This is a genomic window from Leekyejoonella antrihumi, from assembly GCF_007845645.1.
GTDB lineage: Bacteria > Actinomycetota > Actinomycetes > Actinomycetales > Dermatophilaceae > Leekyejoonella > Leekyejoonella antrihumi.
In genome coordinates this window covers 1-56,683 of sequence record NZ_VCQV01000032.1, presented here as the reverse complement: position 1 = coordinate 56,683, position 56,683 = coordinate 1, and the positions used below count along the sequence as shown (strand labels likewise).

Annotated in this window: 52 protein-coding genes and 1 pseudogene (1 of these 53 cut by a window edge); 21 read left to right on the top strand and 32 right to left on the bottom strand. The window is 67.5% G+C overall.

Annotated features, from left to right (window positions below; genetic code table 11):
- The 10 genes from FGL98_RS19010 to FGL98_RS18965 all read right to left on the bottom strand — a co-directional run.
- Positions 1–1,077 carry the 5' portion of a deoxyguanosinetriphosphate triphosphohydrolase gene (locus tag FGL98_RS19010; RefSeq protein ID WP_146319423.1) on the bottom strand. Its footprint begins 162 nt before the window's first position, so only the first 1,077 of its 1,239 coding nucleotides appear in the window; its start codon is at positions 1,075–1,077; its stop codon lies beyond the left edge, outside the window.
- A complete protein-coding gene (locus tag FGL98_RS19005) occupies positions 1,074–1,499 on the bottom strand; it encodes a DUF3806 domain-containing protein (RefSeq protein WP_186526259.1) in 426 nt (141 codons plus the stop codon). The genes FGL98_RS19010 and FGL98_RS19005 overlap by 4 nt, the downstream gene beginning before the upstream one ends.
- Before the next feature lie 354 nt (positions 1,500–1,853).
- The gene (locus FGL98_RS19000; RefSeq protein ID WP_146319419.1) at positions 1,854–2,870 is read right to left on the bottom strand and encodes an ABC transporter permease; all 1,017 of its coding nucleotides are present in this window, start codon (positions 2,868–2,870) and stop codon (positions 1,854–1,856) included.
- A gap of 8 nt (positions 2,871–2,878) precedes the next feature.
- Positions 2,879–4,474, bottom strand: coding sequence for a sugar ABC transporter ATP-binding protein (locus tag FGL98_RS18995; protein ID WP_146319417.1), 1,596 nt, complete (start codon positions 4,472–4,474; stop codon positions 2,879–2,881).
- Positions 4,475–4,499: 25 nt separating this feature from the next.
- Complete coding sequence (locus tag FGL98_RS18990) at positions 4,500–5,735, bottom strand: sugar ABC transporter substrate-binding protein (protein ID WP_186526257.1); 1,236 nt, start codon at positions 5,733–5,735, stop codon at positions 4,500–4,502.
- A gap of 32 nt (positions 5,736–5,767) precedes the next feature.
- Positions 5,768–6,799, bottom strand: a complete 1,032-nt coding sequence (locus tag FGL98_RS18985; RefSeq protein ID WP_146319413.1) for a TIGR03842 family LLM class F420-dependent oxidoreductase — start codon at positions 6,797–6,799, stop codon at positions 5,768–5,770.
- Between the two features lie 7 nt (positions 6,800–6,806).
- Complete coding sequence (hydA, locus tag FGL98_RS18980) at positions 6,807–8,216, bottom strand: dihydropyrimidinase (protein WP_146319411.1); 1,410 nt, start codon at positions 8,214–8,216, stop codon at positions 6,807–6,809.
- Positions 8,213–9,061, bottom strand: coding sequence for a nitrilase-related carbon-nitrogen hydrolase (locus tag FGL98_RS18975; protein WP_146319409.1), 849 nt, complete (start codon positions 9,059–9,061; stop codon positions 8,213–8,215). The genes hydA and FGL98_RS18975 overlap by 4 nt, the downstream gene beginning before the upstream one ends.
- Positions 9,058–10,431, bottom strand: a complete 1,374-nt coding sequence (locus tag FGL98_RS18970; RefSeq protein ID WP_146319407.1) for an aspartate aminotransferase family protein — start codon at positions 10,429–10,431, stop codon at positions 9,058–9,060. Before FGL98_RS18970 ends, FGL98_RS18975 begins: the two co-directional genes overlap by 4 nt.
- An 11-nt stretch (positions 10,432–10,442) precedes the next feature.
- A complete protein-coding gene (locus tag FGL98_RS18965) occupies positions 10,443–11,933 on the bottom strand; it encodes a CoA-acylating methylmalonate-semialdehyde dehydrogenase (RefSeq protein ID WP_146319405.1) in 1,491 nt (496 codons plus the stop codon).
- A 104-nt stretch (positions 11,934–12,037) separates the two neighbouring features.
- Here FGL98_RS18965 and FGL98_RS18960 point away from each other — a divergent pair, with 104 nt between their 5' ends.
- Both FGL98_RS18960 and FGL98_RS18955 read left to right on the top strand, forming a co-directional pair.
- Positions 12,038–13,696, top strand: a complete 1,659-nt coding sequence (locus tag FGL98_RS18960; RefSeq protein WP_146319403.1) for a PucR family transcriptional regulator — start codon at positions 12,038–12,040, stop codon at positions 13,694–13,696.
- Positions 13,697–13,743: 47 nt separating this feature from the next.
- Complete coding sequence (locus FGL98_RS18955) at positions 13,744–14,589, top strand: sulfurtransferase (protein ID WP_146319401.1); 846 nt, start codon at positions 13,744–13,746, stop codon at positions 14,587–14,589.
- A gap of 116 nt (positions 14,590–14,705) precedes the next feature.
- On the opposite strand, the gene dusB is transcribed toward FGL98_RS18955, so the two are convergent.
- The 8 genes from dusB to FGL98_RS18915 all read right to left on the bottom strand — a co-directional run bounded on the left by dusB (position 14,706) and on the right by FGL98_RS18915 (position 23,035).
- A complete protein-coding gene (gene dusB / locus FGL98_RS18950) occupies positions 14,706–15,935 on the bottom strand; it encodes a tRNA dihydrouridine synthase DusB (RefSeq protein WP_146319399.1) in 1,230 nt (409 codons plus the stop codon).
- A 95-nt stretch (positions 15,936–16,030) separates the two neighbouring features.
- On the bottom strand, positions 16,031–17,293 hold the full coding sequence (locus FGL98_RS18945) for an SAM-dependent methyltransferase (RefSeq protein ID WP_186526256.1): 1,263 nt from the start codon (positions 17,291–17,293) through the stop codon (positions 16,031–16,033).
- A gap of 47 nt (positions 17,294–17,340) precedes the next feature.
- Entirely contained in the window at positions 17,341–18,006 is a 666-nt protein-coding gene (locus FGL98_RS18940; protein ID WP_146319395.1) for an FMN reductase, read from the bottom strand.
- Entirely contained in the window at positions 18,003–19,166 is a 1,164-nt protein-coding gene (locus FGL98_RS18935; protein WP_146319393.1) for an LLM class flavin-dependent oxidoreductase, read from the bottom strand. Before FGL98_RS18935 ends, FGL98_RS18940 begins: the two co-directional genes overlap by 4 nt.
- A gap of 147 nt (positions 19,167–19,313) precedes the next feature.
- Complete coding sequence (locus FGL98_RS18930; protein WP_146319435.1) at positions 19,314–19,907, bottom strand: response regulator transcription factor; 594 nt, start codon at positions 19,905–19,907, stop codon at positions 19,314–19,316.
- 58 nt (positions 19,908–19,965) lie between these two features.
- A complete protein-coding gene (locus FGL98_RS18925; protein ID WP_146319391.1) occupies positions 19,966–21,243 on the bottom strand; it encodes a sensor histidine kinase in 1,278 nt (425 codons plus the stop codon).
- 53 nt (positions 21,244–21,296) lie between these two features.
- Positions 21,297–22,094, bottom strand: coding sequence for an ABC transporter permease (locus tag FGL98_RS18920; RefSeq protein ID WP_146319389.1), 798 nt, complete (start codon positions 22,092–22,094; stop codon positions 21,297–21,299).
- Positions 22,091–23,035, bottom strand: coding sequence for an ABC transporter ATP-binding protein (locus FGL98_RS18915; protein ID WP_146319388.1), 945 nt, complete (start codon positions 23,033–23,035; stop codon positions 22,091–22,093). The genes FGL98_RS18920 and FGL98_RS18915 overlap by 4 nt, the downstream gene beginning before the upstream one ends.
- Before the next feature lie 97 nt (positions 23,036–23,132).
- Here FGL98_RS18915 and FGL98_RS18910 point away from each other — a divergent pair, with 97 nt between their 5' ends.
- From FGL98_RS18910 to FGL98_RS18885, 6 genes are all read left to right on the top strand, one after another.
- The gene (locus FGL98_RS18910; protein WP_146319386.1) at positions 23,133–23,441 is read left to right on the top strand and encodes a DUF6703 family protein; all 309 of its coding nucleotides are present in this window, start codon (positions 23,133–23,135) and stop codon (positions 23,439–23,441) included.
- 287 nt (positions 23,442–23,728) lie between these two features.
- Positions 23,729–25,327 carry an APC family permease gene (locus FGL98_RS18905; RefSeq protein WP_146319384.1) on the top strand — a complete coding sequence of 533 codons (1,599 nt, stop codon included), beginning with the start codon at positions 23,729–23,731 and terminating at the stop codon, positions 25,325–25,327.
- A gap of 95 nt (positions 25,328–25,422) precedes the next feature.
- Entirely contained in the window at positions 25,423–26,364 is a 942-nt protein-coding gene (locus tag FGL98_RS18900) for a metal ABC transporter substrate-binding protein (protein ID WP_246136643.1), read from the top strand.
- Complete coding sequence (locus FGL98_RS18895; RefSeq protein ID WP_146319380.1) at positions 26,364–27,191, top strand: metal ABC transporter ATP-binding protein; 828 nt, start codon at positions 26,364–26,366, stop codon at positions 27,189–27,191. Before FGL98_RS18900 ends, FGL98_RS18895 begins: the two co-directional genes overlap by 1 nt.
- A complete protein-coding gene (locus FGL98_RS18890) occupies positions 27,184–28,227 on the top strand; it encodes a metal ABC transporter permease (RefSeq protein WP_146319378.1) in 1,044 nt (347 codons plus the stop codon). Before FGL98_RS18895 ends, FGL98_RS18890 begins: the two co-directional genes overlap by 8 nt.
- On the top strand, positions 28,224–28,625 hold the full coding sequence (locus FGL98_RS18885; protein WP_146319376.1) for a Fur family transcriptional regulator: 402 nt from the start codon (positions 28,224–28,226) through the stop codon (positions 28,623–28,625). The genes FGL98_RS18890 and FGL98_RS18885 overlap by 4 nt, the downstream gene beginning before the upstream one ends.
- A 110-nt stretch (positions 28,626–28,735) precedes the next feature.
- On the opposite strand, the gene FGL98_RS18880 is transcribed toward FGL98_RS18885, so the two are convergent.
- The gene (locus FGL98_RS18880) at positions 28,736–29,512 is read right to left on the bottom strand and encodes an isoprenyl transferase (protein WP_146319374.1); all 777 of its coding nucleotides are present in this window, start codon (positions 29,510–29,512) and stop codon (positions 28,736–28,738) included.
- A gap of 204 nt (positions 29,513–29,716) precedes the next feature.
- Positions 29,717–30,436: pseudogene (recO, locus tag FGL98_RS18875) on the bottom strand (DNA repair protein RecO); the annotation flags it as partial.
- Positions 30,437–30,487: 51 nt separating this feature from the next.
- Between recO and FGL98_RS18870 the strand changes: the two are divergent.
- Entirely contained in the window at positions 30,488–32,047 is a 1,560-nt protein-coding gene (locus tag FGL98_RS18870; protein WP_146319370.1) for a phytoene desaturase family protein, read from the top strand.
- 15 nt (positions 32,048–32,062) lie between these two features.
- Complete coding sequence (locus FGL98_RS18865) at positions 32,063–32,710, top strand: alpha-ketoglutarate-dependent dioxygenase AlkB (RefSeq protein WP_146319368.1); 648 nt, start codon at positions 32,063–32,065, stop codon at positions 32,708–32,710.
- A gap of 84 nt (positions 32,711–32,794) precedes the next feature.
- Here the strand turns inward: FGL98_RS18865 and FGL98_RS18860 are convergent, their stop codons facing one another.
- Positions 32,795–33,364, bottom strand: a complete 570-nt coding sequence (locus FGL98_RS18860) for a GNAT family N-acetyltransferase (RefSeq protein ID WP_146319366.1) — start codon at positions 33,362–33,364, stop codon at positions 32,795–32,797.
- Between the two features lie 87 nt (positions 33,365–33,451).
- Between FGL98_RS18860 and FGL98_RS18855 the strand changes: the two genes are divergently transcribed.
- Positions 33,452–34,264: a maleylpyruvate isomerase family mycothiol-dependent enzyme gene (locus FGL98_RS18855; RefSeq protein ID WP_146319364.1), complete on the top strand. Its 813-nt coding sequence runs from the start codon at positions 33,452–33,454 to the stop codon at positions 34,262–34,264.
- 85 nt (positions 34,265–34,349) lie between these two features.
- Here FGL98_RS18855 and FGL98_RS18850 read toward each other — a convergent pair whose 3' ends face one another.
- Together FGL98_RS18850 and leuA are read right to left on the bottom strand one after the other, a co-directional pair.
- Positions 34,350–36,068, bottom strand: coding sequence for an HNH endonuclease signature motif containing protein (locus tag FGL98_RS18850; RefSeq protein WP_186526255.1), 1,719 nt, complete (start codon positions 36,066–36,068; stop codon positions 34,350–34,352).
- A 246-nt stretch (positions 36,069–36,314) separates the two neighbouring features.
- The gene (leuA, locus tag FGL98_RS18845; protein ID WP_146319360.1) at positions 36,315–38,096 is read right to left on the bottom strand and encodes a 2-isopropylmalate synthase; all 1,782 of its coding nucleotides are present in this window, start codon (positions 38,094–38,096) and stop codon (positions 36,315–36,317) included.
- 327 nt (positions 38,097–38,423) lie between these two features.
- Between leuA and FGL98_RS18840 the strand changes: the two genes are divergently transcribed.
- From FGL98_RS18840 to FGL98_RS18825, 4 genes are all read left to right on the top strand, one after another.
- Complete coding sequence (locus tag FGL98_RS18840) at positions 38,424–39,629, top strand: sensor histidine kinase (protein ID WP_186526254.1); 1,206 nt, start codon at positions 38,424–38,426, stop codon at positions 39,627–39,629.
- Positions 39,626–40,279, top strand: a complete 654-nt coding sequence (locus tag FGL98_RS18835; protein ID WP_146319356.1) for a response regulator — start codon at positions 39,626–39,628, stop codon at positions 40,277–40,279. Before FGL98_RS18840 ends, FGL98_RS18835 begins: the two co-directional genes overlap by 4 nt.
- 98 nt (positions 40,280–40,377) lie before the next feature.
- Positions 40,378–41,157 carry an ABC transporter ATP-binding protein gene (locus FGL98_RS18830; protein WP_146319354.1) on the top strand — a complete coding sequence of 260 codons (780 nt, stop codon included), beginning with the start codon at positions 40,378–40,380 and terminating at the stop codon, positions 41,155–41,157.
- Complete coding sequence (locus FGL98_RS18825; RefSeq protein ID WP_146319352.1) at positions 41,154–42,548, top strand: ABC transporter permease; 1,395 nt, start codon at positions 41,154–41,156, stop codon at positions 42,546–42,548. Before FGL98_RS18830 ends, FGL98_RS18825 begins: the two co-directional genes overlap by 4 nt.
- Positions 42,549–42,587: 39 nt before the next feature.
- Here the strand turns inward: FGL98_RS18825 and era are convergent, their stop codons facing one another.
- The 7 genes from era to hrcA all read right to left on the bottom strand — a co-directional run bounded on the left by era (position 42,588) and on the right by hrcA (position 49,629).
- The gene (gene era, locus FGL98_RS18820; RefSeq protein WP_146319350.1) at positions 42,588–43,499 is read right to left on the bottom strand and encodes a GTPase Era; all 912 of its coding nucleotides are present in this window, start codon (positions 43,497–43,499) and stop codon (positions 42,588–42,590) included.
- A gap of 64 nt (positions 43,500–43,563) precedes the next feature.
- Positions 43,564–44,946 (bottom strand): hemolysin family protein, encoded by a 1,383-nt coding sequence (locus FGL98_RS18815; RefSeq protein ID WP_146319348.1) that lies wholly within the window; start codon positions 44,944–44,946, stop codon positions 43,564–43,566.
- A gap of 5 nt (positions 44,947–44,951) precedes the next feature.
- Complete coding sequence (ybeY, locus tag FGL98_RS18810) at positions 44,952–45,449, bottom strand: rRNA maturation RNase YbeY (RefSeq protein WP_146319346.1); 498 nt, start codon at positions 45,447–45,449, stop codon at positions 44,952–44,954.
- Positions 45,450–45,564: 115 nt separating this feature from the next.
- Positions 45,565–46,626, bottom strand: coding sequence for a PhoH family protein (locus tag FGL98_RS18805; protein ID WP_146319344.1), 1,062 nt, complete (start codon positions 46,624–46,626; stop codon positions 45,565–45,567).
- Between the two features lie 71 nt (positions 46,627–46,697).
- The gene (locus tag FGL98_RS18800; protein ID WP_146319342.1) at positions 46,698–47,438 is read right to left on the bottom strand and encodes a 16S rRNA (uracil(1498)-N(3))-methyltransferase; all 741 of its coding nucleotides are present in this window, start codon (positions 47,436–47,438) and stop codon (positions 46,698–46,700) included.
- Positions 47,439–47,444: 6 nt separating this feature from the next.
- Positions 47,445–48,572, bottom strand: a complete 1,128-nt coding sequence (gene dnaJ / locus FGL98_RS18795) for a molecular chaperone DnaJ (protein WP_146319340.1) — start codon at positions 48,570–48,572, stop codon at positions 47,445–47,447.
- Between the two features lie 37 nt (positions 48,573–48,609).
- Positions 48,610–49,629, bottom strand: coding sequence for a heat-inducible transcriptional repressor HrcA (hrcA, locus tag FGL98_RS18790; RefSeq protein WP_146319338.1), 1,020 nt, complete (start codon positions 49,627–49,629; stop codon positions 48,610–48,612).
- Positions 49,630–49,752: 123 nt separating this feature from the next.
- On the opposite strand from hrcA, the gene FGL98_RS18785 reads away from it, so the two are divergent.
- The 6 genes from FGL98_RS18785 (at position 49,753) to FGL98_RS18760 (ending at position 55,788) form a co-directional block, all read left to right on the top strand.
- Entirely contained in the window at positions 49,753–50,628 is an 876-nt protein-coding gene (locus FGL98_RS18785) for a DUF3097 domain-containing protein (protein ID WP_146319336.1), read from the top strand.
- 126 nt (positions 50,629–50,754) lie between these two features.
- Positions 50,755–51,699 (top strand): NUDIX hydrolase, encoded by a 945-nt coding sequence (locus FGL98_RS18780; RefSeq protein WP_146319334.1) that lies wholly within the window; start codon positions 50,755–50,757, stop codon positions 51,697–51,699.
- 182 nt (positions 51,700–51,881) lie between these two features.
- The gene (gene nadA / locus FGL98_RS18775; RefSeq protein ID WP_146319333.1) at positions 51,882–52,841 is read left to right on the top strand and encodes a quinolinate synthase NadA; all 960 of its coding nucleotides are present in this window, start codon (positions 51,882–51,884) and stop codon (positions 52,839–52,841) included.
- Positions 52,838–54,367, top strand: coding sequence for an L-aspartate oxidase (locus FGL98_RS18770; RefSeq protein WP_146319331.1), 1,530 nt, complete (start codon positions 52,838–52,840; stop codon positions 54,365–54,367). Before nadA ends, FGL98_RS18770 begins: the two co-directional genes overlap by 4 nt.
- 43 nt (positions 54,368–54,410) lie before the next feature.
- Positions 54,411–55,304, top strand: coding sequence for a carboxylating nicotinate-nucleotide diphosphorylase (gene nadC, locus FGL98_RS18765; RefSeq protein ID WP_146319329.1), 894 nt, complete (start codon positions 54,411–54,413; stop codon positions 55,302–55,304).
- Positions 55,305–55,395: 91 nt separating this feature from the next.
- On the top strand, positions 55,396–55,788 hold the full coding sequence (locus tag FGL98_RS18760; RefSeq protein ID WP_146319327.1) for a DUF4870 domain-containing protein: 393 nt from the start codon (positions 55,396–55,398) through the stop codon (positions 55,786–55,788).
- Between the two features lie 36 nt (positions 55,789–55,824).
- On the opposite strand, the gene FGL98_RS18755 is transcribed toward FGL98_RS18760, so the two are convergent.
- Together FGL98_RS18755 and FGL98_RS18750 are read right to left on the bottom strand one after the other, a co-directional pair.
- Positions 55,825–56,412 (bottom strand): hypothetical protein, encoded by a 588-nt coding sequence (locus tag FGL98_RS18755; RefSeq protein WP_146319325.1) that lies wholly within the window; start codon positions 56,410–56,412, stop codon positions 55,825–55,827.
- Between the two features lie 47 nt (positions 56,413–56,459).
- Positions 56,460–56,683, bottom strand: a 224-nt coding sequence (locus tag FGL98_RS18750; RefSeq protein WP_146319323.1) for a hypothetical protein, incomplete at its 5' end; no start/stop codon positions are given.

The following is a 56,683-nucleotide window of genomic DNA, read 5'->3' as shown; positions in this document are numbered from 1 at the left end:
GGCGTGGATCATCTCGCGCTGCGTGCAAAGCAGCTCGAGCCGCTCATCGGTCAGCATGACGAACCGGGCGGCGACGGACTTCATCATCACGCACTCGGCGAGCACCGGTGTCGGGATCACCACGTCCGCGGCGAAGCGGGTGAGCTCGCCGCTGCCATACCGCTGCCTGGTGGCCAGCTCGACACTCCCGACGAAGTGCCCGATCAGCCGGCTGGTCATGTCCTTCAGCTCGGCGACGTCCCGCCGCCCGCCGGTGTGCGACGCAGGCACCACCCCGCTGGCGACGACGCGCCGCAGAGACTCCGCCAGCTGCTCCTGCTCCAGTTCGGGCGCATAGATCTGCTGGGCCAGTGCGGCCAGCGAGTCGACCTCATCGCGAGATCGCAACGCGCGCAGGTCGATCAGACGCGCCGTGATGCCGTCCTCGACGTCGTGCACCGAGTAGGCGACGTCGTCGGACCAGTCCATGACCTGCGCCTCGACGCAGCGCCGCTGTGGCGTATCGGTGGGCACCGGGCTGCGCACCCAGTCGAAGATCTCGGCGTCATCGTCGTAGCAGCCGAACTTGCCGGTCGCGCCTGCGGCTTCACCCCGTCGCCAGGGGTACTTGGTCGCCGCGTCAAGACACGCGCGCGTCAGGTTGAGCCCGACCGACCGGCCATCAGGGGTGGACCGCTTGGCCTCCAGCCGGGTGAGCAGCCGGAAGGTCTGGGCGTTGCCCTCGAAGCCGCCGATCGGCTCCGAGACGTCATTCAGCGCCGTCTCCCCGTTGTGCCCGAACGGTGGATGCCCCAGGTCGTGGGCAAGGCACGCCATGTCCACCACGTCGGCATTGCAACCGAGTGCGGTGCCGAACTCCCGCCCGATCTGGGCGACCTCCAGGGAGTGGGTCAACCGGTTGCGACTGAAGTCGTCCTGTCCCGGCTGCAGGACCTGGGTCTTCGCGGCCAGCCGTCGCAAGGCCGCGGAGTGCAGCACTCGAGCGCGGTCGCGGGCGAAGTCGTCGCGGTCGGCGTGCTTCTGGGCCGGGTCCTCGCCGACAAAGCGCTCGCGGTCACCGGCCTGGTATCCGGTCACTGCGAGGCTGCCTCGAGTTCACTCAGCACCTCGGTGACGAAGTCGGCCAGCCAGTCCCGCTGCTGCTTGGACCAGGCGTCCGCAACCGGGTCGACGGGGAAGAGCACCCCCGTGTCGTCGGCGGAGGCCAGTGCCAGGTCGGTGCCCTCGGCGTCTTTCACGACCCGCCAGTGCAGTGCGGAGTGCCGCTGCAGGTGCTCCCCCATCGCCATCGCGATCGTCGTCAGGGTCTGGGTAGGGTCCTGCCGGTGATCCGCCGGGGTGCGCAGCACCTGGTCGAAGTACCGCGCATACGCCGCGTCGATGCTGGCGAGTTCATCCGGGTCGATGGCGGCCTGCCGAGCACGCTCGAGCCACTCATGCAGCGCCTTCACTGCGGCATCGTCCAGCGGATCGATCACCACCCGCGGGCCGCCGCTCATGCGCGCATCATCCGGTAGGCGGCGCGTCGTCGGCCGCGCCATGACTCACCGGTGCGCGACGAGTGGCGATGCACAGGGATACGACACATATCCCAGAGCCTATGCACTGCGACGCTCACCGAGCGAGTAGGCGAGCACAAAGCCGCACATCTTGTTCGTCCGCGCACGATGCATCATCGTTGGCGGATCGTCCAAGGACCACGGATCGGGGCGGCCAACAGGCCCGTGACGCTCGTCGTTGCTCGACCTGCGCCTCGTCGAGATCGCAGTTCTTCGCCTTAAAACATGATGGAGGGCTGAGAATTGCGATCTCGATGACGGGAAGCCCCGAAAGCTGCGACCTCCCGGTTTCGGCTACGTGATCTCCTGTTCCTGGCGCCGTCTGGCGAGCTGCGACAGGGCGACCGCCACGATGAGCGCACCACCGTAGAAGACGTCTTGCACCCAGGAGCCGAGCCCGAGGATGGCCAGCCCGTTGACGCCGGTAGCGAGGAAGTAGACCGCGATGATCGTGCCCCAGGCATTGAACCGTCCCGGAACGATCGCCGTCGCACCGAGGAACGCCGCCGCATACGCCGGCAACAACTGCGCCGTTCCGGAGGTCGGGTCGGCGGAGCCGCTCGTGCCCGCGTAGAGGATGCCGGCCAGGGCGGCCAACACGCCGGCTCCGACCAGCGCCACGAGCCGAGTCCGCCCGACCTTGATCCCGCTCAGTCGGGCGACGTCGCGGGCAGTTCCGACAAACAGCATCTTGCGGCCGAACGTGGTGAGGTCGAAGAGGTACCAGACCAAGATGCAGGCGATCAGCCCGTAGTAGAACTCCAATGGAATTCCCAGGAAGCGATCACCAACGACGACATTCACCAGGCCCGGCGAGATGCCGGCAAACGTCTGGTCGTTGCTGATGAGCAGAACGATCCCGGCGAGGAACGTCCCCATGCCGAGCGTGACGATGAACGGGTTGATGCCGAAGATGAGCACGAACAGTCCGTTGAACAGCCCCACGACGACGCCCACCGCCAGCGCGGCCAGCACCACCAGCCAGATGTTTATGTGGTGCTCGCCGTTCATGATGCCGACCAACATGGCCGACAGCGTGAGGGTCCCGGCGATGGACAAGTCGTAGTCCCCTGCGCGCAACGGAAGGATCAGCCCCAGCGTCAGGATCACCAGCACGGCATCCGAACCTAGGATCGTCGCCATGTTGCCGACGGTGAAGAACGTGTCGGGACGCACGAAGCTGAAGATTGCGATGACCACGATCCAGGCCAGGATCAGCGATACGCGCTCGAACTGGCTTCGGGCCTGACGGCCGTTGCCGCGAGTAGAACGCGGTGTCGGCTTGGGCGTCTCGGTGAGGGTATCGGACATGGGTCAGCTCAGCTCCCTTCAGTCATCTGCTTGATGGGCGTGGTCAGGTAGCCGGCACCGGCGATGGCCTCCTTGGTCAGCGAGTGCCCAGGCAGCTCGGCAACCACCCGCCCGCGGGCCAGCACAAGCACGCGGTCGCACAGCTCGCTCAGCTGCTCGGTGTCGCTGCTGGCGCAGAGCACCGCCATGCCGTCGTGCGCGGCCTTGCGTATCCGCAGCAGGATCTGTTCGCGCGAGCCAACGTCGACACCGTGCGTCGGTTCGTGCAGCAGCAACAGCGACGGATTCGTAGCCAGCCACTTGGCCATGATCACCTTCTGCTGGTTGCCGCCACTGAGGTTCGCCATCTTGGTGCCCGGGTCGCGTGGTCGAATGTCGTAGTCGTCGAGCAGGGCGGCCGCGTCATGGTGGAGCCGCGAGCGATGCAGCAGGCCACGGCGCTGATAGCGGGAGATGACCTGCAGGGACAGGTTCTCCTCCACGGTCAGGGCGCCGGCGGCGCCCGCGCCCGCCCGGTCCTCCGGCACGAACGCGATACCACGACCCGTCGCGGCAGACGGCGTCATGGAGGTCATCTCGAACTCCTGCTCACCCAGCTGCAGTCGGCCTGTCGTGGCCTGCTGGGCGCCGAAGAGGAGCGCCGGGATCTCTTCGAAACCCGAACCGATCAGCCCGGCGACGCCGAGCACCTCGCCTTCGCGTATCGAGAAGCCGAGACCGCGCACCACGGGGCCGCTGAGATCACTGACGGTCACGACCGGCGGCCGTCCGTCGACGTCATCAGTGTGGGTGTCGGTCAGGTCGGTGCCTATTCGCCGCCCGATGATCATCTCCACCAAGTCGTCTCCGGCCACGTCGGCGGTATCTACGGTAGACACCAGCTTCCCGTCGCGCAGCACCGTGATGCGAGAGGTGATCTCCAGCACCTCGTCGAGGTAGTGCGACACGAACACCACGCTGTCGCCCTGCGCCGCGATCTCATGGATCAGCTCGAACAACTGAGCGCGCCCGGCACTGGGCAGGAACGCGGTGACCTCGTCGAGCACCAGGACACCGGGCGCGGCACGTGCGAGCGCATGATGCCGCCGCAGTCCCGAGACCGCGCGAACGATCGCCAGGTGCGCCTGGTCGGCCGCCGCCAGGGTGCCGACCTTCGCTGCCGGATCGAGCTCGCGTCCGTAGGGGGCGAGCATCGCCTCAGCGCGCCGACGCAGCTGCGAATCCCGTAGCAGCCAGCTCGGCTCCGTGCTCAGCTCGTTGACGAAGAGGTTCTCTGCGACGGTCAGAGTTGGCGCCAACATGAGGTCCTGATGAACGAAACGAAGACCCAACCGCTGCAGGCTGGCCGCCGAGATCGGCAGCGGCACCTGCTCACCGGCCACCTCGATCACACTGCCCGGCTCGGGCAGATGCAGACCGGACAGGGTCTTGATCAGCGTCGACTTGCCCGAGCCGTTCTCCCCCACCAGCCCATGGACCTCGCCGGCGGCGAGGTCGAAACTCACCCCGTCGAGGGCCCGGGTTGCACCGAACTCCTTGGAGACGTTGCGGACCGACAGCACTGGCTCCTGGCCCAGGGCCTCTGCGCTCGCAGCCGACATCATCGCCTGTGCTCTCCGGCAGCGGCGGTCAACTCAGCCCCCAGAGCTTCTTGTACCCGGCGAGGTAGGCGGTGCCGTAACCCGTCGAGTTCTTCGGCGGCGTCCCTGCCGTGTCGACGTTCTTCTTGGTGAAGATGTACAGCGGCGTCTTGGTGTCCTTGACCGGTTTCAGCCCGGCGGCCACGCGCATGTCCTGGTCCATTACAGCCTTGGAGACCCAGTCGAGGTTCTCCCCCACGTCCATCCGCACGGTGTTGCCGTCCTGCATCATCTTCAGGACGAACGGGGTGCCGTCGTAGGTGGCGATGAAGACCTTTCCGGTCTTGCCCGCCGCGGTGATCGCCGGGACGATGAACTGCGACTGGCTGTCGTAGACCGGCAGGATGTAGTTGATGCCGGGATCGGCGTTGAGGGCTGCCTGCACCTGAGACTGGGTCTGCGAGGCCCAGTTTGCGACCGTGACGTCGATTGTCTTGACCTTGCAGGTCGAGCAGCGCGTACTGAACTCGTTCTGGATGGCCTTGACCATGAAGTTGCTGCTCACCACGTCACTGGATCCGATGACCAGGACGTCAGCCTTCCCCTTCGTGTCAGCAACGGTCCAGTCCGCCATCAGCCGGCCGGCCTGTGCGTAGGGCACGTCGGCGGTTGCGGCGACGGACGGATCGGGTTTCTGGGCCACGTCGTAGGCATCCGAGACCACCACCGGTATACCTGCCGCCTTTGCCTGGGCAATTTGCGGATGCAGCTGCGACGGATCGATCCCGGCCAAAAGGTCGATGACACTGGCCTTCTGGTTCACAGCAGTCTGCATGCCGCGCACCCACTGCGCCGGCGACCCGCTGTTGCTGAAGACCTGGAAGTTCACCCCTACCTGCTTGGCTACCTCCTTCATGCCGTTCTGCAGCACCTGGACGAACTGGTCGGAGTTGTTGACGCCGATGCTGTAGATCGTCTTCCCGGCCATCAGCTTCTTGGCATCGAAGGACGGGCCGGGGGCGGTGAATGTCGGCAGCTTGCCGTACTTGGTCAGCTGCGCATTGACGTAGGAGAGGTCGACTCCGGCCGCGGCCGATCCGGACCCGGAGCCCGCCTGCGACGCGGGCGATCCCGACGACCCTGACGACCCGGACGACGGCGATCCGCTGCCGCTGCTGCAGGCCGCGACCGCCATCGTCGTGGCGACCGCAGATGCGACCAAGAATGCTCCGCTTCGCCGGCTGCGCCTACGCGCCGTGAGCCGAGTCTCCATGGAGTTGCTCATCTTCATGCCTTTCGTCGGTCTTCGGCCGACCGCTAGCTGCGGGCGGTCCTGCGGACGTTCACCGCGGGCAGGACGTGCTCGCCGTAAGCGGCGAGCGTCTCCGACTTCGCGTCGTGCTGCAGGTAGAGCGCGTACTGGTCGACCCCGAGTGACTCGAGCTCCTGCAGGCGCTCGACCTGACGGGCGATGGGGCCGATCAGGGCGAACCGATCGATCATCTCGTCAGGGACGAACGCGGTGTGCGCGTTGTCGGCCCGGCCGTGCTCGTTGTAGTCGTAGTCGGCTCGGCCGGCGATGTAGTCGGTGAGCGCAGCCGGGACCGCCACCCCGTCGGCACCATAACGAGCGACGATGTCGGCCACGTGGTTGCCGACCATGCCGCCGAACCACCGGCACTGATCGCGGGCGTGAGCATCCTGAGCGGCGCTGCCGTCGGTGACGTAGGCGGGTGCAGCAACACAGATCGTGACGGCCGACGGATCGCGACCGGCGTCGGCGGCTGCCTTGCGCACCGCGGCAATCGACCACGCAGTGATGTCGGGGTCGGCGAGCTGAAGAATGAATCCGTCGGCGATCTCACCGGCCAGTGCGAGGGCCTTCGGGCCGTAGGCGGCAATCCAGATCGGCAGCTTCGAGCCGAATGACCAGGGGAACTGGAACAGGTTGCCACGGTGCTCGACCTGCTCACCGTTGGCCAGCCCCCGGATCACCCCGACGGACTCGCGGAGCGCTGCGAGGGTGACCGGCTTGCCGTTGATCACTCGCACCGCCGAGTCGCCGCGACCGATGCCGCAGACCGTGCGATTGCCGAACATCTCGTTCAATGTGGCGAACAGTGAGGCGGTGACCGTCCAGTCACGGGTGGCGGGGTTGGTCACCATCGGCCCGACGGTCACGCGCCGAGTCTGCGCGAGGATCTGGCTGAAGATCACATACGGTTCCTCCCAGAGCAGGTGGGAGTCGAAGGTCCACACGTGGCTGAACCCGTTCAACTCGGCCTGCCGCGCGTACTCGACGACACGCGATGCGGGAGGGTCGGTCTGCAGCACGACGCCGAAGTCCATGTCAGCCTCAGATCAGGTTCTGGGAGAGGCCACGTCGGACGAACTGGCCGTGACCCCTCCGTCCGATGTAGCCGCTCTCGTCCTTGATCACGGTGCCGCGCGACAGGACGATGTCCACGTGCCCGTCGATCTCGAAACCCTCCCATGCGGAGTAGTCCATGTTCATGTGATGGCTACGCCCCTCGCCCATGCCGATCGAGGTGTGCCCCAACGGGTCGTAAACCACCACGTCGGCGTCCGCGCCGGGTGCGAGCACACCCTTCTTGCCGTAGAGGCCGAACATCCGCGCGGGTGCCGTGCAGCAGACCTCGACCCACCGCTCGAGGGAGATGCGGCCGTCGTGCACGCCCTGGTAGAGCAGGTCCATCCGATGCTCCACGGAACCGATTCCGTTCGGGATCTTCGAGAAGTTGCCGACCCCCAGCTCCTTCTGCTCCTTCATGCAGAACGGACAGTGATCGGTGGAGACCGCGGTGACGTCGCCGGTCCGGATGAACTTCCACAGCTCGTCCTGGTGCCCCTCTTCGCGGGAGCGCAGCGGCGTCGAACAGACCCACTTCGCGCCGTCAAACCCCGGGGCGCCCAGCTGTTCCTCCAACGACAGGTACAGATACTGCGGGCAGGTCTCGGCAAAGACGTTCTGCCCCGTGTCGCGGGCCTCGACGATGCGGGACAGTGCCTGCTTGGCAGAGACGTGCACGACGTATAGCGGGGCGCCGGTCAGGTCCGCGAGCATGACCGCCCGGTGGGTGGCTTCCTGCTCGGTCTGCCACGGGCGGGTCACGCCGTGGAAGTACGGTGCGGTGTCACCGCGCTCGAGTGCCTGCTGGACGAGCACGTCGATGGCCGAACCGTTCTCGGCGTGCATCATGATCAGCCCGCCGTTCTGGGCGGCGGCCTGCATGGTTTGCACGATCTGCCCGTCGCTGGACAAGAACACGCCCGGATACGCCATGAACAGCTTGAAGCTCGTGATGCCCTCGCCGATCAGCTCATCCATCGCCTTGAGCGACTCCGAGTCGACGTCGCCGATGATCTGGTGGAAGCCGTAGTCGATCGCGCAGTTCCCGCTTGCCTTCTCATGCCAGGTGGCGACCTGATCCTGCACCCGCTGACCGTGTGCCTGCACCACGAAGTCGACGATCGTGGTCGTGCCACCCCAGGCGGCCGCGCGCGTGCCCGTCTCGAAGGTGTCGCTCGCCTGGGTTCCACCGAATGGCATCTCCATGTGGGTGTGCCCATCGATACCACCGGGTATGACGTACTTGCCGGTCGCGTCGATCACCGTCTCCGCGGTGACCTCGAGCCTGCCCGGCGCCAACAGTGCGGTGACGGTCTCCCCGTCGATCAGCACGTCTTGCAGCGATGCACCGGTGGACGAGACGACGGTGCCGCCCTGGATCAGTGTGCGGGTCATGGCGTGGTCACCCGCGTGTAGGAGTCGGGGCGGCGATCGCGGTAGAACTGCCAGTCGTTGCGGACGGTGGTGATCACGTCCAGATCGAGATCGCGCACGAGGATCTCTTCCTTGTCCTTCGAGGCGATCTCACCGACGAAGTTGCCGCGCGGGTCGACGAAGTACGACGATCCGTAGAAGTGCGGTGCGTCGGGACCGAACTCGTCGACCTCCTGGCCGACTCGGTTGATGGCCGCTATGTAGTACTGGTTCGCGGCGGCCGCAGCGGGCTGCTCCAGCTCCCACAACCGGTTCGAGAGTCCCGGCTTGGTCGCCGAAGGGTTGAACACCACCTGGGCTCCGCCCAGCCCGAGCTCACGCCAGCCCTCCGGGAAGTGCCGGTCGTAGCAGATGTAGACGCCTACCCGGCCGACCGCGGTGTCGAACACGGGATAGCCCAGGTTGCCCGGCCGGAAGTAGAACTTCTCCCAGAACGCCGGCAGATTCGGGATGTGATGCTTGCGGTACTTGCCGAGAAGGGTGCCGTCGGCGTCGATGACCACTGCCGTGTTGTAGTACTCGCCCTGATTCTCCACCTCGTAGACCGGCAGCACGATCACCATCCGCAGTTCACGAGCCAGCGCCTGGAACCGTTCTACGGTCGGGCCGGGCACCGTCTCGACATACTCGTAGTACTTCTGGTCCTGCACCGCACCGAAGTACGGCCCGTAGAAGAGCTCTTGGAAGCACATGACCTGCACCCCGTTGCCGGCGGCCTCCCGCGTCATCTCCTCATGTCGGGCGATCATCGTCTCTTTGTTGCCGGTCCAGGCGACCTGGGTCACGGCTGCGCGAATTGTGGTCATTCGGCACTCCCGGTGTAGTACGAGTCGGCGAGGCCGAGCGCCTCGTCGACGATGGCGAGGCCCTCGCGGACCTCGGGTTCGGTGGTGACGCACGGTGGCACGACGTGGATGCGATTGCCCGCGATCATGGGCCACAGCCCGCGCTCGATGCACGCGGCCTTCAGCTCGTTCATCGGGGCGGCGTCGGCTCCCTTCGCATTGAACGGCACCAGGGGTTCACGGGTCGCCCGGTCACGGACCAGTTCCACGGCCCAGAAAACGCCGAGGCCACGGACCTCGCCGACCGACGGATGCTGATCGGCGATCTTGGCCAGCTCCAGCCCGATGACGTTGGCACCGAGATCTCGGGCGTTCTCGATGATGTGCTCGTCCTTGAAGATGTTGATCGACGCAACCGCGGTCGCGCAACCGAGCGGGTGACCCGAATACGTCAGTCCGCCGGGATAGACGCGTTCGTCGAACGTCGCGTAGATCGCCTCGTTCATGAGCACGCCCCCCAGAGGCACGTAGCCGGAGTTGACCCCCTTGGCGAACGTGATCAGGTCCGGGGTGACCTGCCAATGATCGACCGCGAACCACTCGCCACAGCGCCCGAACCCGGCCATCACCTCGTCGGCGATCATGAGGACGCCGAACTCGTCGCAGATCGCTCGAACACCGGCGAGGTAGCCCGGCGGCGGCACCAGGATCCCATTTGTCCCCACGACGGTCTCCAGGATGACCGCGGCGAACGACTCCGGGCCCTCAAGCGTGATCACCTCACGCAGGTGCGCAAGCGCCCGCTCGGTCTCCTCCTCTGGTGTGCTTGCGTAGAACACCGAGCGATAGGGGTACGGGCCGAAGTAGTGCACGATGCCGGGCATGCCGGGCTCGTTGTCCCACCGTCTTGGCTCTCCGGTCAACGCAATCGCCCCGGCCGTCGCACCGTGGTAGCTGCGAATCGCCGACAGGATCTTGAACCGGCCAGTGTGTAGGCGAGCCATGCGCATCGCGTGCTCGTTCGCATCAGCGCCGCCGTTGGTGAAGAACACATGGTTCAGGTCACCAGGCGCCAGCTCGCTGATCAGCCGGGCGGCCTCGCTGCGCGCGTCATTGGCGAAGCCTGGCGCAACGGTGCACAGCTTGGCCGCCTGCTCACAGAGTGCCGCAATCATCTTCGGGTGCTGATGGCCGATGTTGAGGTTGACGAGCTGGCTGGCGAAGTCCAGGTAGCGGTTGCCGTCATAGTCGGTGAAGTGCGCACCGGACGCCGACGCAATGGGCAGCGGATCGAGGCTGCCCTGCGCCGACCACGAGTGGAACACACCAGCACGGTCCAGCGCTTTGACCGTCGGGCCGTCGGCTGACAGCCCAGGCAGCACATCACTCATGACCAGCGCTCCTAACGCATCGTCGGAAAGCCGAGATCGATCTGGGACGTCGCCGGGTCCGGCCAGCGGGAGGTGACGACCTTGCCCCGGGTGTAGAAGTTGACTCCCTCTGGCCCATACATGTGCGTGTCGCCGAAGAGTGAGGCCTTCCAGCCGCCGAACGAGTAGTACGCGACCGGAGTCGGGATCGGCACGTTGATGCCGACCATGCCTACCTCGACGTCGAACTGGAACTGCCGGGCCGCGCCGCCATCGCGGGTGAAGATCGCCGTGCCGTTGGCGAACGGGTTCGCATTGATCAGCTCGACCGCCTCGTCGTAGGTCTCCGCCCGCAGGACCGCCAGCACCGGGCCGAAGATCTCGTCGGTGTAGACGCTCATGTCCGTGGTGACACCGTCGAGGAGGGTCGGCCCGAGGAAGAAGCCCTCGCTCGGCACGGCGCCGGCGCGCCCGTCGACGACGACCTTGGCGCCGGACTGCTCGCCCGCCGCGATGTAGCCGGCCACCTTGTCCCGGTGCGCACCCGTGATCAGTGGGCCCATCTCGCTGTCCGGATCGGCGCCCGCTCCCACCCGAAGCTTCGGCAGCCTTGCGGCGATCGCCTCGACGAGCCGGTCGCCGATCCCGCCGACCGCGACCGCCACCGAGATCGCCATGCACCGCTCCCCGGCCGCGCCGTAGGCGGCCGAGACCGCCGCGTCCGCGGCCAGGTCCAGGTCGGCGTCGGGCAGCACCAGCATGTGGTTCTTCGCACCACCCAGGGCCTGCACCCGCTTGCCGTTCTTGGTCCCGGTCTCATAGACATAGCGAGCGATCGGCGTCGAGCCGACAAAGCTGAGCGCCGCCACGTCGGAGTGCGTGAGCAGCGCGTCGACCGCCTCCTTGTCGCCCTGCACAACCGTGAATACGCCATCCGGCAGGCCCGCGCGCTTCCACAGCTGTGCCAACAACAGCGACGCCGAGGGGTCCTTCTCACTCGGCTTGAGCACGAACGCGTTGCCGCAGGCGATGGCATTCGCGGCCATCCACAAGGGGACCATCGCGGGGAAGTTGAACGGCGTGATCCCGGCAACGACCCCGAGGGGCTGGCGGATCGAGTAGACGTCGATACCGTTCGAGGCCTGCTCGCTGAACCCGCCCTTGGTCAACTCGGAGATCCCACAGGCGTACTCGACGTTCTCCAGACCACGGCCGACCTCGGCCGCGGCGTCGGAGAGCACCTTGCCGTGTTCGGCCGTGATGATCTTGGCCAGCTCGTCGGTGTTCGCGTGCACCAGCTCACGGAACGCGAACAGCACCGTCGAGCGTCGCGATAACGACGCCGAGCGCCATTCACGTGCGGCCGCCTTCGCGCTGGCGACGGCCCGGTCGACCTCGTCGGCGGAAGCCAGGTCGAGGTCGGCGGTCTGCAGCCCGGTAGCAGGGTCGTAAACGGGGCTCGTACGCCCGGAGGTGCCGGAGACCAGCTGGCCATCGATCCAGTGCGAGATTTGCGTTGCCATCCCGCAACGCTAGGGCTGGACCGCCGAGTTGGCCGCCACCATACCGTCATTTAATCCCGGGATCCCGGACGTAATGTAACGCGGGGAGGTAACGTGATCTCGCAATGGATCGATCGACTCTGCCGACTCTCGCGGAGGTGCTCGCGCTGCCGGCGGTGCAGCGCGGTAGCCCGCGGGTGCTCGTCGGCGAGGACCAGCTCGACCGTCGAGTTCGCTGGGTGCACGTGAGCGAGGTCAGCGACATCGCCAGCCTGCTCGAAGGCGGTGAGCTGATCCTCAGCACCGGCATCGCGCTACCCGAAGGCGCACCTGAGCTGGCCTGCTACGTGGCCGATCTCAAGGCCGCTGACGTGACGGCGCTGGCGGTGGAGGTGGGCCGCCGCTACCGATATGCGCTGCCGTCGGCGCTGGTCGAGGCCGCGGTCGAGAGCAGCCTGCCGCTGATCGAGCTGCGCCGGGTGACGCCGTTCGTGTCGGTCACCCAGGCGGTGCACACGATGATTCTCGATGCGCGGGTGCAGGAGCTGATCGCCTCCGACGCCGCGCACCAGGCGTTTACAGAACTCACCGTGAGTGGGCAGGGCCCGCAGCAAGTCGTCGATCTCGTGTCGACGATGTCCGGCCGATCGGTGGTCTACGAGAGTACAACACACCACGCCCTGACCTACAGCTGCGCGCCGGATGCCGAACCCGCCGACGTGCTCGCCCAGTGGGAGCGCATCCCGTCAGATCGGGATGAGGGCGACTGCTGGTATGCCGTCCAGGTGTCAGCGCCGAGCGGCGGGACGTGGGGGCGCCTGCTCATGCTCGGCGGCGAGACACCGACGCAGCGGCAGCGCATGCTGCTGGACCGAGGTGCCACCGCACTGGTGATCAACAGGCTCACCGACCGGCAGCTCGACAGCCTCGAACGGCATTCGCACCGCATGCTGCTCGCCGCGCTCGTGCTCGATGCTCAGCCATTGTCGGAGCTGGCCGCCGAGGCGCGAACGCTCGGCGTTCCGTTGGAGCGGCGCAGTCTGACCGGTGTCATCGTCCAGCCGATTGGCGAGTACGTCTCCCCGCGCGGCACCTTGGCGCTGCTGCACGATCTGGCAAGCGTGGCCGGCGCGGCACTGCAGGCGATCCCCGTGCCCGCGCTCGTCGGTGCGCTCGACGATGAGCGCGTCGCGATGCTGCTCACGGTCGGCAGGGCTTCGGACGTCGACGACACGCTCGACCTGGTCAGCGAGCGGTTGCACGCGGTCGCCGCTCGGCGGTCCGACGTACGGCTGGTCATCGGCGCAGGCAGCACCGTCATCGGGCCAGAGCGCGCACAGAGCACCTTGCGCGAGGCGATGCAGGTAGCCGATGCCGCACTGACGCTGCCCGCTCGCAAAGGCTATTTCCGACCGCCCGACCTGCGCCTGCGCGGGCTTGTGTTCACGCTGCGCGACGAGCCGGCACTGCACGACTACGTCGAGCGCGAGCTCGGGCCGCTGCTCGCGCACGATGCGGACACCGGGTCCCAGCTGTACGAGTTCCTCTCGGTCTTCTGCCGCTGCGGCGGTCGCAAGACGGAGACTGCGCATGCCCTGTTCATCTCCCGGCCGGCCGTCTACAACCGCATCCTCAAGGTGCAACAGGTCCTCGGCGTCGACCTCTCCGACGCCGAGGTGGTCCTCGGTCTGCACGCCGCGGTGCTGGCACGCGAGACGATGCGCCAGCCGACGCTGGCCGTGCGTAGTCGAGTGGTCAGAGCCAGTGCCGTTCAGGGGCGCTAGAACCAGCCACTGCTCTCCCGCACACCGGTCGCCGTAGGCTTGTGACCATGACGCAGATCACGCATCCGCTGGTGACTCCACAAGCCTTGCATGCCCTGCTGCAGGACCCGTCGACGGCGCCCACGGTGTTGGACGTGCGCTGGCAGCTGGGGCGGCCGTCACTGCGGCCGGCCTACGAGGAGGGTCACCTGCCGGATGCGGCCTGGGTCGAGTTCGAGAAGGCCCTGACCGGCTGGCCCGGGGAGGGAGGCCGCCACCCGCTGCCGGCCAAGGCGGTGTTCGCCGCCGCGATGCAGGCGGCCGGTGTGCGCAACGACCGGCCCGTCGTCGTCTATGACGAGGCGAACTCCCTTGGCGCCAGCCGACTCTGGTGGCTGCTGCGCTACTTCGGCAAGGATGACGTGCAGGTGCTCGACGGCGGATTTGCGGCCTGGCTGAGGGCCGGGCTGCCGCTGGAGTCCGAGGGGACATCGCCCAGACCGGGCGACTTCACCGCAGCCGCGCGGCCCGAGATGCTGCTCGACGCGGACGGCGCCGCCCGATACGCCGACACCGAGCTGCTGCTCGATGCCCGCCCCGCCGAGCGGTATGCCGGTCGGAACGAGATCATCGACCCGGTCGCCGGACACATACCGGGCGCGAAGCCGTCCCCAGCCCTGGTCAACGTGCAGGAGGACGGTCGGTTCCTGCCCGCCGACGAGCTCGCCGCCCGCTTTGGCGAGCAGGGCATCACGACCGGCACGGTGGTCGGCACCTACTGCGGGTCCGGAGTGCAGGCGGCACACCTCGCGCTGGCCTTCGAGGTTGCGGGTCTCCATCCACAAACCGCGGTGTATGTCGGCTCCTGGTCACAATGGATCACCGACGCGGACCGGCCGGTCGTCACCGAATGAGATCGGTGCAGTGGATCCGCGCGCTATAGCCAACGCACCCACGGCACTCCCCCAACCAACCCGTCACGTGCAGTGGGTCCGCGCGCTATAGCCAACGCATTCACTGCACTCGGCGCCTATCCGCCGTCGACGGAGATCTCCGCGTCCGCGATCATGGCGCGCAACCGCCCGTCGACCTCCTGGTGGTCCAGCCAACCCTCGGGCAGGATCACCCGCCGCTCCGAGCCCGCACGCCCCCGTTGACCCTCGGCGGCCTCGCCAGGCCACGGCTGATCGAGGTCGAGCCCACCGATCAGGTCGTCCAGTGCAGCCAGCGAGTCGACGAGCGCGAGCTGCGATCGCAGCTGGCCACCGACCGGGAAGCCCTTGAAGTACCACGCGATGTGCTTGCGGATGTCCCGGCAGCCCTTGAGCTCGGACTCATAGAACTCCACCAGGTAGGTCGCGTGCAGCCGCAGGATCTCGGCGACCTCGCGCAGGCCCGGCGTCACCCGCTGCGTCGTGCCTGCGAACGCGGCGGCGAGGTCCGTGAAGAGCCACGGCCGCCCGAGGCAGCCGCGTCCGACCACCACCCCGTCGCAACCGGTCTCCCGCACCATCCGCAGCGCATCCTCCGCCGACCAGATGTCGCCGTTGCCCAGCACCGGCACCGAGGTCACGATCTCCTTCAGCCGGCGGATCGCGGTCCAGTCCGCCGTGCCGGAGTAGGCCTGTGCCGCGGTGCGTGCGTGCAGCGCGACAGCCGCGACGCCCTCGCCCTCCGCGATGCGGCCCGCCTCGAGATAGGTCAGGTGGTCGGAGTCGATGCCCTTGCGCATCTTAACGGTGACCGGTACGCCATACGGCGTGGCCTCGCGGACCGCGCTCGCGACGATGCTGCGGAAGAGCTCGGTCTTCCACGGCAAGGCCGAACCGCCGCCCTTGCGGGTCACCTTGGGGACGGGGCAGCCGAAGTTCAGGTCGATGTGGTTACAAAGATCTTCGCTGACCAGGATGTGCACGGCCTTCGCGGTGGTCGCCGGGTCCACACTGTAGAGCTGGATCGACCGTGGCGACTCATCGGCATCGTGCTCGATCAGCCGCATCGTGACCGGGGTGCGCTCGACGAGCGCACGAGAGGTGATCATCTCGCTGACGTAAAGGCAGGTGGCGCCACCTGCCACTGAACCGGCGTCGCCATACTGTCGGCACAGTCGCCGGAACGCCCGGTTGGTGATGCCGGCCATCGGTGCCAGCACCACGGGCGACGTGATGGTGTGTGGCCCGATCTGTAACGGTGGCAGCGTTGGCTGACCCTCCGTCGTCGGAGAGGGAGAGCCTGGGTTCCTGGTGAGCAGATCAGTCATCGCGGGCCCATCATCGCAGGTGACCGCAAATCGCGGTGCTATCGAGTGCGAAGGTCACGGCGACAACGGGCGCCGGCTTGCCGCAGGGCCGGGAGTCACGGCACAGACGATCCGGCCCGTTCGGCGACTCTCTGGACGAGGTGGCGGGGACCACCTGCGGCCGCCTGCGCATACAACCCACGGCGGGTCAGTGGCCAGTCCGTAGGTTTGCCCCTGGTGAAGACGAACTGCGCGAGCCCCAGCGTGCCGTAGTCGAACCCCGCCTTGGACCCGGCAAGCCACAGGTCACGGGTCCGATAGAACTCCTCGTCGAACATCGCGACGATCCGATCGTGATTCTCCTGGTGGTTGCGTCGCCACGCGGACAGTGTGCGCACATAGTGCTGCCACAGGTTCTCCCGATCGATGGACCACAGCCCCTCGTCCGCCAGCAGCCCTTCGACCTCCTGCACGGTCGGCAGGTATCCACCGGGGAAGATGTGCCGGTCGGTCCAGGCATCGTTGCCCTGGTGCATCTGGTTGGTGATCGCGTGCACCATGCCGACCCCTCCGGGAGTCAACAGTCCGTGCAGCACCTGGAAGTAGTTGCGGTGCAGGTGGCGGCCGACGTGCTCGAACATCCCGACGCTGGCAATCCGGTCGTAGGGCCCGCGCACAGCCGGGTCGTCGGCTCCCGGGAGATCCTGGTAGTTCATCAGTCTGAACTGCACCCGATCGCTGACACCCTCTCGAGCCGCGAGCTCGTTTGAGCCCGCGAGCTGTTCGTGACTCAGGGTGATCCCCACGGCCTGCACGTCATACTTCTTCGCCGCAGCCACCGCGAGTGCGCCCCACCCCGAGCCCACGTCGAGCAACCGCTGCCCGGGCTCAAGGCGCAGCTTGCGCAGCACGTGATCGATCTTTTGCACCTGGGCCGCTTCCAGGGAGTCGCCCTCATGCTCGAAGTAGCCGCACGAATAGGTCAGGCTCGAGTCGAGGAACAACCGGTAGTAGTCGTTTCCGACGTCGTAGTGCCGACTGACCTGGTCGCGCTGACGGCTCCGACGGTTGCGCTCCCGGCGGTAGACGCGGCGCAACGGCTTGAGCGCGTGCACGGCGCCCTGGTTGTGCGCGATGATCCAGAAGAAGTCGTCGAGCTCATTCTCACTGATCCGGATGTCACCGCGCACGTAGGCTTCGCCGAAGGCCAGGCTCGCGCTGCCCAGCGTCTTGCGCAGCCGCAGCGGTGCATCCGCAGCGACGTGAATCAGCCTGCCGGAGCTGCCATAGGACCGCTCATCACCATCCCAGAATCGAACTATCGCCCGACCGGAACGGATGCGCCGCAGCACCTGATCAATCAGTCGCTTTTCGACCACACCGCTTTCCACCATGCTATCGCCCTCTTCGACGCTACATAGGTATTCTATCCTGCCGGGCTCGTACGCGCAGGTCGGCGGCGGATGCCCTGATCCCCCAACAGCGACCGAAAGTCCGGCACGTCGTCCAGCGACAGCTCGCGCTCAGTGCGGCCGGGCCGAAGCCCCACCAGCCAGTCGCCCCGCCCGACCAGCGCATCCGCGAGCTCACCTGCACCGCGCTCGATGCGTCGCGCCAGATCGTCGCCTGCGAAGTCGTCGGTCGCGGCGAAGACAGCGGTCGGCAGCACGACCGCGTGCAGGTAGGTGAACAGCGGTCGCATCGCGTGCTCGAGCATCAGCGAGTGGCGCGCCGTGCCGGCAGTCGCCGCGACCAGCACCGGCGTGCCGCCCAGGGACTCCGGATCGATGAGGTCGAAGAATGACTTGAAGAGGCCGCCGTAGGACGCGGCAAACACGGGGGTCACTGCGATCAACGCGTCTGCGGTCTCGACCTGGTCGATCACCGCGCCCAACGACGTGCTCGCGAACCCGGAGGTCAGGTCGGAGGCGATCGCCTGAGCATGCTCACGCAGCTCGACCACCTCGACCTCCGCGCCCTCACCGCGGGCACCCAGCTGGCTCTCGAGGGCCACAACAAGTCGATCGGTCAACAGCCTGGTGGACGATGGCACGCTCAGGCCGGCCGTCACGGCCACAACACGGCGGGTCATCGGGTCGAGCCTTCCTGCCCGGCCGTCACGCCGGGCTCACTCAGATCAGCTGAATCGGCCGGTAGAACGCGGGCGTTCGGCGCGTCGACGCCGGCTGCCAACAGCTCGGCATGAGTCGGTGCGTGCGCGGGCACGTGTGCTGGGCGCAACGCATCAGCCTCCTTGCGCAGCACCGGGATCACCTGCTCCCCGAGGATGTCCAGTTGCTCCAGCACCGTCTTGAGCGGCAGCCCGGCGTGGTCCATCAGAAAGAGCTGCCGCTGGTAGTCACCCACGTCGTCCCGGAAGCCCAGGTAACGCTCGATGACCTGCTGCGGCGAGCCTACGGTCAGCGGCGTCTGCGCCGTGAACTCCTCCATCGACGGCCCGTGACCGTAGACCGGCGCGGCATCGAAGTAGGGCCGGAACTCATGGACCGCATCCTGACTGCTCGCCCGCATGAAGACCTGCCCGCCGAGTCCGACGATCGCCTGGTCGGCGCGCCCGTGGCCGTGGTGCTCGAACCGCTGCCGATAGAGGTCCACCATCGCACGGGTGTGCTCGGTCGGCCAGAAGATGTGGTTGTGGAAGAACCCGTCGCCGTAGAACGCGGCCTGCTCGGCGATCTCGGGGCTGCGGATCGAGCCGTGCCAGACAAACGGGGGTATGCCGTCCAGCGGGCGAGGCGTGGCGGTGAAGCTCTGCAGCGGGGTCCGGAACTTCCCCGCCCAGTCCACGACGTCCTCGCGCCAGAGCCGGCGGAGCAGGTGATAGTTCTCGACCGCAAGGTTGATCCCCTCGCGGATGTCCTTGCCGAACCACGGATAGACCGGGCCGGTGTTGCCACGTCCCATCATCAGGTCGACCCGGCCGCCCGACAGGTGCTGCAGCATCGAGTAGTCCTCGGCGATCTTGACCGGGTCGTTCGTCGTGATCAGGGTGGTGGAGGTCGACAGCTTCAGGCGCGTGGTCTGCGCGGCGAGATAGCCGAGCATCGTCGTCGGCGAGGAGGGCACGAACGGCGGGTTGTGGTGCTCGCCCGTGGCGAACACGTCCAGGCCGACCTCCTCGGCCTTCAGCGCGATGCGCACCATGGCCTGGATCCGCTCGGCCTCCGTAGGCGTGCGCCCCGTCGTGGGGTCGGGGGTGACATCCCCGACGCTGAAGATCCCGAACTCCATGTCGCCTCCTAAGTAGTTGCAATTTCAACTACCTTAACGTGGCATCACGGCGGGACATTCCCCAGTGCCGAGAGGCACACATCTCGCCCATCGGCATACCAAACTCGTGCACCTCTCGATGGGCAGGTATGCCTCTCGACAAGGTGGTCAGAGCCAGCCGTTGTTCTCGGCGACCTGAACGGCCTCGGCCCGCGTGCGGGCGCCGGTCTTGCCGATCACGGAGGACAGGTGGTTGCGCACCGTCCCCTCGGAGAGGAAGAGCGTCCCGGCGATGACGGCCACCGTTCCTCCCCCACGCGCGGCCTTGAGCACCTCGGTCTCCCGCGCGGTCAGTGGCGACTCCCCCGCCACCAGCGAGTCGGTCGCGAGCGCGGGGTCGACCACGCGAAGCCCCTGGTGCACCCGCCGCACCGCATCGGCAAGCTCCCGCGCGGGCGTGTCCTTGACCACGAAGCCTGCTGCGCCCGCTTGCAACCCACGCCGTAGGTAGCCCGGCCGGCCGAACGTGGTGACGATCAGCACGCGAATGTCGGGCAGCGCCTTGCGCAGCTCGGCGGTGGCCGCAATGCCGTCCAGTCCCGGCATCTCGACGTCCATCAGCACCACGTCGGGCCGCTCCCGCTCCGCAACGGCAACAATCTCGTCGCCCCGCGAGGCCTCCGCAACCACAGTCAGGTCGACCTCGAGCTCCAGCAGCGCCGCCAGCGCACCGCGCACCAGGGCCTGGTCATCCGCGAGCATCACCTTGATCGTCACGCACCGACCCTATGGGGCGCGTGCACGACGGCGGTCGGCCGCCTCACGTCAACGCCTGGCTACCCGGCACCGGACCGATCCGCGTCACCGGCGTCCCTTGCCTGGTCGCGACCGGGCCATCGCTCAGCACCAGCATCTGCACCTCAAAACCGTGCGGCTCAAGGGTGCGGGTGACCAACGCTGCACCGACGGCACCCGCCCGCTCACGCAGCCCGCGCAGTCCGTTGCCGCTGAGTCCGACCGCCGCACCCGCGCCGTTGTCCCTGATCGTGATGCTCGAGCTGTCCACCACAATCGTGCACTTCCGCGCGGCACTGTGGCGCACCACATTGGTCACCCCCTCGCGCACCGTCCACGCGAAGACCTCCTGCAGGTCCTCCGGCACCTCGTCGAGCGCATTGGGCAGCTCGGCGTCCACTCCGGCCGCGGTGAGCGCCTCCCTGGCGCGGATCAGCTCGCCCGACAAGGAGATCTCCCGGTACCCCTCGACTGCCCGCCGCACGTCGGACAGGGCGCTGCGCGACAGCCGTTCGAGGTCGGCGACCTCCGCCTTGGCCCGGTCGTGGTCGACGTCGATGAGCCGGTTCGCCAGCTCCGCCTTCACCGTGATGACCGTCAGTGAGTGGCCCAGGATGTCGTGCAGGTCGCGCGCCATCCGGTTGCGCTCCTCCTCCACCAGCAGCTGTGCGTTCTCCTCACGCGCCCGCCCGAGTGCCCGTCCTCGGCGCGCCGCCAGGATCCCACCGCTGCAGGCGACCATGGCCAGGAGCATCGCGAACGGCAACGAGTTATCCGTCTGCCAGCCGGGCAGAGTGAGTTCGAAGACTTGGTAGAGGCCGGTCAGCACCAGGCTCACCACGACTGCCGGCCGGAACGACCAGGTCCACAGCCCCGAGACCGCGAGGAAGACCCACGCCGTCGTGCCGCTCTGTCCGACGAGGGCAGTGGAGAGCCCTGCCAGCACCAGGACGACACCATAGCGAGGCAGGACAGCGCGCCGCTTCGCCCGGCTGAGCTCGACCTCGGGGGCGAACGCGATGCTGCCGGAGGACGAGAAGTGCCAGAGGTATGCCGCGGCGAAGGCGACCACGGCGCCCATCCCGGCCCATCCTCTGACCTCGCCCCGCATACCCCACGCGACGCCGAGCGGCTGCAGCAGAAAGACCAGCCAGATCGCGACCATGACATTGCCGAAGATCCGCCCGGTGTCGTACGCAGCCGCCCGACCGGCCGCGCCCTCCCCGGACGGGTCGATCACGCCGCGCACCCGGCCGACCCAGGCACGCAGCGTGCGAGGTCGACCGGGTGCTTGTGTGTTCATGGACCAAGCCTCTCACTGACGCCTCTCCCCCGATGGGAGACGCTGCCGGATGCTCAGACGCGGTCGGTGTCTCGTTGGAAGCGCCACACGGCGCCGCCGACGAAGATGGCCAGCCAGACGACCGCATTGATCAGCCACGAGATGCGGAACTCACCGAGCAGGGGGCCGTGCACGATCTCGTTCAGACCCCACAGCGGGGTGAACTCGGCGAAAGTCTGATACCACCCGGGCATGGCGCTCAGGTCCACGAACAGACCACCGGCAAAGGCGAAGAGCACGATGCTGAAGGCCAGGATCTGCATGACGTTCTCGGTCGGCAGCAGATATCCCATGAACAGGCCGTATGCGGCATACATCAGGGAGCCGACCCACACGCAGGCCGCGGTGCTCACCCACACCCACAGCGGCATGTCCGCCTTGCCGGTGATCGCGCCCACCACGAAGACGCCGAGCATCGCGGCCAGACCGAGGGTCATGGCGGTGAGGGCCTTCACCAGCACGTAGGCGAGCGACGTGAGCGGGGTCAGCCGCAGCTGGCGGCTCCAGCCCTCGGAACGCTCGATCGACACCATCGAACCGCCGCTTGTCGTCGCGAGAATGGCGCCGTAGAGCGCCATGCTCACCAGGATGAACGCGCTGACATTGCCGTGCGCGCCGGCCGAGAGCGCCTGGTCCTTGCTGCTGATGGTGAGCCCGAATACCAGGTAGAAGAAGATCGGCATCAAGATGGTGAAGATCATCGTGCGCTTGTTGCGCAGCAGTCGCCTGACCTCCAGTCGGAGCAGGGTCGGGTTGAACCCGCCCATCGGTGGGACGTTGCGAGCCCTGATCTGGGGAGCTGTCGTGGTCATCGGTTCTCTCCCTGATCGGAGCTGGTCAATGCGATGAAGGCCTCTTCGAGGCCGCGAGCGACGATCTCGAGGTCGTGGGCCGGTGTGTTGTTGAGCAGATGACGCGCGACCGCGTCGGTGTCGGCCGAGTGGATGAGCACACTGTCTCCGCGGATCTCGACCCCGTCGACACCGGGTATGCCGTGCAGCGCGGCGCTGTCGGCGCCCCGCAGGGTGCAGCGCACGATACGACCCGCTGTCATGGCCTTGACCTCCGCAGCCGTGCCGTCCGCCACCACCTGGCCCTCGCGCACGAGGACGATGCGATCGGCATACGCGTCGGCCTCCTCGAGGTAGTGCGTGGCAAACATCACCGTGCGGCCGCGGCGGGAGTCCTCGCGTATGGCGTTCCAGAAGTCGCGGCGACCGGTGACGTCCATGCCGGTGGTCGGCTCGTCCAGGATGATCAGCTCTGGATCCGACAGCAGCGCCATCGCAAAGCGCAGTCGCTGCTTCTCGCCGCCGGAGCATTTGCCGACCAGGCGGTCGGAGATGTCGGCGATGCCGGCCCGTTCGAGGACCTCGCCGGCGGGACGGCTGTGTGCGAAGAGGCTGGCGGTCAACTGCACGGTCTCCAGGACGCTGTAGTCCTTCAGCAGGCCCCCGGTCTGCAGGACCGCCGAGACCAGCCCCTTGGCGATGGCCTCCCGTGGTGCCATGCCATAGACGCTGACCTGCCCCTTGTCCGGGCGGCCGAGGCCCAGGATCATGTCGATGGTGGTCGTCTTGCCGGCGCCGTTGGGGCCGAGGAAGGCCACGACCTCGCCGGGCCGGACGTTCAGGTCGATGCCGCGCACGGCGTGCACGTCACCGAAGCTCTTGTGGATCCCCTTCAGGTCCACCGCGGCAATCGCCTGCCGTGACTGCCCCGCCTCGCGGGGCCTTTTCAGGTCTGTTGTCATGTCGCCCACTCTGCCGGGCTTCGCGACAGGCACCATGGGGCGACTGTCACCGACCGGCCATGACATTCGTCATCCCTCGACGGTTTAGGCTCATGCGGTGCCTGTCGAAGAACGCCCCTCGGTGCAAAGCTCTCCCCTGCGCGTCAGGGCCGAGCACCTGAGCGACCCCCTGATCCAACGTCTCGCGCGCCTGCCCAAGGCCACGCCGGTGATCACGGTCCTCGTCGTCATGGTGATCGGCGTGATCTTCCGCCACGTCGTCGGCGCAGTCTGCTTCGGCCTGTGCGCGCTGCTGATCGCCTGGCTGCTCTACCTGGCCTGGCCGCGACTGTCCCCGATCGAGCGGATGATGCGCGCGGCGATGCTGCTCCTACTTACGGCCATCGCCGTGGTGCTCGCCGCCTGACGAACCGTCTACCGCGGGCTCGCCCTCCTGCGCCCGAACGGGCTGGACGGTCCGCCGAGAGTCCTTCGACTTTGAGCCGAGCCCCCCAATCATGACCGTTACGGCCGCGACGACGCAGCCGAGGACAAGCGCCGTCGTGAAGTATTCGAGCATGTTCATGGCACCAGAACGTACGCCGGGAACGTGAATGAAACATGTGAGCCGGTCATGGCGCCTTGATCCCCGGTGGTTTTATCATCAACTGTCGGTGACGCCATGCGAGCGGATGCCAATACCGAGGAGGACCCATGCCAGATGCAGTCTCGGCACAGTCCAGCGAAGATCAGCGGCTTGAGGCCCTCGGGTATCACCCTCAGCTGAACCGGGTGCTGGGACTGTTCGCCAACTTCGCCGTCGCGTTCACCTACCTCTCACCGATGGTCGGCATCTACTCGCTGTTCGTGCTCGGCGTCGGCACCGGTGGGCCGGTGTACATCTGGCTCACCTGGATCCCGGTCGCCGGGATGCTTTTGGTCGCCCTGGTATTCGGAGAGCTGGCAAGTCACTATCCGATCGCGGGGGCGCTCTACCAGTACAGCAAGTTTTCCGTCGGGCCACGCTATGGCTGGTTCGTCGGGTGGTTCTACGGAATCGCCCTGCTGGTCACCGTCGCCTCGGTCGATACTGGAGTTGTCGGCTACTTCACCGCACTGATGCACAACTGGTTTCACTGGAACCTCAACCCGTCCAGCCATCTGACGGTCCTGGTGATCACGGTCGTCCTGCTGGCCATTCAGTCGGTGTTGAACATCACGGGTGCCCGCGTCATGGGGCGGGTCGCTCAGTTCGGCGTGTATGTCGAGATCGTGGGCACCTTGGGCATCGCGATCATCTTGGGCATCCACGGTTTCCACCACGGCCTGGGCTACCTGTTCACCACCCAGGGCGTCGAGCATGCCGCGCACAATGCGTTGGGGCTGAACTTCGGCGGCGCCTGGTTCCCCGGTGCATTGCTGGTCTCGGTCCTGGCGCCGGTCTACATCTTCTACGGCTTCGAGTCGGCCGGCGATATCTCCGAGGAGACCAAGGACGCCGACCGTCATGTGCCGCGCGCGATGCGGATGGCGCTGATATTCGGCGGCGTCGCGTCGTTCGTGCTGATCGGTGCGTTGCTCCTGGCCATGCCCGCCGGGCCGGACGGGGTGACCAAGACCATCAAGGGTGGCGGCATCCCGTTCATCCTGGCCGAGCTGCCGGCCGGGATGCAGGACTTCCTCCTCCTGTTGATCATCTTCGCGTTCTTCTCCTGCGGCACGTCGATCCAGGGCGCCGGAAGCCGCCTGATCTTCTCCTACTCTCGCGACGGCATCTTTCCGGCCTCGGGCTGGCTGTCGCGGGTGCACTCGCGATTCCGCACTCCGATCAACGCGCTGATCATCGGGTCGGTCGTGACGGTCCTCTTCGTGCTGCTCGAGTATGCCGCGCCGTCGCACAACGTCACACTCGGCTTCATCACCTACCCGGCGAACACGAACGCGCTGGTCTCGCTGGTGTCCTTCGGAGTCAGCGGCATCTACCTGTCGTTCCTGCTCACCGCGATCGGGTCCCTCATCGCCCGGCTACGCGGCTGGGTCCCCGAAGGCCACTTCAAGCTCGGGAGGTGGGGCTATCCGGTCACCATCGTCGCGATCCTCTACCTCGGCCTGATGCTGCTGAACGTCGTCTTCCCCAGCGGGCTGAACAGCCCACGCGGCTACTTCAACGAGGACTGGATCACCCTGCTGATCATGGTGATCATCGCCGTCATCGGCGTGATCATCTTCATTGCCGGACGTCGCAGCCGCCTGACACACATGCACGCGCATCCGTCCGTGTCGATGAACGAGTCGGCACACCGCGACCAGTAGGGAGGGAGACGGATCAGGCAGGCCGACAGCTCGGAACAGCCGCGGGCTCATGCCTATTTTGACAATCATTCTCATTAGGCCTGAGAATGATTGTCATGACCTTTCCTCGGGCCGCCGCGGCCGTTGCCTGCGCCGCCGCCATTGCCGTCCCGACCCTGGCCGCCTGCGGGGGATCCGCGGGCGCCGGCGAGCCGCACACCGTGAGCGTCGCCGCATCGTTCTACCCCATGGCGTATGCCGTGCAGCAGATCGGCGGCGACCATGTCACCGTGACCAGCCTGACCCCCAACGGCGCCGAGCCGCACGACATCGAGCTCACCCCGAAGGAGGTCCTGGCGGTCAGCCAGGCAGACCTCGTCGTCTACGCCAAGGGGTTCCAGGCATCGGTCGACAAGGCCGTCCAGACCGAGGCGCCCAAGAAGGCATTGAACGTGGCAACCGCCGCAAACCTGGACCTGAGCCTTGACAGCGTCGACCAGGTCGCCGGACAGCCGTTGAACCAGAGCGACACCCACGGCACCGACCCGCACTTCTGGCTCGATCCCACGCGCTATGCCAAGGTCGCTCGCGACATCGCCGCCAGGCTGGAGTCGGTCGACCCGACCCACAAGGCGGCCTACGCCGCCGGGTTGAAGACGTTCACCAGCAGGCTCACGGCCCTCGACCGGAGCTACACGGCCACCTTGAAGACCTGTCGCATCAAGGACATCGTCACCAGCCACGCCGCGTTCGGCTATCTCGCGCAGCACTACGGGATGACCGAGGTCGGCGTCTCGGGGATCGCGCCCGATCAGATGCCGACGCCCGGCCGCCTGCAGGCCGTCAGCAACTTCGTGACGGCACATCACGTCACGACGATCTACTCCGAGACGCTCGCGTCCCCCGCGGTCGCCCAGACCATCGCGAGGCAGACCGGGACCAAGGTCAAGGTCCTCGACCCGATCGAAGGCATCACCGACACGTCCGCCGGCAAGGACTACTTTGCGATCATGCGCGCCAATCTCGCGACCCTGAAGTCCAGCCAGGAGTGCAACTGATGGAGACCGTGCTCGCCCTGCGTTCCGCGTCCTTCGGGTATGCCGGAAATCCCGTCGTGCGGGATGCCAGCCTCACCGTGCACTCCGGTGAGGTGATCGCGGTGCTCGGCCCCAACGGCTCCGGCAAGTCGACGCTGATGCGCGGCATCCTCGGGCTCAACGACCACCTGTCCGGCGACCTCGACCTGTTCGGCATCCCGGCAGCGAGCTTCCGCGAGCGCACCCGGCTCGGCTACGTGCCCCAACGGCATACGCTCTCCACCTCGGTGCGAGCCACCGTGCGCGAGATCGTCGAGGTCGGCCGCCTGCCGCACCGGCCGTGGTGGCGCCGGGCCTCCGCGCAGGACCATGAGCTGATCGACCGCGCCCTGGCGCGCGTCGGGCTCGCAGATCGCGAACGCGCCGATGTGTCAACGCTTTCCGGTGGGCAACAGCGACGGGTGCTCATCGCGCGGGCACTGGCAGGGCAGCCGGACATCCTCATCATGGACGAGCCGACCGCCGGGGTGGACACCGCAAGCCAGGAGGTGCTGGCCGAGGTGCTGCAGCGGCTCGCCGCGTCCGGGGTGACCATGATCATCGTGACCCACGAGATCGAGGCGCTACGCGGCATCGTGACGCGCATCGTCGAGGTCTCACATGGTCGCATCGCCTTCGACGGCACCCCGTCCGACCTCATCAGTCGTCAGGGACGCCGCATCCTGGCGGCTTCGGCGACCGGCCATCACCACGTCGATGACGACAGCCCCGAAGGCAAGCGATCGCCCTACGGCGCAGGGCCGCTGGACGAGCTGGACCTGCGCGACAAGGAGCACCGGCATGTTTGACATGTTCCAGCTCGAGGCCATGCGCCATGCCCTCATCGCCGCGCTTCTGGTGGGGGCGGCCGCACCCGCGGTCGGTGTCTTCCTCGTGCAACGCCGGCTCTCGCTGATCGGCGACGGCCTGGGTCACGTGTCCCTGGCCGGTGTCGCGATCGGGGTGCTCACCAACCACTCCCCGATCATCACCGCGCTGATCGCGGCCGTGCTTGCCGCGGGTCTGGTGGAGTTCATCCGCATCCGCGGCCGCACCAACGCCGACGTCGCACTGGCCGTGATGTTCTACGGCGGCATCGCGCTGGGCGTGGTGCTGCTCGCCAAGGCGACCAGTGCGGGTGGACTCTCGATCGAGCAGTACCTCTTCGGCGCCATCCTCACCACTGAGTCCAACCAGCTGTGGCAGTTCGCCCTGCTCGCGGTGGTCGCGGTCGGCACGACGACCGTGCTGCGGCGGCGGCTCTTCGCGATCGCGAACGACGAGGAGTACGCCCAGTCCGCAGGGCTTCCCGTGATGTCGATGAACCTGCTGCTGTCGGTGCTGACCTCGGTCACCGTCGTCCTGTCGATGCGCGTCATCGGCCTGCTGCTGATCAGTGCACTGATGATCCTGCCGAACGCCACCGGCCAGCTGCTCGGCCGCAGCTTCCGCGGCACGACGATCTGGGCGGTCGGCATCGGCTGCGTATGCGGATTCGTCGGCGTCAGCTCGTCCTACTACCTCGACACCCCGTCCGGTGGGACCGTCGTCCTTGCAGCCGTTGCGCTCTTCCTCGTCGCCGCGTCGGTCACCGCCCTGGTGCGCATCGCCCGCGGCCGCCAGCTCCGGCGCAGCAGCCACCCACACCTCCACCAGGACGGCTGCGGGCACGACGCGCAGCTGCACGGCGACCACGTCGACTACGTGCACGAGGGGCATCTGCACACTGCGGAGGCGGACCACCACGGCCACGACAGGCTGCATCCGGCCGGCGCCGGCGACCCCGCATACGCTGAGAGTGCCACCGGCCTGGCCGAGACCACCACGAAGGAGGACCCCGCATGAGTGACACGACGCAGCCTCGCCGCTCCACCCGTCAGCAGGCAGCGGTGGCCAACCAGCTCGCGCAGCTGCCCGATTTCGTGTCCGCGCAGGAGCTGCATGCGCAGCTGCGGGACGAGGGTGAGAGCGTCGGGCTGGCCACCGTCTACCGCGCGCTGCAGGCGATGACGGCCGAGGGGCAGATTGACATGCTGCGCACCGAGGATGGTGAGGCGATCTATCGCGCCTGCAGCACGACCCACCACCACCACCTGGTATGCCGGGAGTGCGGGCGCGCCGTCGAGGTGGAAGGCCCCGCGGTGGAGCGCTGGGCGGAGCAGGTGAGCGCGGAGCACGGCTTCACCGACGCCCACCACGTGATCGAGATCGTCGGCACCTGCGCGGACTGCCGCACGGTCTGACCCGCCGCCTGCACCCTTCCCGTCGAGTGGAGTACAAAGTCGTACTCCACTCGAGCGCTGGGTACGCCACTCGACGGGGAAAGGCCACTCGACGGGGAAGGGTGGCCGGCTCAGGCGCCGGCCGACGCGTCGACTGCTCCCCCGAAGCGGCGGTCCCGCTCGGCGAAGATCTGGATCGCCTGCCACAGATCCAGCCTGGTGAAGTCCGGCCACAGTGTGTCGAGGAAGACCAGCTCGGCATACGCCGACTCCCAGAGCAGGAAGTTGCTGGTGCGCTGCTCCCCCGAGGACCGCACGAACAGGTCGACGTCCGGCATGTCCGGCCAGGTGAGGTTGCGCGCGATCGTCTTTTCGCTGATCGAGCTGGGCTTGAGTTTGCCCGCCCGCACCTGCTCGGCGATCCGTTGCACGGCCTGCGCGATCTCCGCGCGGCCACCGTAGTTGACGCACATCTGCAGCGTCATCACCGAGTTGTCCTGGGTGATCTCCTCGGCTCTGCGCAGCTCCTTCAGCACCGAGCGCCACAGCTTCGGGCGCTGACCGGACCACCGGCAGCGCACCCCCCAGGAGTGCAGCAGGTCGACCCGACGTCGGATGACGTCCCGGTTGAACCCCATCAGGAAGCGCACCTCGTCGGGTGAGCGCCGCCAGTTCTCGGTGGAGAACATGTAGGCCGAGAAGTTGGGCACACCGGCCTCGATCGCCCCCGCGATCACGTCGATCAGCACGGCCTCGCCGGCCTCGTGCCCCTTCGTGCGCGGCAGCCCCCGCTTGTTGGCCCACCGGCCGTTGCCGTCCATCACCATCGCGATGTGCTGCGGCACGAGCTCCGGCGGGATCCGCGGCGGACGCTCACCGCTGGACAGCTGCGGCGGTGGGACTGGCATGGGTCACGCTCCTAACCGGGGTCCCCGCGAAGTACCGAGCGAGGTACGAGCGAAGACTTCGTGGGGTGGTAGCCGGGGTCCCCGCGAAGTACCGGCCGAGGTACGAGCGAAGACTTCGTGGGGTGGTAGCCGGGGTCCCCGCGAAGTACCGAGCGAGGTACGAGCGAAGACTTCGTGGGGTGGTAGCGGCGTGGAGGGGGTGTGATCGATCAGGCGCAGGGATCTCACGCCGCGCTCGAGGTGCCACTGCACGTATGCCGCAACGAGACCGTCCGCCTCGCGGCGCACCGGCTCCTCGCTCGCCTCGACGACCGGCCAGTCACCGGTCAGCAGACCGGCCAGCAGCACGAAGGTCTCGGGTCGCGGAGCCGCCGAGCCGGGGGTCCGGCACGCGCTGCACACGGCACCGCCACTGGCCAGGTTGAACGCCCGGTGCGGTCCGTGCGCACCACACCCCGCGCAGTCGGTGAAGCTCGGCGCCCAGCCGGCGATCGCGACCGCGCGCAGCAGGTAGGAGTCCAGGATCATGCCACTGTCGTGCTCACGGTGGGCCAGGGCGCTCAGCCCACCGGCCAGCAGGTTGAACTGCTGCACCACCGGTTCGTGCTCCTCGCTGATGCGATCGGCGGTCTCCAGCATCGCGGCGGCGCAGGTGTATGCGGAGTAGTCACGGGAGATCCGGTCCCCGTAGGGCGCGATCATCTCGGCCTGCGTGACGGTGTCGAGGGAGCGGCCCTCGTAGCACTGCAGGTCGACCAGCATCCCCGGCTCCAGCCTCGACCCGAAGCGCGACTTGGTGCGGCGCACCCCCTTGGCGACCGCGCGCGCCTTGCCTCGGCCACGGGTGAGCATGGTGACGATGCGGTCGGTCTCACCCAGCTTGTGGGTGCGCAGCACGATCGCGACATCACGGTAGGTGGCCATAGACCTCCATTGTCTCCGATCACCCACACGCTGCTCGCCTAGGCTGGCGGCATGTCGGACACCTCATATGACGTGATCATCGTCGGCGGCGGCCACAACGGGCTGACCGCGGCGGCCTACCTCTCGCGCGCCGGCCTGTCGGTGCTGCTGCTGGAGCGGCAGGACGAGCTCGGCGGGGCCTCGGTGTCGACCGAGACCTTCCCAGGCACTGGTGCGCGACTGTCGCGCTACTCCTACCTGGTCAGCCTGCTCCCGCAGCAGATCATCGACGACCTCGGCCTGCGCATCACACTTGCACGCAGGCGCTACTCGTCCTACACGCCGCGCCCAGGCACGGACACCGGCCTCCTGGTGGACAACCTGGACCAGCCGGCCACGGCCGAGTCCTTCGCGCGCATCGGGGCCGCGGGCGACCTCGACGGCTGGAACACGCTCTACGAGCGCACGCACCGACTGGCGGCGGCGATGTGGCCGACGGTCACCGGCCCCCTGCCGACGCGCAGTCAGGTGCGCGAGCGGATCGGCGACGACGCGATCATGAGCGACTTCCTCGAGCGGCCGCTCGGCGAGGTGATCGAGCGCACGGTGCAGGACGACCTGGTCCGCGGCGTCGTCCTGACCGACGGGCTCATCAGCACGTTCGCCTCGGCGCACCAGGAGGACCTGCAGCAGAACATCTGCTTCCTCTATCACGTGATCGGCGGCGGCACCGGCGCCTGGGACGTGCCGGTCGGCGGTATGGGTGAGGTGTCGGGTGCGCTCGAGGCCGCGGCTCGCGCGGGTGGCGCCAGGATCGAGACGGGCGCAGAGGTCATCGCGGTGAACGACGGCCTGGTCACCTGGCGCACGGGCAAGCGTAAGGAGTCGTCCGCGCGGGCGCACCACGTGCTTTGGGCAGCGGCGCCCGGAGTGCTCGACGGGCTGATGAATCAGGCGGCCGCGCCGGCCGAGGGCTCCCAGGTGAAGATCAACCTGCTGCTGCACCGCCTACCCGAGCTGCTCGACACCCAGGTCGCTCCACAGGCTGCGTTCGGCGGGACGTTCCATATCAACGAGACCTATTCTCAGCTCGAGTCTGCCTATCGCACGGCACTTTCCGGCAGCATCCCGTCGCCCGCACCAGCGGAGATCTACTGCCACTCGATCACCGACCCGAGCATCCTGTCGCCCGAGCTGTACGCGTTGGGAGCGCACACCCTCACGGTCTTCTCGTTGCAGACCCCGGACCGCCTGCTGCAGGGCCGTAACCCGGACCAGGCGCGTGCCGACCTGGAGCGCGGGGTCCTCGACTCGCTGTCCAGCGTCCTCGCCGAGCCCATCGAGGATGCGATCCTGCGCGACCAGGACGGTCGCCTGTGCATCGAGACCAAGACCACCCACGATCTCGAGGAGGTCCTGCGTATGCCGGGTGGCAGCATCTTCCACGGGCCACTCTCCTGGCCCTTCGCCGAGGACGACGAGGACCTGCGCACACCGGCGGCCCGTTGGGGGGTGCAGTCGGCCCATGACGGCATCCTGCTGGCTGGAGCCGGGTCCCGGCGCGGCGGCGGGGTCAGCGGGCTCGGCGGTTACCACGCGGCACAGGCGGTGCTGGACATGTGTTCGAAATAGCCGCATACTGGACGTATGTCCTACGCACTCCAGGGATCCCTGCTCGACCAGGTGGAGGAGGTCGGCCTGCGATCGTTACGCGGCTGCACGCAGCGGCTGCCGCTGAGCCACGGCGCGTGGGTCGACGTGCGCCCGGGTTGGGTCACGGGCGCCGACGAGCTCTTCACCCGACTCGCCGACGGTGGCCTCGCCGGCGTGGAGTGGCAGGGCGAGCGGCGCATGATGTATGACCGCGCGGTCGACACACCCCGTCTGCTGCGGTTCTACGGCGAGCGCGAGCCGCTGCCCGACCCCGTTCTGGCACAGGCCCGTTCGCGGCTGTCTGACTACTACTCGCACGAGCTCGGCGAGCCGTTCACGACGGCCGGCATGTGCCTCTACCGCGATGGTCACGACTCGGTTGCCTGGCACGGCGACCGAGTCGGCCGGTCACGCACGCAGGACACCTGCGTCGCGATCGTATCGATCGGTGCACCGCGGGCACTGCTGCTTCGTCCGGTCGGAGGCGGGGCCGGCCAGACGATCCGCCGGGTGCTCGGTCACGGGGACCTGCTGGTGATGGGCGGATCGTGCCAGCGCACCTGGGAGCACGGCATACCCAAGACCAGCAAGCCGGTCGGTCCGCGCATCAGCATCCAGTTCCGCCCGCACGACGTGCGCTGACAAGCCACCACCGCCGAGAGGCATACCTTCCCGCCCAGCGGCAGCCCAGCGGCATACCTATTTCGTATGCCGCTCACCGGGTTTCTATGCCTCTCGGCGAGCCAGATCCTCCACGGTCCGGCCGTAGACCTCCAGGTCGACGCGGCCGGCGTGGGTGAAGCCGGCGGATCGAAGACAGCCCTCGTAGCCAAAACCGGCGGCCTTGGCTGCCCGGGCCGATCCGATATTCCCGACGGCGGCCCGGATCTCGACCCGCTGCATACCCTGCTCCCGAAGAGCCCAGTCGGCCAGCAGCGCGGACGCGCGCCCGGCCAGACCCTTGCCGCGGTATGCCGGTGCCACCCAGTAGCCGATCTCGGTGGTCGCGGCCCGCCAGTCGGTCTTCTTCAGGTCGATCACCCCGGCGACCTCGCCGTCCACCTCGATGACCCGCACGATGCCGTTGCCAGAGGCCAGCTGCGAGGGTGCGAACTCCTCGACGTACCGCTGCGCGTCCGCCCACCGGTAGGGGTTGGGCAGTGGCAGCCACTTCTGCGTCAGTGCATCACGGCACGCCTGGGTGATCGCGTCGATGTCGGAGGCGCACGGCGCGCGCAGACCGAAATCGTCTGAGGGCAGCGAGTGATCGTCGAAGCGGTGGATGTCATCGGTCACCGCCGCAGCGTACGCGAAGCAGACTCCACCGCACCACGCTAATTACTTCCCACTCGCCTGTCGGGTGACGTGACTACGCTTGCGGACATGGCCTCTCGGACATCGTTCATCGACCATCTCCGCCGCGACTCTGAACGCTTCGCAGAGGTGCTCCTCGACGCTCCCGCGGACGCCAACGTGCCGACCTGTCCGGACTGGAACTCAGACGATCTGCTCTGGCACCTCGCCGAGGTGCAGTGGTTCTGGGCCACCATCGTCACTCAGGATGTGCGCACCACCGATCAGGTGCACGCCCTGACCCACCCAGAGCGGCCGACCACGCGTGGGGCACTGATCGACTCCTTTGAACGCGCTACGGCGCAACTGACTGAGGTTCTCGAGCGGACGCCTGGTGATCAGCCGCGGTGGATGTGGACGTATGGCAAGGATCTTCACACTGTGTCGTACATCAGCCGTCGACAGGCACATGAGGCGTTGATGCATCGCATCGACGCAGAACTGACCGCGGGCGCGCCGATCGCCCCCATCGACCAGGACCTTGCGGCAGATGGCCTGGACGAGATCTTGGCCGTCATGTTTGCCGGCGCACCGGACTGGGTGGAGTTCACCGCCAACCCGGGCCAGGTGATCCAGGTCGTGGCCGAGGACACGTCCGACACCTGGCTGGCGCAGATTGGCCGGATCGCCGGCAAGGACCCGCATTCACGCGAGAGCATCGACGAGGCGAGCATCCGCATCTTGGAGTCGGGCAGCACCACGGCCAGTGCGACCGTAGCCGGAGCGGCCGCCGACGTGGACTGCTGGTTGTGGGGCCGACCAACCGCGGCACCGCTGAAGTCGGCGGGCGACGAGTCCACCCTTCGCGCCTTCGGCGAGATCGTCGCCGAAGGACAGCAATGAGTTGACTGATTCTGTGGCCGGCGCGCCTGGGTCCGGGCGGGCATGCCCCCGGCCCGCGAAATACAGGCTCGATGGAGTTGCGCGATCAGGATTCGGCCCGATCGTCGGCGATACCAGTGGTGACGTGTAGGTCGGCGGTGACTTCGAGGGTGCCGGGGTGGGTGGTGTATTCGCGGCCGGTGGGACTGGTCCAGGTGCTGGTGCCGTCGGGCGTCATGGTGACCTGCCAGCGGGTTTCGTGCTTCGCGCGGTGATGGTGCCGACACAAACACTGCAGGTTGGTCGGCTTGGTGGGTCCTTGTGGCCAGGGGGTCACGTGGTCGACATCGCAGAACTTCGCCGGCCGGTCGCAGCCGGGGAACCGGCAGTGCTGGTCTCGCAGCATCACGTGTCGGCGGATCGCGGCGGTGGGCCGGTAGGTGGCCGCCCCGGTTTCCAGGATGGTGCCGGTGTGCCAGTCGACCAGGGCCCGGGTCAGAGTGACCCCCAGGGTGCGGATCATCTCTTGCACCGCTTCGGCGGGGATGACCCCGATGCCGGGGACCTCCACGTCGGGTAGACACAACGGTCGGTGCTCACGAAGCGGTGGTGGTCGGTCGGGCGGATCCGGTGGGTGATGCTCGTCGTCGGGCGGTGATGATTCGCCCGGGACGAATTCACCAGTGGTGCTGCTGCCATTGCCGGGGTGTTGGTCGAGGTCGATGATCAGGTCTCGCAGGGCGGCGTCCCAGTTGTAGTCCGCCAACAGGTCGAAGAGCACCTGCTCGACCGGGCTGGTCGGCTCGTCCCCGCTGGCAGTTCTGGTGTCGCTGGTAGGCTCGGGCTCACCATTGATGGGTTCGGATTTGATGGGGACCAGGACGTTGACGATGGTCTGCACGTCGGCGTGGCCCAGGATCAGGTCACACAGAGCGTCCGCCCGGCACTCACCCAACGTCTTGCCGGTAATGCTGTCCTGGTGCAGTTGCCGGGCCAGCTCGTCGACGGCCTGGAACGCGGGCAGCGCTTGGCCGGAGCGCAGGATCGCGGTCCATTCACTGAGCCCGTTCTCGGGCCCGGGCCGGGTAAACACCCCGATCTCCTCTTTGGTGCGCTTTGCCCGGGCGGCCTTGGCCGCGGGCGGGTCGCAGCGGCGGACCAACGTGCGGGCCCGGTTACGGGCCTGCCGCGACGTCCACCCCGTCAGCCCGCGGTCCAGGAGCAGGTCCTCCACCTGCGCGCAGGTGTCGTCGGGGGCTTCGGCCAGTTCCCAGGTCACCTGCGCGACGCGGGTCGCGTCCAGTCGTCCGGCGCCCATCTCGTCCAACAACCGGGGTGTTTTGGTGACGGCGTCGACGGCTTCCTCGATGCGTCGGGTGGCCTGCATCGGCCCCCAGCACATCACCGGTGCCAGGTCCACATCGGTGAACTCGCACACGTGCCCGAGGTCGTGCGCGTGCTCCCGCGGCCCCGCACCGTCCGAGTCAGCGTCTGCGTCGGGGCCAAGGTCGCCGCCGAGGTGCAGGGCAAGGGTCTCGGTGGTCGCCGCGTACTGCGCCACCCGCACGTGCTGGATCGCGCTGGCCGTGTTGATCAACGCCTGCGCTGCCTGGATCTGGTCGAGCAGCCCGGCCTTGTCATGGTGAGACCGGTCGGTCTTCGCATGCGAGAACACCGACCGGGACAGCCACCCGATCAACTCCAACGCCCGGTCCGTATCAATGACCAAAGTCTCCGGATCCCGCCCCAGCAGCGCGGTCGCAGCCGCCAACCACTCGGGAGCCGTATCGCTCCCAGTGACCAGGCCGACCGCTGCTTCCTTCATACCTACATCGTACCGATGTCCACCGACAACCATCCCGACTTGGCAACGGGAACGGTGCAGCAGCAGTCAGATTCGGCTAGACCCACGCTTGGACAGAGTCGATCGACCACCACCGAGCCACGCCAAGTGAGCAGACCCCGCGGACGATCTCGATGGGATCGTCACGCAGGGTCTGAGATCGCCGGGCCCGGGCCGCGCAGGATCACTGGCGGACGCACGGTCATCCCTGGTGTGTCGGGCGTCCGATCAGGCGCCGACCGACTCACTCGCGCTCGGGTCTCCTGCGGCGCGAATCGCATCCCGCTCGGCCCGGTTGACCGCCGAGAGCACCGCGGTGAGCGATGCCTTGACGATCGAGCTGTGCACCCCGACACCCCAGAGGACACGATCACCGATCGCGCACTCGAGGTATGCCGCGGCGCGCGCGTCCTCGCCGGCGGACATTGCGTGCTCGGCGTAGTCGAGCACCCGCACATCGACGCCGACCTTGGCGAGTGCGTCGATGAAGGCATTGATCGGGCCATTGCCGTCTCCGGTGACGGTGATCTCCCGGCCGTGGTCGGTCATCGTCGCCTCGATGTGGTCCCGGCCGTCATCGCTGCTCTCGATGCGATGCGTGATGGGCGCGAAACGGCCCCAGGCGGTCTCGCCCTCACCGGTGCCGGGCAGGTACTCGTCCTGGAACGCCTGCCACAGGGCGGCCGGCGAGACCTCTCCCCCGAACTCGTCGGTCCGCTTCTGCACCACACCGCTGAACTCGATCTGCAGCCTGCGGGGCAGGTCGATCTGGTGCTCCGACTTGAGGATGTAGGCAACGCCGCCCTTGCCGGACTGGCTGTTGACCCGGACCACGGCCTCGTAGGAGCGGCCGATGTCGTGCGGGTCGATGGGCAGGTAGGGCACCCCCCATACGAGCTGGTCGATGTCCTTGCCGGTCTCCGTCGACTTCTTGGCCATGTCGTCGAAGCCCTTCTTGATCGCATCCTGGTGCGAGCCGGAGAATGCGGTGAAAACCAGGTCGCCACCGTAGGGATGCCGCTCGCCGACCGGCAGTTGGTTGCAGTGCTCGACGGTGCGGCGGATGTGATCGATGTCCCGGAAGTCGATCTGTGGATCGATGCCCTGTCCGAAGAGGTTCATGCCCAGGGTCACCAGGCAGACGTTCCCGGTCCGCTCTCCGTTGCCGAACAGGCAGCCCTCGATGCGGTCGGCACCGGCCTGGTAGCCGAGCTCCGCGGCCGCGACACCGGTCCCCCGGTCGTTGTGCGGGTGCAGCGACAGCATGACCGACTCACGACGGTCGAGGTGCGCCGACATCCACTCGATCGAGTCGGCATACACGTTCGGCGTGGCCATCTCGACTGTCGCGGGCAGGTTCAGGATCATCTTGTGATCCGGTGTCGGGTCGATGATCTCGCTGACCTCGTTGCAGATCCGGGCGGCGAATTCGAGCTCCGTGCCCGTGTAGGACTCCGGCGAGTACTCGTAGTAGACGTCGGTGTCGGGGATGGTCTCCTCGAGCTTCCGACACAGTCGCGCGGCCTGCACCGCGATGTCGACAATGCCGTCCTGATCCATCCCGAAGACCACCCGGCGCTGCAGGACGGAGGTCGAGTTGTAGAAGTGCACGATCGCCTGCTTGGCGCCGCGGATCGAGTCGTACGTCCGCTCGATCAGCGCATCGCGGCACTGTGTCAGCACCTGGATGCTGACGTCATCGGGGATGTGGCCGCCCTCGATCAGCTCCCGGACGAAGTCGTAGTCGGTCTGGCTGGCCGACGGGAAGCCGACCTCGATCTCCTTGTAGCCCATGGCGACCAGGAGCTTGAACATCCGCATCTTGCGCTCGGAGTTCATCGGGTCGATCAGCGCCTGGTTGCCGTCGCGCAGGTCGACGGCGCACCAGCGCGGTGCCTTGGTGATGCGGTTGTCGGGCCACGTCCGGTCCGGCAGGTCGACCTTGATCTGCTCGTGGAAGGGGACGTACTTGCCGATCGGCATACCTGATGTCTGCTGAGGATGATGCATAACTTCTCGCCTCGGGTTAAGGGCTCGTCAGCGCCTCACGCGATCGCGTGGACCAACTGTGCAACGAGCGGTGCGATGGACTCGGCCCGGGCATGACTCACTCCGCGGCGAGGAAGGCCGAAGATCAGGCCTCGCCGCGGCAGCGAAGAAGAAGCAGTCCGTATGCAGTCCGCACGGTTGTCACATTACGGCACGTATCCGACCACTGTCCACAAGACGGTACTCACGTCCAGTTCGTGGACAGGGTCGTCGATTCACCCGGTCGAGATCCACTCATACATCTCGCGGAGGATGTGCCGCGGTGCGTCCGTCGGTCACACTTGGGCCATGCCGCAGATCTGGGAGCAACGTCGGCCAACTCGCAGGCAGCTGAGCTTTGACCTCGCCTGCGCCGGGGCACTGGCCCTCGTGCTGGGTGGGCTCTACCTGCGAGCGAGCACCGGTGAGTTCCTCCTCGTGGTCGTATTCGCCGCGGCACTGGCCGTCCGACGACTCAGCGTCGGCCTCATGATGGCCCTCGGACTGACCGCCGCCATCATGCAGTTCATGACGCCGCAGTGGATGCCGCGAGTCGCCTTGGTCGATTTCGCCTACGCCGCCTTGTTCTTCATGATCGGCGCCGACCCACGAGCCGCAGTTCGCCGCCTGGGAATCATCCTGGGCGGTCTCGGGTTGGCCGCGCTCCCGTTCTGGACGATCCTGGTGCCGGACGGGCCGGCCGGCGCCGACCCACGCCTGGTCGCCGCGACCGCGGTGACTGCGATGGCCGGCCTGGTGTGCGGTGGCGGGTGGATCGCGGGTTATCTGAGGCTCCAGCGGAGGCGCTCCATCCAGGCAGAGCTCGACGCTCAGGTCGACCGGGTCGAGCGACTCAGGCTTGCCGACCGATACGAGCACGAGTCCCAGCGCAGCCGGATAGCCGCAGACATGCACGACACGGTCGCGCACTCCTGGGCCGTCGTCGCAGCCCAGGCGGACGGCGCGCGCTATGCCATGCGCGACAACCCCGCGGCCACCGAGCAGGCTCTGGAGGTCATCGCCGAGACAGCGCGGTCGACCATTGCGGACGTGCGTACGATCCTCGCCGAACTGCGTGACGTCGAAGCAGAACCGCCCCGTTCCGGTGACGACCGGCACGAGCGCCTGATGCAGCGAATGCGTTCGACCGGCATGCAGATCCAGCATCGTCGGGTCGGCGGCCCGGATCAGGCGTCGTTACTCACCCTGACCGCCCACCGCCTGCTCGGTGAGTCCCTGACCAACGCGCTCAAACACGGCGACCTGCGCGTGCCGGTCCAGGTCTTCGAGGACTGGAGCGCCGGCTACCGGCTGCGGGTCGTCAACGCGGTCGGTACACCTGGGCAGGGCACCGGGCACGGCATCGTCGGAATGATCGAACGCGCCAACATCGCCGGCGGTCACCTCGAATCACGCCGCCTCTCCCGCGAATGGGTGGTCGACGCTTCCATACCCACGCCAAGCCGCGTGAATGCGGCGCGAAAAGTCGACCTGAAGGAATCCGCCCGCTCATGAACGCCTCACCCACCCGAGTCGCGATGATCGACGACCAAGCGCTCTTCCGCGGCGGCCTCGCCATGGTGATCGACAGCCAGACGGACCTCGCCTTCGTCGGCGACGCGGACGATGGGGACGCCGCGGTCGGCCTGGTCGCGAAGGCTCGCCCTGACGTGATCCTCATGGACGTGCGCATGCCACGGGTCGACGGCGTCACCGCGACCAGGAGGATCTGCGAAGAATACCGAGACACGGCGCCGAAGGTCTTGGTGCTGACGACGTTCGACCTCGACGCGGCCGTTGCGGACGCCATCGACGCGGGAGCCAGCGGGTTCCTGCTCAAGGACGCACAGCCCGAGTTCCTGCTCGGCGCCATCCGCGCAGTCGCCTCCGGGAGTCAGGTCGTCGCAGCCAGCGCGACGAAATCACTCTTCGAGCGATTCCGCGCGCATACACGTGCTCCGGGCGAGGAGCTGGACCGGCTCACCGACCGTGAACGGGAGATCATGCTGCGCGCCGCGCAAGGTATGTCGAATGCCGAGATCGCCTCAGCCGAATATCTTTCCGAGGCAACGGTGAAAACGCACATGTCTCGGATCCTCAGCAAGCTACAACTGAGAGACCGGGTGCAGCTGGTCGTCTACTGCTACGAACACGGCCTGCTATGAGTGGTGCCGACGCGAGCCCCGCCGTACATCTCGAGATGTAGCCCGAGTCGATCCTAGGCCCGATGCGCAGGAGGCACCACCCCAGCGAGGCTGGTCGCATGTTCTCGATCGAATCCACCTCTATGTCCCCCGCGGTCGTGTCCTTCCGACAGGTCAGCAAGAGCTACGGCTTCGGCAGCGCCGCGGTCACCGCCCTCGACAGCATCGACATCGACGTCCAGCAGGGCGAGTTCACCGCGATCATGGGTCCATCCGGGTCTGGCAAGTCCACCTTCATGCATGTCGCAGCGGGCCTCGACGACGCCACCTCGGGCGGCGTCTTCCTCGCCGGAGCGCCGCTGCACACCCTGGACGACACTGCCCGGACCATCCTGCGGCGACGCAACGTCGGCTTCGTCTTCCAGTCCTTCAACCTCGTGCCGACACTGAGCGTCGTCGAGAACATCGCTCTGCCCTTTCAGCTCGCGGGGCACAGCATCACTGTCGAGGAGCAACGCTGGATCGATCACCTGGTGCACGTGCTCGGCCTCGCCGCACGGATCACCCACAGACCCGCGGAGCTGTCCGGCGGACAGCAGCAGCGGGTTGCCATCGCGCGCGCACTCGCGCCTCGGCCGGCGATCGTCTTCGCCGACGAGCCGACCGGGAACCTCGACACGCGCTCGTCGAGCGAGGTGTTGCAGCTGATGCGTTCTGCCGCCACGGAATACGGCCAAACCATCGCGATGGTCAGCCATGATCCCATCGCAGCGTCGTATGCCGATCGCGTGGTCGTGCTCGCCGACGGCCGGCTGGTTGCCGACCACGGTCGGCTGACGGCGCAGCAGATCTCCCAGCTGTTGCTCACCGCCGAAGGGGCAGAGGGGGCATCGGCATGAAACGCGACCTTGTGCTCGGCTCCACCCGCGAGCTCACCACCGTCGGAGTGGTGGCCGCGCTCGCGGGTGCCTACTCCGGTGTGCTGCTCACCTGCAGCACGATGCTCACGGCCATCAGTAAACGCACCGGCGGATCGGTGAACCTGCTCCTCACGGTGGTCTCCGTCGTCTTCATCGGAATGGCGCTGTACGTCGCCGCGGTCGTGATCTCCGCGGGGGTGACGACGGTGGTTGCCGGCCGGCTCCAGCACATCGCGACGCTGCGCGTGCTCGGAGCCAAGAGCACCGAGCTGCGCCGCTCGGTCGCGGCGAGCACAACACGGATCTGCATGCTCGGCACCGCGATCGGGGTGGTCGCAGCGACCGGCCTCACCGACGTGGCACGTGTCGTCCTGGTCAGCGACGGTTCGCTGCCAAGCACCGGCTACCCGTGGTTCTCGTACGGGGCGCCCTTGGCAGTGATCGCCACCACCATCACGGCGGCCGTGGCCGGCTGGGCCGGATCACGAGGGGTGCTGGAGGTCTCGCCCGCCGATGCCTTGTCCGGCACGACCGGCGCACGAACGGCCGGTGCGAGGCTGGGTCGCCTGCGGATCACCACATCGGCGGTCCTGGTCATCGGTGGCGCCGCGCTCTTCGCACTCGCGATGATGCTCGGCGAACAGGGCGGTGCCGCGGGGTTCCTCGTGGCGTTCATTGCAGCGTGTGTGACGTCTTCCGGTCTGCTCAGCGGCGCACGGGTCGTGCTCCCGGCGCTCGTCTCGACGCTCGGCCGGCTCACCGGCTCCGACGCTGCGAGCGTTATCGCCCGACGCAACGCGATCGCCGACCCCGCACGCACGACCCGTTCCACCGTGGGTCTGTTCGTCGGCGTCTCACTCGTCGTCACGATCGCCTCGGGCTCCTCTGCGCTGGAGACTGCCGTCCACTCGTGGCACAACATCACGCTCGCCGAACAACATGAAGCCCACCAGGTCCTGACGGTCGCGACGACCGTCACCATCACCGTCGGGGTCGTCTCATCGCTGATCGCAGCAATCGGCTTCGTCAGCACCATGTCGCTGACCGTGATCCAGCGCCGACGCGAGTTCGGCCTCCTGCGAGCGCTCGGATTCACCGGCGCGCAGGTACGGTCGATGATCACCAAGGAGTCGGTCGCGATGTCGGCCGCCGCGACCGCGGCGGGGGTCGGTGTCGGCCTGTGCTACGGATCCGCAGGAGCTCAGGCACTGATCGGCAACCACGACGACGGCTTCGTCTGGGGGCTCCCGTGGCTGGTGCTGGCCGCGATAGCCCTCGCCTCGCTCGCCGTCATACTCCTGGCGTCACAGCCGCCGGCGCGCCGTGCCATTGCCACCCCGCCTGTCGAGGCGCTGCGGGTCGACGCGTGAACGCTGATGCCTGCCGGCGCGGGCCGGAGCCACGCCGAGTCAGAATCCCAGCTTCGACAGCTGGTTCGGGTCGCGCTGCCAGTCCTTGGCGATCTTCACGTGCAGGTCAAGATAGATACGCTGGTGCAGATGCTCCTCGATCGCGATACGAGCACGCGTGCCGACGTCGCGAAGGCGAGAGCCACCGCGCCCGATGATGATCGCCTTCTGGCTGGGTCGCTCGACGAAGACGTTGACGCGCACGTCCAGCAGGGGCTTGTCCGCTGGCCGGCCTTCGCGCTGCGTGATCTCGTCCACCACGACGGCGAGGCTGTGCGGCAGCTCGTCGCGCACACCCTCCAGCGCCGCCTCACGGATCAGCTCGGCAATCATCATCTCGTCCGACTCGTCCGTGAGGATGTCGTCCGGGTAGAGTTTCGGCGACAGGGGCAGGTGGCCCATCAGCAGCCGCTGCACGATGTCAACCTGGTCACCGCGCGTCGCCGAGCACGGCACGATGTCGTCCCACTCTCCCAGCTGGTCGATGGCTATCAGCTGTTGTGCGAGACGGTCTCGGTCGATCGTGTCGATCTTGGTCGCGATCGCCACGATCGGTCGCCGCCGACCCCGCCTCAGCTCGGCGAGCTCGGCCGCGATGAACTGGTCGCCCGGGCCGATCCGCTGGTCGGCGGGCAGGCAGAACCCGATGACGTCCACATCCAGCAGCGTCTCGCGCACCACGTCGTTGAGCCGATGACCCAGGAGCGTCTTGGGCTTGTGCAGCCCGGGCGTGTCGACCAGGATCAACTGACCGTCCGGCGTCGTCGTGACCCCACGAATCGTGTGCCGAGTGGTCTGCGGCTTGCTCGAAGTGATCGCGACCTTCTGACCCACGAGCGCGTTGGTCAGCGTCGACTTGCCGGCGTTCGGTCGACCCACCAGGGCCGCGAAACCTGCACGGAACTCGCTCATGCTGACCTCCTCGTACCTCGGGTCTCGTCATTCGCCTGCGTCATTGGTCGCTCGCTGCGCTCGCTCATGACGTATTCTCCTTGCTCACCACGTGTGCACGCGCGGGATCGCCGCTCGCGGTCGTCGACTCGTCCGGCACCGGATCGTGCGGACCGAGCTTCTCAGAGTCTGCCGTATGCGCGGGCGCGTGCCGCTCCTGGTCCACCTGTTCGACGAGGAGGGTCGCGATCTGGTGACGCCGACCGGCCATCCGCTCGGCGGTCAGCCGTAGTCCGCCGATCTGCGCCGTGGCGCCCGGGATCGGCACGCGGCCCACGAGCTTGCTCAGCAGGCCTCCCACCGTGTCGACGTCGTCGTCGTCCAACGCGATGTCGAAGTGGTCGGCGAGGTCGTCCACCGACATGCGAGCGGGAACCCGCCACCTGCCGCCCGACAGCTCCTCCGGGCGAGGCGTCACCCGGTCATACTCGTCGTCGATCTCCCCGACGACTTCTTCGAGGATGTCCTCCAGTGTCACCAGGCCCGCGGTGCCGCCGTATTCGTCGATGATCACCGCGAAGTGCCTGCGCGCCTGCTGCATCTCCCGGAGCAGGTCGTCGGCGGGTTTGCTCTCCGGCACGAAGTCGACCTCCCGCATCACCTCGTGGACCGGGCGACCATCGGCGACGTCGGTCCCCAGGCCGCGCGCCACGACATCCTTCAGGTAGAGCAGCCCGACCACGTCGTCCGGCCCGTCGCCCACCACCGGCACCCGCGAGAAGCCCGAGCGGATGAACAGCTTGGTCGCCTGCCGCAGGGTCTTGTCCCGCTCCACGGTGATCATGTCGGTGCGCGGCACCATCACCTCTCGGGCGATCGTGTCGCCGAGCTCGAAGACCGAGTGGATCATCTTGCTTTCTTCGGCCTCGATCAGCTCGGAGTCCGTTGCCATGTCGACGTATTCACGCAGCTCGGCCTCGGAGTCGAACGGCCCCTCCTTGAAGCCCCCACCCGGGGTCACAGCGTTGCCCGTGGCCACCAGCGCCTGCGCGACGGGACCGAGAACCCGCCGCAGCCACAGCACGGTCGGTGCGGCCGCGAGCGCAAAGGTGACCGCGTGCTGACGACCCAGGGTGCGCGGGGAGACTCCGACCAGCACGAAGGAAACCACTGCCATCACGGCGATCGACAACAACATGACCCGCCACAGTCCGTCGATCAGGTCGTTGACGGCAAGCGTCACCAGCACGGCTGCCGTGGCCTCCGTGACGACTCGCATGAACGTCAGCACCATGGCGACAGCGCCGCTGTCCTCCACCAGGATCAGCAGCGCCGATGCACCGCGTCGATTGTCCTCAGCCAGCGACTCCGCCAGATGCCGGCCGATTCGACTTGTCGCCGACTCCGCTGCGGCAAAGAAGAACCCGAGCATGACCGCGCAGACAGCGGTCAGGAGTAACGGAACCATCCCTCTCACTCCCCCGTCGGTGGAGTGATGCGCACCTTTCTCGAGTGCCCATCGCTGCTCGCGAGGAAGGTCAGCAGCAGCCGACGCTGCAGCTCGAACATGGACCGTCGCTCCGCGGGCTCCGCGTGGTCGAACCCGAGCAGGTGGAGTATGCCGTGGACCGTCAGCAGCAGGAGTTCCTCCTCCGCGGTGTGGCCCGCCTCCGCCGCCTGCTTGGCGGCCACCGTCGGGCACAGCACGATATCCCCGAGCACACCCTCCTGCGGCTCCTCGTCATCCTTTCCCGGGCGCAGCTCGTCCATCGGAAAGCTCATGACATCAGTGGGGCCGGGCAGGTCCATCCACTGCACGTGCAAGGTCTCCATCGCCGCCTCGTCCACGATGCGCACGCACAGGTCCGCTTGTGGATGGACGTGCATCTGCCCCATCACGTAGCTGGCACAGCGGTGCAGCTCGTCGAGGTCGACATCGACCTCGGTCTCGTTGAGCAGATCGACGCTCATGCTGGGGTGCTCGCGAAGTATTGAGCGAGGGACGAGCGAAAACTTCGTGGGGTGCCCACTCCCGGGGTCCCCGCGAAGTATTGAGCGAGGGACGAGCGAAAACTTCGTGGGGTGCTCACGAGGGGCCCCGTTGCGCGGAGCGCCGGATCGGCCCGCGTTCCGTGCGAGCGTCATACTCGCCATAGGCCTCGACGATGGCGCTGACAAGTCGATGCCGGACGACGTCGGCTGAGTCGAGGTAGGCGAAAGACACGTCGTCGACGTTGCCGATGATGTCGTGCACGATCCGCAGCCCCGACTGGGTGCCGCCGGGCAGGTCCACCTGCGTCACGTCGCCGGTCACGACCATCTTCGAACCGAATCCGAGACGGGTGAGGAACATCTTCATCTGCTCGGCGGAGGTGTTCTGCGCCTCGTCGAGGATGATGAACGCATCGTTGAGGGTCCGACCCCGCATGTAGGCCAGTGGCGCCACCTCGATCGTGCCCGCGGCCATCAGCCGCGGGATCGAGTCGGGGTCGACCATGTCGTGCAGCGCGTCATAGAGCGGCCGCAGGTAGGGGTCGATCTTGTCGTTGAGGGTGCCGGGCAGGAACCCGAGCCGCTCACCGGCCTCCACGGCCGGGCGGGTCAGGATGATCCGGTGGACCTGCTTGGCCTGCAGCGCAGCGACGGCCTTGGCCACCGCCAGGTAGGTCTTACCGGTGCCTGCGGGACCGATGCCGAAGATGACCGTGTTCTTGTCGATGGCGTCGACGTAGCGCTTCTGGCCGAGCGTCTTGGGCCTGATCGTGCGCCCTCGGCTGCTGACGATGTTCATCGTCAGCACATCCGCCGGTCGCTCCCTGGTCTTGCCACGCAGCATGCCGATCGACCGCTCCACCGCATCGCGGTTCAAGGGCTGCCCGGCGTCGATGATCGTGATCAGCTCGTCCAGCAGGTCCTCCACGAGCGCCATGTCGGCGGGCTTGCCCTCAAGGTGGAACTCGTTCCCGCGCACATGGATGGTCAGACCGGGGAACGCACGCTCCATGGTCCGCAACAGCTCGTCGTGGGGGCCCAGCAGGGTCACCATCGAGATGTCCGGCGAGATCGTCACGGTGTGCGACGCCACGACCGGCCTCGACACGGCGGGCGGAATCACACCATCGGCCTTCGTTTCATCGTGGTCACTCATCGTGCTCCCAGTCTACGGGGCGGCGCCCACAGCGCCGAATGGAATGAGACAGCGCGATGTCGACCACCCGACTACCACCGGGTCCGGGACAGCAGCACGGCCAGCGCGGCAGGTCCCGCGTTGGAGGACCGCAGCACCGTGGAGCCCATCCGGACGGCGATCGCACCGGCGTCCTGGAGCGCGGTCAGCTCGGCCGGACCGATGCCACCCTCCGGGCCGACCACCAGCAGCACCTCCCCCTCCTCGGGCAGGGCCAGGTCGGCGAGGGACTGCTCGGCATCCTCGTGCAGCACCAGTGCAGTCGTGGCCCCCTCAACTCGCGCGACCAGGCCTCGCCTGTCGACCAGCTCCTCGACCGGCGGGACACGCGAACGCCGGCACTGCTTGGCGGCGGCTTGCACCGTCGTCTCCCACTTGCGGTGTGCCCGCGCGGCACGGTCGCCGCGCCACTGCACGATGCTGCGCTCGGCCTGCCAGGGCACGATCCGGTCGATGCCCAGCTCCGTCGCGGCCTCGACCGCCTGCAGATCCCGGTCGCCCTTGGCGAGCGCCTGCACCAGGGCGTAGGTCGGGCCGACGCTCTCGTCCTCGCGCACACTCTGGACCAGCACGTCCAAGACGTCCTTGCCCGCGCCGTGCACCACGCCGTCCGCGACCCGGCCGCTGCCGTCCGCCAGGCGGATCGGTGCGCCCACACGCATCCGGCGAACGGTCGCCGCGTGACGCCCCTCCGGCCCGTCGAGCACCACGACCTGGCCGGATTGGACGCCATCCAGCCCGCCGGGCGCCAGGTGGAAGAGCGGTGCGGTCACCGGCGGCTACTTCTGCTTGAACGCGTCACGCAGCTTGCCGAAGAGTCCCTGGTTCAGTGGCTGGAAGCGGGCCTCGGGGTGCTCCTCGCCGCGCTCTTTGGCCAGCTGGTGCAACAACTCTTCTTGCTGCGGGTCCAGGCGAGTGGGCGTGCGCACATTGGCATGCACCATCAGGTCGCCGCGCTGACCGGTGCGCAGGTGGGTCACGCCGAGGCCGCGCAAGGTGATGACGTCGCCCGGTTGGGTGCCGGCCTTGATGTCGACCTCGCGCTCACCGTCGAAGGTCTCCAACGGAAGGGAGGTGCCGAGCGCGGCCGCCGTCATCGGCAGCTCGACCGAGCAGTGCAGGTCATCGTGCTGACGCTGGAAGGTCGGGTGTTTGCGCACGTGCACCTCGACGTACAGGTCACCGGCGGGTCCGCCTCCTGGACCGACCTCGCCCTCTCCCGCGAGCTGGATGCGGGTGCCCGTGTCGACCCCGGCCGGCACCTTGATGGTGATGGATCGCCGGTCGCGCACGCGGCCCTCGCCCGAGCACTCGAAGCATGGGTCGGTGATGGTCTCACCAAAACCCCGACAGGCGGCGCACGGACGGGTCGTCATGACCTGGCCGAGGAAAGACCGCTGCACCTGCTGCACCTGGCCGGAGCCATGGCAGACGTCGCAGGTGCGCTTGCCGGTCCCCGGCCGCGCCCCGTCACCCTTACAGGTGTTGCAGAGCACGGCGGTGTCGTAGGTGAGGTCCTCGTTGTTGCCGAACACCGCGGTGCCCAGATCGATCTCCAGCGGCAGCAGGGCATCCTGGCCGCGCTGGACCCGGGACCGGCGGGGGTCGCCGCCACCTGCTCCGGCGCCGCCGAAGAACGCGTCCATGATGTCGCTGAAGGAGAAGCCTGCGCCGAACCCGGCCGAGCCGGCGGCGCCATACGGGTCGGAGCCCATGTCATAGGACTGGCGCTTCTGCGGGTCGGACAGGACGTCGTAGGCCTGCGAGACCCGTTTGAACTCGTCGGCGGCCTCGGCGTCGGGGTTGACGTCCGGATGCATCTTGCGCGCCATCTTGCGGTACGCGCGCTTGATCTCCTCAGCGCTCGCATCGCGCGAAACACCAAGATCGGCGTAGTAGTCGTTCACGAATTTCCTTGTCAGCAGACGGTTTCGAAACTATGTGTCATTGCTCGAGAATGTCGGAGACGTAGCGCGCCACGGCACGCACCGCCACCATCGTGGAGGGATAATCCATCCGGGTGGGGCCGAGCACCCCGAGGCCACCGATGAGCTCACCGCCGTAGGACGTGCTGACCACGGAAGTGCTCCGCAGGCCAGCAACGGTGTTCTCGGCTCCAATACGCACGGAAATGCTGTCGCGAGACTCCGCGCTCATCTGGCCCATCAGCCGCAGCAGCACGACGTGCTCCTCGAGCGCCTCGAGCACGGGGCCGAGGGACAGGTGGAAGTCTCGCATCGAGCGGGCCAGGTGACCCGTGCCGGCCAGCGCGACACGCTCCTCGCGCTCGACGCCGAGCAGGTCGGCGACCGATCCGAGCACGTCGGTGGCGACCTCGTTGTCGGCCGGCGCGAAGGCGTCCCGGCACTCACGCAGCCGGATCGCGGCCTCGCGGCGGGTCAGGCCGTCGCTGATCTCGTTGACCTTGCTGCGCAGCGTGCGAAGAAGCTCATCCTCGGTGAGATCGCGCATCACCTCGATCAGGCGCTGCTCGACCCTGCCGGTCGACAGGATCAGCACCACCATCATCCGTTCCGGGCTCATCGGCACCAGCTCGATGTGCCGCACCCGGGCGACGTTGAGCGACGGGTACTGCATCACCGCCGCCTGCTGGGTCAGCGACGACAGCAGGCGGACCGTGCGATCCACGACGTCATCCGGGTCGACGGCCTGGGACAGGAACGTCTCGATGGCCGACCGTTCGGCGCGCGACATCGGCTTGAGCTGGCTGAGGTGGTCCACAAACATCCGGTACCCGGCGTCGGTCGGGATGCGTCCGGCCGAGGTGTGCGGGGCGGAGATCAGACCTTCTTCCTCCAGCGCCGCCATGTCGTTGCGGACCGTGGCCGCGCTGACCCCGAGCTCATGCCGCTCGAGCAGCGCCTTGGAGCCCACGGGCTCAGACGTCGAGACATAGTCCTGCACGATCGCACGCAGGACCTCCAGTCGCCGGTCTTCGCTCATAGTCACCTCCTCCAAGCCAACACCCACTGGCACTCGTCTATGCCGAGTGCCAGTCTAGGTTCTCATGCCGAGTGGGGGCGTGTCGCCACAGCGGCCGGGTCGTGGCCCATCTAACGTTGCGGCGTGACAACCGACCGTTATGGCTCCGATGTACTCGCCGGCGACTGGAAGGCGCCGCCTCGGGGGCGCTCGCGCGAGGTCCCGGCCGAGCGCGACCTGGTCGTCGAGGACGTCGAGACCGGCTGGTGCGGCGCCGTGGTGCGGGTCGAGAAGGCCGGCGGCATGCACGTCGTCCACCTCGAGGATCGTCGCGGCAGGCTCAAGGCCTTCCCGCTCGGCCCGGGCTTCCTGCTCGACGGAGCCCCGGTGATCCTCACCCCGCCTACGCCCGGCAACGCCGACCGGCTCAAGGCGGCACGGCAGGCGGCGACCCGGACCGCCAGTGGCTCGGTCGCCGTCTCCGACAGCCGGGCGCGCGTGGCCCGCGGCTCCCGGATCTTCGTCGAGGGCCGCCATGACGCCGAGCTGGTGGAGAAGGTATGGGGCGCCGACCTGCGCATCGAGGGCGTCGTGGTCGAGCTGCTGGAGGGCGTCGACGACCTGCGCTCGGTGATCCGCGACTTCAAGCCGACCAAGGACCGCCGCATGGGCGTCCTCGTAGACCACCTGGTGCGCGGCACCAAGGAGCAGCGCATCGTCGACGAGGCTCGGGCGATCCCCGAGGCGCGTGCACACGTCCTCGTCGTCGGGCACCCCTACATCGACGTGTGGGAGTCGGTGCGCCCGGAGAGACTCGGCTGGACCACCTGGCCGACGATCCCGCGCGGCACCTCCTGGAAGCACGGCATACTCGCCGAGCTCGGCTGGCCGCACCGGTCGCAGACCGACGTGGCGCACGGCTGGAAGCGGATACTGGGCACCGTGAGGACGTATGCCGATCTGCAGCCCGAGCTGCTCGGTCGCGTCGAGGAGCTGATCGACTTCGTGACGGCGCCATGAGAGCAACCCCACAAAGTTCTCCGGTCGCAAGCTCCCTTCGATACTTCGTGGGGACCCCGACATGAGCGCAACCCCACAAAGTTCTCCGGTCGCAAGCTCCCTTCGATACTTCGTGGGGACCCCGACATGAGCGCCACCCCGCCGCCTGCGATCGGCTCGCAGGGCGCGGTCGGCCTGCGAGCCGAACTGGTTGCCGTCGTGATCACCGTCGACGAGGGGCATCCGCGAGTGCTCGCGTCCGGCCGGCCGCCCCAGCTGCCCGCTGGCCCGTTGCGCCAGGACCACCAGTCGCTGCAGGACGGCGTGCGCGCCTTCGCCGCACGGCAGACCGGCCACACCCTCGGCTATGTCGAGCAGCTCTACACCTTCGCCGACCTCGGCCGCGGCCCGGGAGCCGACCGTGTCGTGTCCATCTCCTACCTCGGGCTGACCCGCGCCCGAGACGACGTGTCGGCCTGGATGCCCATCTATGACCTGTTGCCGTGGGAGGACCACCGCCACATCTGCGCGGACGCCGAGCCGGACCGACTGCTGCAGGAGATCGAGACCGCGCTCGGTCGGTGGACCCGGTCCGACGCCGCGCTCGAAGAGGAGCGCCGCGACCGGTGCGCCCACGTCTTCGGCCACGGTGACCATCCCTGGCGCCCCGAGCTCGCCCTGCACCGCTACGAGCTGCTGTGGGAGGCCGGGCTGGTCGGCGAGTCTCCGACGGGCGGGCACCCGTCCGGCCTGACCGGACCGTCGATGCTGCACGATCATCGGCGCATCCTGGCCACGGGACTGTCCCGACTGCGATCCGCGCTGCAGTACCGGCCGGTCGTCTTCGAGCTGATGCCGCAGACCTTCACGCTCGGTCAGCTGCAAGAGGCCGTGGAGGCCCTGGCCGGCCAGATCCTGCACAAGCAGAACTTCCGCCGCCTGGTCGAGCAGCAGCACGAGCTGGTCGAACCCACCGGTGGCACCTCGCGAGCCACCGGTGGCCGGCCGGCGAAGCTCTACCGCTTCCGGCGAGAGGTCTTCACCGAGCGTCAGCAGGTCGGCACCAAGCTGCCGCTCCCCCGCGCCCGCTGACGCCACCCCCTTACGCGCTCTTCAGCGGATCCGCGCGCTGTAGCTTCCGTTTTCACTGCATCCCGCTGCGCCGCGCGCCCGCGTCTCAGTATTCGCCCCCTTCAGCCGTCTCGGAAATGCAGTGTTATGCTCACTCCTAGCATTTGCTCAGTTAGAGAATAAGCAATCCCGGAGGCCGGATCATGAGCACCGCAACGTATGACAAGGTCAAGGACTTCGTGCCCGAGGTCGAGTGGCCATTGATCGCCGGAGACATCGAGGCAATCGAGGCGCTGAAGATCGAGCACGATGCGGTGATCCTCGCCCACAACTACATGACACCGGAGGTCTTCCACGGCGTGGCCGACATCGTCGGCGACTCGCTTGCGCTGGCTCGCGAGGCGCAGCACGTGCAAGCGGGCACGATCGTGCTGGCCGGGGTCCACTTCATGGCCGAGACCGCCAAGCTGCTGAACCCGGCCAAGCGCGTGCTGCTGCCCGATCTGCGGTCCGGCTGCTCCTTGGCCGAGAGCATCACGCCGCAGGACGTGCGTGACCTGCGCCGGGCTCATCCCGGTGTGCCGGTCGTCACCTACGTCAACACCTCCGCGGCGGTGAAGGCCGAGAGTGATATCACCTGCACCTCCGGAAACGCCGTCAAGATCATCGAGTCGCTCGGCACCGACAAGGTCATCATGATTCCCGACCAGTACCTCGCGCGGAACATCGCCGCGCAGACCGGCGTCGAGGTGATCACCCATCCCGGGTCCTGCGAGGTCCACGAGCGGTTCACTCCCAAGGACATAGAGGACATCCGCTCCGGGCACCCTGGCGTGGTCGTCCTGGCCCATCCGGAGTGCCCACCGGAGGTCGTCAAGGTCGCCGACTACGCGGGGTCGACCGCCGACATGCAGCGGTTCGTGACTGAGCGCAGGCCCGCCAAGGTCGCTCTCATCACTGAGTGCTCGATGAGCGACAACGTGTCGGCCGACCACCCGGACATCGAGTTCGTCCGCCCGTGCAACCTGTGCCCGCACATGAAGCGCAACACCCTGAGCGCCATCCGGGCGGCACTCGAACACGGTCAGCACGAGATCACCGTCGTGCCCGAGCTGGCGGCACCCGCACGCCGCGCGATCGAACGCATGCTGGAGGTGCGATGAACCCTCACGAAGTTCTCCGGTCGCAAGCTCCCTCCGATACTTCGCGGGAGCGTCGAAGCCTGAGCGCCGCGACACGTGTCGCACACCCGAGGCCGGTCATCGTCGGCTCCGGCTTGGCCGGCCTGACCGCCGCATGGTCGCTCGACCCGCGAAACTGCATACTCGTCACACCGGACCGGCTCACCGTCGGCGCCGCGAGCCTGTGGGCACAGGGCGGAATCGCCGCGGCTCTCGCCGACGACGACAGCCCGACACTGCACGCGCAGGACACGTTGCGCGCCGGCGCGTTCGCCGGGGACCGAGACACCGTCGACCGGATCACAGCCGCCGCACCCGATGTGGTGCAGTTGCTCGACCAGTTGGGGGTCCCGTTCGACCGCACGGCCGATGGTCACCTCGACCTCGCCCTCGAGGGCGGCCACTCTCGCCGCCGCGTGGCGCACGCCGGTGACCACAGTGGCGCGACCATCACCACCGCGCTCGCTCACGTCGTGTCCCACGCACCGCACATCGAGCTGCTCGAGGGACATACCGCCACCCGCCTGGTCACGGACCAGTCCGGCGCAGTACGCGGCATCATTGTCCAGGATGCCTCCGGCACCCGACGTGAGATCGACACGGACGCAGTGATTCTCGCGACAGGCGGCATGGGCGGGCTCTTCGCACACACCACCAACCCGACCACCGCGCTGGGCCAGGGCGTGGCACTGGCGGCTCGCGCCGGAGCCCGCACGGACGACCTGCACCTGGTGCAGTTCCATCCCACGGCCCTCGATGTCGGGCGCGACCCGATGCCTCTGCTGACCGAGGCGCTCCGCGGCGCCGGCGCAGTCCTGCTGGCCGATGATGCCCGGTTCGTCGACGAGCTGCAGCCGCGTGACGTCGTGGCAGCCGCCGTATGGGAGCAGCTCACGGACGGACGGAGGGTGCGGCTCGACGCGCGTGCGGTCCTGGACGTGCGCACTCGCTTCCCCTCGGTCTCGGCGCTTGCCGAGGAGTCCGGGCTTGACATCGCACACGATCTGCTGCCGGTGCGGCCCGCTGTGCACTACTCGATGGGTGGTGTGACGACCGACGCTCGTGGCCGCACCAGCGTGCCGGGTCTGTGGGCGATCGGCGAGGTGTCACGCACGGGCCTGCACGGTGCCAACAGGTTGGCCTCCAACTCACTGCTCGAAGCGGTCGTGACCGGACAGGCTGCGGCACAAGATATCTCTACTCGTGCGACGGGGCGATGGGACACCTCAGTCCCATCCGCCGACCCAGAGACCGTCGCACCCGCGACGACCGGGGCGTCGCTGCCCCTGGAGCGCGCGCGGGAGCTCCTCGATACCGCGTGCGGGGTGCTGCGCGACGGTCCGACGTTACAGTCGGCCGTCGACCAGCTGAGTGCGCACACCGCCGGCGACGGCGCCTACGTCGCGTGGCTGATCGCGCGGTCCGCTCTCGCCCACCCGCATAGCATCGGCGGGCACCGCCGCACGGACGACCCCGGTGCTCTTGCTCTCCACGGAGTGTCGGCATGACGGCATCCCACGAAGTCGATGAGCACACAAGGAGATTCACCGCATGATCGATCGCGACCTCTCTCGTGTCGTCGAGCACGCCCTGGCCGAGGATCTCGGCCTGGTCGGTGACCTGACGACCCAGGTGACCGTCTCTGCCGAGGTCACCGGCACCGCCTACCTCACGGCGCGCGTGCCAGGCGTGCTCTCTGGCGCGCGCGCCGTCGACGCGACCTTCGCCGCCGTCGACCCACACGTCCAGGTTGACTGGCAACGTCATGACGGCGACACCCTCGGCGCAGGCGACACGATCGCCATTTTCAGCGGCCGGGCGGCCTCGATTCTGACCGGCGAGCGAGTGGCACTGAACCTGATCGGCCACCTCTCGGGCATCGCGACGCGCACGCGCGGGTTCGTCGACCTGGTAGCGGGCACGGACACCCGGATCGTCGACACCCGCAAGACGACACCCGGTCTGCGCTCACTGGAGAAACGTGCCGTCGTCGACGGCGGCGGCGTCAACCACCGGTTTGGCCTGCATGACGCAATCTTGGTGAAGGACAACCACATCGGACTCGGCGGCGGACTGGAAGCCGTCCTCGCGCGACTGGCAACCCACACGGGTCACCTGGTGCGTGTCGAGGTCGAGGTCGACACGCTCGACCAGCTCGCAGTGGTGCTCAAGCACGATGCCGTGCGGCTGGAGGAGCACAGCGCTCCGGTCGTCCATGCCGTGCTGCTCGACAACATGACGCCAGCGCAGGTGGCCGAAGGAGTCGCCCTCGTGCGCGCTCATCCCGCCGCGGTGGTCGTGGAGGTCTCCGGTGGTGTCGACGAGACCACCGTGCGTGACCTGGCACTGGCCGGCGCGGACGTCATCTCGATCGGCGCACTCACCCACAGCGTCACCTGCCTCGACCTCGGCCTCGACCTCCATCCCGCGAAACGCGAGTTGTAAACCCTCGAGGCGCGACTTGCAACCCTCCGAGAGGCGAGTTGTCGACTCTCGAGACGCGACGTGCGACCCCTCGAGATGGTTGACTGGACGGATGGAGCGCTACCCGATCACGCCACAGACGACGGCACCGGTCACCGGCACCGACCGCACCTGGAGCGCCGTCGCGCACCTGTCCGCCATCATTGCCGCCGTCGTCTCGGCGGGCTGGCTCAGCATGCTCGGTCCCCTGATCGTCTGGGCGGTCAAGCGTGGCAATCCGGCCGTGCGTGCCTCGGCGGCGGGCGCATTCAATTTCAACCTCGCGTTCTGGGTGCTGTATGTCGTGTCGTGGGTCCTGATCTTCTCGGTGCTCGCGCTGCCGGTTGGCGTGGTGCTCCTGGCGGTGATCTTCCTTGTCAGCCTCTGGTGCCACCTCAAGGCGGCACTCCGGTCGCTGGGTGGGAAGCCCTACGAATACCCGTGGCAGATCCGCATACTGCACTGACTTGGGTCGGCAGGGCCAAGAGTGCTCGCCGGGTGGCTACAGCGGCCAGGTGTACCCGAGGGAGAAGTTCACCGCAGTGGCGAACGCACAGTAGAGCAGCCACAACCCGGTGGCGAGGTGGAACAGGCCGAGTCCACGTTCACCGAGCTTGATCCCCAAGGATGCGAAGAAGTCGCAGATATAGATGGCGAGCAGGCCGACGAAGACCAGGCCGACAGGCCAGTCGCCCACTGCGAAGAAGACCACGATGCCCATCGCGGAGATCGTCGCGTAGCCCACGCACATACCCGCGTTCGGACGCGCATCGTTGCCCTGGTATCGGTTGTAGCCGATGGCGAACCAGTGAATCCCGTACGCGGCAAACGCGAAGGCCGCCATATACAGGGCCGGAGACTTCGAAAACACCTGGAACCAGGCCAGCCCCACAAACAAGATGGTGCCGGCGACGAACTGGCAGAACCCCGGCAGCCAGATGCCCCAGACCCCAGTCGACCGGTCGACGCTGGCGTCCCTTTTCGGCCATCCCAGAAGCTCCTGCGGGCCGTAGATCAAGTAGCCGGTACCGAGGCCGAAGAAGCCGAGGGCAAGGGGTGGAAAGGCAGATTGGGCGAAGGTTACGTCCATCAGAACCTCCTACGTTCCGTGGCGACACTTCCAATCTAGTTGATCTGTCAATAGCTGGAGGCGGCCTCCAGACGCACGACGATCGACTTGGAGACCGGGGTGTTGCTGCCCTCCGCGACGTGGTCCAGCGGGACGAGAGCGTTCGCCTCGGGGAAGTAGGCTGCGGCGCAGCCGCGGGCGCTCGGGTAACCGACCACCCGGAACTTCGGCGCGACCCGGTCGACGCCATCGGTCCACTCGCTATGGATGTCGACGATCGCACCATCGGCGA

What these genes read in the sequence shown, in the direction of transcription:
- FGL98_RS18855 (WP_146319364.1), top strand. Translation starts at nt 33,452, where the DNA reads ATGGCCTCTCGGACATCGTTCATCGACCATCTCCGCCGCGACTCTGAA.
- FGL98_RS18955 (WP_146319401.1), top strand. Translation starts at nt 13,744, where the DNA reads ATGACGCAGATCACGCATCCGCTGGTGACTCCACAAGCCTTGCATGCC.
- FGL98_RS19005 (WP_186526259.1), bottom strand. Translation starts at nt 1,499, where the DNA reads ATGAGCGGCGGCCCGCGGGTGGTGATCGATCCGCTGGACGATGCCGCA.
- leuA (WP_146319360.1), bottom strand. Translation starts at nt 38,096, where the DNA reads ATGCATCATCCTCAGCAGACATCAGGTATGCCGATCGGCAAGTACGTC.
- ybeY (WP_146319346.1), bottom strand. Translation starts at nt 45,449, where the DNA reads ATGAGCGTCGATCTGCTCAACGAGACCGAGGTCGATGTCGACCTCGAC.
- FGL98_RS18805 (WP_146319344.1), bottom strand. Translation starts at nt 46,626, where the DNA reads ATGAGTGACCACGATGAAACGAAGGCCGATGGTGTGATTCCGCCCGCC.
- FGL98_RS18905 (WP_146319384.1), top strand. Translation starts at nt 23,729, where the DNA reads ATGCCAGATGCAGTCTCGGCACAGTCCAGCGAAGATCAGCGGCTTGAG.
- FGL98_RS18850 (WP_186526255.1), bottom strand. Translation starts at nt 36,068, where the DNA reads ATGAAGGAAGCAGCGGTCGGCCTGGTCACTGGGAGCGATACGGCTCCC.
- FGL98_RS18770 (WP_146319331.1), top strand. Translation starts at nt 52,838, where the DNA reads ATGAACCCTCACGAAGTTCTCCGGTCGCAAGCTCCCTCCGATACTTCG.
- FGL98_RS18825 (WP_146319352.1), top strand. Translation starts at nt 41,154, where the DNA reads ATGAAACGCGACCTTGTGCTCGGCTCCACCCGCGAGCTCACCACCGTC.
- FGL98_RS18930 (WP_146319435.1), bottom strand. Translation starts at nt 19,907, where the DNA reads ATGCTCGCGGATGACCAGGCCCTGGTGCGCGGTGCGCTGGCGGCGCTG.
- FGL98_RS18890 (WP_146319378.1), top strand. Translation starts at nt 27,184, where the DNA reads ATGTTTGACATGTTCCAGCTCGAGGCCATGCGCCATGCCCTCATCGCC.
- dusB (WP_146319399.1), bottom strand. Translation starts at nt 15,935, where the DNA reads ATGACTGATCTGCTCACCAGGAACCCAGGCTCTCCCTCTCCGACGACG.
- FGL98_RS18885 (WP_146319376.1), top strand. Translation starts at nt 28,224, where the DNA reads ATGAGTGACACGACGCAGCCTCGCCGCTCCACCCGTCAGCAGGCAGCG.
- FGL98_RS18940 (WP_146319395.1), bottom strand. Translation starts at nt 18,006, where the DNA reads ATGACCCGCCGTGTTGTGGCCGTGACGGCCGGCCTGAGCGTGCCATCG.
- FGL98_RS18815 (WP_146319348.1), bottom strand. Translation starts at nt 44,946, where the DNA reads ATGGTTCCGTTACTCCTGACCGCTGTCTGCGCGGTCATGCTCGGGTTC.
- FGL98_RS18865 (WP_146319368.1), top strand. Translation starts at nt 32,063, where the DNA reads ATGTCCTACGCACTCCAGGGATCCCTGCTCGACCAGGTGGAGGAGGTC.
- FGL98_RS18985 (WP_146319413.1), bottom strand. Translation starts at nt 6,799, where the DNA reads ATGGACTTCGGCGTCGTGCTGCAGACCGACCCTCCCGCATCGCGTGTC.
- era (WP_146319350.1), bottom strand. Translation starts at nt 43,499, where the DNA reads ATGAGCGAGTTCCGTGCAGGTTTCGCGGCCCTGGTGGGTCGACCGAAC.
- FGL98_RS19000 (WP_146319419.1), bottom strand. Translation starts at nt 2,870, where the DNA reads ATGTCCGATACCCTCACCGAGACGCCCAAGCCGACACCGCGTTCTACT.
- FGL98_RS18960 (WP_146319403.1), top strand. Translation starts at nt 12,038, where the DNA reads ATGGATCGATCGACTCTGCCGACTCTCGCGGAGGTGCTCGCGCTGCCG.
- FGL98_RS18965 (WP_146319405.1), bottom strand. Translation starts at nt 11,933, where the DNA reads ATGGCAACGCAAATCTCGCACTGGATCGATGGCCAGCTGGTCTCCGGC.
- FGL98_RS18895 (WP_146319380.1), top strand. Translation starts at nt 26,364, where the DNA reads ATGGAGACCGTGCTCGCCCTGCGTTCCGCGTCCTTCGGGTATGCCGGA.
- FGL98_RS18935 (WP_146319393.1), bottom strand. Translation starts at nt 19,166, where the DNA reads ATGGAGTTCGGGATCTTCAGCGTCGGGGATGTCACCCCCGACCCCACG.
- FGL98_RS18995 (WP_146319417.1), bottom strand. Translation starts at nt 4,474, where the DNA reads ATGATGTCGGCTGCGAGCGCAGAGGCCCTGGGCCAGGAGCCAGTGCTG.
- FGL98_RS18970 (WP_146319407.1), bottom strand. Translation starts at nt 10,431, where the DNA reads ATGAGTGATGTGCTGCCTGGGCTGTCAGCCGACGGCCCGACGGTCAAA.
- FGL98_RS18755 (WP_146319325.1), bottom strand. Translation starts at nt 56,412, where the DNA reads ATGGACGTAACCTTCGCCCAATCTGCCTTTCCACCCCTTGCCCTCGGC.
- FGL98_RS18900 (WP_246136643.1), top strand. Translation starts at nt 25,423, where the DNA reads ATGACCTTTCCTCGGGCCGCCGCGGCCGTTGCCTGCGCCGCCGCCATT.
- FGL98_RS18835 (WP_146319356.1), top strand. Translation starts at nt 39,626, where the DNA reads ATGAACGCCTCACCCACCCGAGTCGCGATGATCGACGACCAAGCGCTC.
- nadC (WP_146319329.1), top strand. Translation starts at nt 54,411, where the DNA reads ATGATCGATCGCGACCTCTCTCGTGTCGTCGAGCACGCCCTGGCCGAG.
- hydA (WP_146319411.1), bottom strand. Translation starts at nt 8,216, where the DNA reads ATGACCCGCACACTGATCCAGGGCGGCACCGTCGTCTCGTCCACCGGT.
- FGL98_RS18975 (WP_146319409.1), bottom strand. Translation starts at nt 9,061, where the DNA reads ATGACCACAATTCGCGCAGCCGTGACCCAGGTCGCCTGGACCGGCAAC.
- FGL98_RS18780 (WP_146319334.1), top strand. Translation starts at nt 50,755, where the DNA reads ATGAGCGCCACCCCGCCGCCTGCGATCGGCTCGCAGGGCGCGGTCGGC.
- FGL98_RS18990 (WP_186526257.1), bottom strand. Translation starts at nt 5,735, where the DNA reads ATGAGCAACTCCATGGAGACTCGGCTCACGGCGCGTAGGCGCAGCCGG.
- FGL98_RS18840 (WP_186526254.1), top strand. Translation starts at nt 38,424, where the DNA reads ATGCCGCAGATCTGGGAGCAACGTCGGCCAACTCGCAGGCAGCTGAGC.
- FGL98_RS18915 (WP_146319388.1), bottom strand. Translation starts at nt 23,035, where the DNA reads ATGACAACAGACCTGAAAAGGCCCCGCGAGGCGGGGCAGTCACGGCAG.
- FGL98_RS18870 (WP_146319370.1), top strand. Translation starts at nt 30,488, where the DNA reads ATGTCGGACACCTCATATGACGTGATCATCGTCGGCGGCGGCCACAAC.
- nadA (WP_146319333.1), top strand. Translation starts at nt 51,882, where the DNA reads ATGAGCACCGCAACGTATGACAAGGTCAAGGACTTCGTGCCCGAGGTC.
- hrcA (WP_146319338.1), bottom strand. Translation starts at nt 49,629, where the DNA reads ATGAGCGAAGACCGGCGACTGGAGGTCCTGCGTGCGATCGTGCAGGAC.
- FGL98_RS18830 (WP_146319354.1), top strand. Translation starts at nt 40,378, where the DNA reads ATGTTCTCGATCGAATCCACCTCTATGTCCCCCGCGGTCGTGTCCTTC.
- FGL98_RS18760 (WP_146319327.1), top strand. Translation starts at nt 55,396, where the DNA reads ATGGAGCGCTACCCGATCACGCCACAGACGACGGCACCGGTCACCGGC.
- FGL98_RS18925 (WP_146319391.1), bottom strand. Translation starts at nt 21,243, where the DNA reads ATGAACACACAAGCACCCGGTCGACCTCGCACGCTGCGTGCCTGGGTC.
- FGL98_RS18920 (WP_146319389.1), bottom strand. Translation starts at nt 22,094, where the DNA reads ATGACCACGACAGCTCCCCAGATCAGGGCTCGCAACGTCCCACCGATG.
- FGL98_RS18880 (WP_146319374.1), bottom strand. Translation starts at nt 29,512, where the DNA reads ATGCCAGTCCCACCGCCGCAGCTGTCCAGCGGTGAGCGTCCGCCGCGG.